General features: G+C 70.5%; 50 protein-coding genes and 10 pseudogenes (1 of these 60 cut by a window edge). 39 read left to right on the forward strand and 21 right to left on the reverse strand.

Features of this window, described 5'->3' with window-relative positions:
* Both KUM49_RS18965 and KUM49_RS18970 read left to right on the forward strand, forming a co-directional pair.
* Positions 1-1,098 carry the 3' portion of a tripartite tricarboxylate transporter permease gene (locus KUM49_RS18965; RefSeq protein ID WP_217238039.1) on the forward strand. 408 nt of this gene lie to the left of the window's left edge, so only the last 1,098 of its 1,506 coding nucleotides appear in the window; its start codon lies beyond the left edge, outside the window; it ends in the stop codon at positions 1,096-1,098.
* Positions 1,099-1,283: 185 nt separating this feature from the next.
* Positions 1,284-1,913 (forward strand): annotated as a pseudogene (locus KUM49_RS18970) (alpha/beta hydrolase); the annotation flags it as partial.
* A 107-nt stretch (positions 1,914-2,020) separates the two neighbouring features.
* Here KUM49_RS18970 and KUM49_RS50710 read toward each other — a convergent pair.
* Positions 2,021-2,245: an alcohol dehydrogenase catalytic domain-containing protein gene (locus KUM49_RS50710; protein WP_217238040.1), complete on the reverse strand. Its 225-nt coding sequence runs from the start codon at positions 2,243-2,245 to the stop codon at positions 2,021-2,023.
* Complete coding sequence (locus KUM49_RS18980; protein WP_217238041.1) at positions 2,242-3,618, reverse strand: aldehyde dehydrogenase; 1,377 nt, start codon at positions 3,616-3,618, stop codon at positions 2,242-2,244. The genes KUM49_RS50710 and KUM49_RS18980 overlap by 4 nt, the downstream gene beginning before the upstream one ends.
* Positions 3,619-3,637: 19 nt before the next feature.
* Here KUM49_RS18980 and KUM49_RS50220 point away from each other — a divergent pair, with 19 nt between their 5' ends.
* Entirely contained in the window at positions 3,638-4,309 is a 672-nt protein-coding gene (locus tag KUM49_RS50220) for a zinc-binding dehydrogenase (protein ID WP_217238042.1), read from the forward strand.
* Between the two features lie 116 nt (positions 4,310-4,425).
* The gene (locus KUM49_RS18990) at positions 4,426-6,108 is read left to right on the forward strand and encodes a cellulase family glycosylhydrolase (RefSeq protein ID WP_254401406.1); all 1,683 of its coding nucleotides are present in this window, start codon (positions 4,426-4,428) and stop codon (positions 6,106-6,108) included.
* Between the two features lie 29 nt (positions 6,109-6,137).
* On the opposite strand, the pseudogene KUM49_RS48375 reads toward KUM49_RS18990, so the two are convergent.
* Positions 6,138-6,355, reverse strand: a pseudogene (locus tag KUM49_RS48375) (IS5/IS1182 family transposase); the annotation flags it as partial.
* Between the two features lie 926 nt (positions 6,356-7,281).
* Between KUM49_RS48375 and KUM49_RS18995 the strand changes: the two are divergent.
* Positions 7,282-7,440 (forward strand): annotated as a pseudogene (locus KUM49_RS18995) (DUF664 domain-containing protein); the annotation flags it as partial.
* Positions 7,441-7,471: 31 nt separating this feature from the next.
* Here the strand turns inward: KUM49_RS18995 and KUM49_RS19000 are convergent.
* Positions 7,472-8,059, reverse strand: coding sequence for a DUF4291 domain-containing protein (locus KUM49_RS19000; protein ID WP_217238044.1), 588 nt, complete (start codon positions 8,057-8,059; stop codon positions 7,472-7,474).
* A gap of 212 nt (positions 8,060-8,271) precedes the next feature.
* On the opposite strand from KUM49_RS19000, the pseudogene KUM49_RS48380 reads away from it, so the two are divergent.
* Positions 8,272-8,461, forward strand: a pseudogene (locus KUM49_RS48380) (maleylpyruvate isomerase); the annotation flags it as partial.
* A gap of 13 nt (positions 8,462-8,474) precedes the next feature.
* Here KUM49_RS48380 and KUM49_RS19005 read toward each other — a convergent pair.
* The 4 genes from KUM49_RS19005 to KUM49_RS19020 all read right to left on the reverse strand — a co-directional run bounded on the left by KUM49_RS19005 (position 8,475) and on the right by KUM49_RS19020 (position 13,424).
* The gene (locus KUM49_RS19005) at positions 8,475-9,308 is read right to left on the reverse strand and encodes a class II glutamine amidotransferase (RefSeq protein ID WP_217238253.1); all 834 of its coding nucleotides are present in this window, start codon (positions 9,306-9,308) and stop codon (positions 8,475-8,477) included.
* Between the two features lie 368 nt (positions 9,309-9,676).
* A complete protein-coding gene (locus tag KUM49_RS19010) occupies positions 9,677-11,089 on the reverse strand; it encodes a DEAD/DEAH box helicase (RefSeq protein WP_217238045.1) in 1,413 nt (470 codons plus the stop codon).
* Positions 11,090-11,298: 209 nt separating this feature from the next.
* A complete protein-coding gene (locus tag KUM49_RS19015) occupies positions 11,299-12,213 on the reverse strand; it encodes an AAA family ATPase (RefSeq protein WP_217238046.1) in 915 nt (304 codons plus the stop codon).
* Between the two features lie 2 nt (positions 12,214-12,215).
* Complete coding sequence (locus KUM49_RS19020) at positions 12,216-13,424, reverse strand: T4 RnlA family RNA ligase (RefSeq protein WP_217238047.1); 1,209 nt, start codon at positions 13,422-13,424, stop codon at positions 12,216-12,218.
* Positions 13,425-13,678: 254 nt separating this feature from the next.
* Between KUM49_RS19020 and KUM49_RS19025 the strand changes: the two genes are divergently transcribed.
* On the forward strand, positions 13,679-14,893 hold the full coding sequence (locus KUM49_RS19025) for an MFS transporter (protein WP_217238048.1): 1,215 nt from the start codon (positions 13,679-13,681) through the stop codon (positions 14,891-14,893).
* Positions 14,894-14,970: 77 nt separating this feature from the next.
* Here KUM49_RS19025 and KUM49_RS19030 read toward each other — a convergent pair whose 3' ends face one another.
* Positions 14,971-16,167 (reverse strand): glycoside hydrolase family 64 protein, encoded by a 1,197-nt coding sequence (locus KUM49_RS19030; RefSeq protein ID WP_374200173.1) that lies wholly within the window; start codon positions 16,165-16,167, stop codon positions 14,971-14,973.
* 194 nt (positions 16,168-16,361) lie between these two features.
* Between KUM49_RS19030 and KUM49_RS19035 the strand changes: the two genes are divergently transcribed.
* Positions 16,362-16,787 carry a VOC family protein gene (locus KUM49_RS19035; protein WP_217238050.1) on the forward strand — a complete coding sequence of 142 codons (426 nt, stop codon included), beginning with the start codon at positions 16,362-16,364 and terminating at the stop codon, positions 16,785-16,787.
* Between the two features lie 174 nt (positions 16,788-16,961).
* The gene (locus KUM49_RS19040; protein ID WP_217238051.1) at positions 16,962-17,555 is read left to right on the forward strand and encodes an ALF repeat-containing protein; all 594 of its coding nucleotides are present in this window, start codon (positions 16,962-16,964) and stop codon (positions 17,553-17,555) included.
* Between the two features lie 198 nt (positions 17,556-17,753).
* On the opposite strand, the gene KUM49_RS19045 is transcribed toward KUM49_RS19040, so the two are convergent.
* Positions 17,754-18,386, reverse strand: coding sequence for an NADPH-dependent F420 reductase (locus KUM49_RS19045; protein ID WP_217238052.1), 633 nt, complete (start codon positions 18,384-18,386; stop codon positions 17,754-17,756).
* Between the two features lie 319 nt (positions 18,387-18,705).
* Between KUM49_RS19045 and KUM49_RS19050 the strand changes: the two genes are divergently transcribed.
* Positions 18,706-19,326, forward strand: coding sequence for a GPP34 family phosphoprotein (locus tag KUM49_RS19050; protein WP_217238053.1), 621 nt, complete (start codon positions 18,706-18,708; stop codon positions 19,324-19,326).
* A 73-nt stretch (positions 19,327-19,399) separates the two neighbouring features.
* Here KUM49_RS19050 and KUM49_RS19055 read toward each other — a convergent pair whose 3' ends face one another.
* Positions 19,400-20,542, reverse strand: a complete 1,143-nt coding sequence (locus tag KUM49_RS19055; protein WP_217238054.1) for an acetamidase/formamidase family protein — start codon at positions 20,540-20,542, stop codon at positions 19,400-19,402.
* 142 nt (positions 20,543-20,684) lie between these two features.
* On the opposite strand from KUM49_RS19055, the gene KUM49_RS19060 reads away from it, so the two are divergent.
* Positions 20,685-21,431 (forward strand): sulfite exporter TauE/SafE family protein, encoded by a 747-nt coding sequence (locus tag KUM49_RS19060; protein ID WP_217238055.1) that lies wholly within the window; start codon positions 20,685-20,687, stop codon positions 21,429-21,431.
* Between the two features lie 147 nt (positions 21,432-21,578).
* On the opposite strand, the gene KUM49_RS19065 is transcribed toward KUM49_RS19060, so the two are convergent.
* Both KUM49_RS19065 and KUM49_RS19070 read right to left on the reverse strand, forming a co-directional pair.
* On the reverse strand, positions 21,579-23,780 hold the full coding sequence (locus KUM49_RS19065) for a cytochrome P450 (RefSeq protein ID WP_217238056.1): 2,202 nt from the start codon (positions 23,778-23,780) through the stop codon (positions 21,579-21,581).
* A 132-nt stretch (positions 23,781-23,912) separates the two neighbouring features.
* Positions 23,913-24,995: an NAD(P)-dependent alcohol dehydrogenase gene (locus KUM49_RS19070; protein ID WP_308406659.1), complete on the reverse strand. Its 1,083-nt coding sequence runs from the start codon at positions 24,993-24,995 to the stop codon at positions 23,913-23,915.
* A 72-nt stretch (positions 24,996-25,067) separates the two neighbouring features.
* Here KUM49_RS19070 and KUM49_RS19075 point away from each other — a divergent pair, with 72 nt between their 5' ends.
* The 9 genes from KUM49_RS19075 (at position 25,068) to KUM49_RS19115 (ending at position 35,884) form a co-directional block, all read left to right on the forward strand.
* Complete coding sequence (locus KUM49_RS19075; RefSeq protein ID WP_217238057.1) at positions 25,068-26,513, forward strand: aldehyde dehydrogenase; 1,446 nt, start codon at positions 25,068-25,070, stop codon at positions 26,511-26,513.
* Positions 26,514-26,524: 11 nt separating this feature from the next.
* A complete protein-coding gene (locus KUM49_RS19080) occupies positions 26,525-27,715 on the forward strand; it encodes a CdaR family transcriptional regulator (RefSeq protein ID WP_217238058.1) in 1,191 nt (396 codons plus the stop codon).
* Positions 27,716-27,976: 261 nt separating this feature from the next.
* Complete coding sequence (locus KUM49_RS19085; protein ID WP_217238059.1) at positions 27,977-28,999, forward strand: zinc-binding dehydrogenase; 1,023 nt, start codon at positions 27,977-27,979, stop codon at positions 28,997-28,999.
* Positions 28,996-30,375, forward strand: coding sequence for an amidohydrolase family protein (locus tag KUM49_RS19090; RefSeq protein WP_217238060.1), 1,380 nt, complete (start codon positions 28,996-28,998; stop codon positions 30,373-30,375). The genes KUM49_RS19085 and KUM49_RS19090 overlap by 4 nt, the downstream gene beginning before the upstream one ends.
* A gap of 28 nt (positions 30,376-30,403) precedes the next feature.
* A complete protein-coding gene (locus KUM49_RS19095; protein WP_217238061.1) occupies positions 30,404-31,057 on the forward strand; it encodes a flavin reductase family protein in 654 nt (217 codons plus the stop codon).
* 64 nt (positions 31,058-31,121) lie between these two features.
* Positions 31,122-32,207 (forward strand): BMP family ABC transporter substrate-binding protein, encoded by a 1,086-nt coding sequence (locus KUM49_RS19100; RefSeq protein WP_217238062.1) that lies wholly within the window; start codon positions 31,122-31,124, stop codon positions 32,205-32,207.
* Positions 32,208-32,241: 34 nt separating this feature from the next.
* Positions 32,242-33,798 (forward strand): ABC transporter ATP-binding protein, encoded by a 1,557-nt coding sequence (locus KUM49_RS19105; RefSeq protein WP_217238063.1) that lies wholly within the window; start codon positions 32,242-32,244, stop codon positions 33,796-33,798.
* Positions 33,795-34,973, forward strand: a complete 1,179-nt coding sequence (locus KUM49_RS19110; RefSeq protein WP_217238064.1) for an ABC transporter permease — start codon at positions 33,795-33,797, stop codon at positions 34,971-34,973. Before KUM49_RS19105 ends, KUM49_RS19110 begins: the two co-directional genes overlap by 4 nt.
* The gene (locus KUM49_RS19115; protein ID WP_308406660.1) at positions 34,970-35,884 is read left to right on the forward strand and encodes an ABC transporter permease; all 915 of its coding nucleotides are present in this window, start codon (positions 34,970-34,972) and stop codon (positions 35,882-35,884) included. Before KUM49_RS19110 ends, KUM49_RS19115 begins: the two co-directional genes overlap by 4 nt.
* Positions 35,885-35,964: 80 nt before the next feature.
* On the opposite strand, the gene KUM49_RS19120 is transcribed toward KUM49_RS19115, so the two are convergent.
* A complete protein-coding gene (locus KUM49_RS19120) occupies positions 35,965-36,999 on the reverse strand; it encodes an aldo/keto reductase (RefSeq protein WP_217238065.1) in 1,035 nt (344 codons plus the stop codon).
* Positions 37,000-37,186: 187 nt separating this feature from the next.
* Here KUM49_RS19120 and KUM49_RS19125 point away from each other — a divergent pair, with 187 nt between their 5' ends.
* From KUM49_RS19125 to KUM49_RS19160, 8 genes and pseudogenes are all read left to right on the forward strand, one after another.
* Positions 37,187-37,639, forward strand: a complete 453-nt coding sequence (locus tag KUM49_RS19125) for a VOC family protein (RefSeq protein ID WP_217238066.1) — start codon at positions 37,187-37,189, stop codon at positions 37,637-37,639.
* Positions 37,624-38,019, forward strand: coding sequence for a nuclear transport factor 2 family protein (locus tag KUM49_RS19130; protein ID WP_217238067.1), 396 nt, complete (start codon positions 37,624-37,626; stop codon positions 38,017-38,019). Before KUM49_RS19125 ends, KUM49_RS19130 begins: the two co-directional genes overlap by 16 nt.
* Before the next feature lie 164 nt (positions 38,020-38,183).
* Entirely contained in the window at positions 38,184-39,038 is an 855-nt protein-coding gene (locus tag KUM49_RS19135) for a fumarylacetoacetate hydrolase family protein (protein ID WP_217238068.1), read from the forward strand.
* Between the two features lie 27 nt (positions 39,039-39,065).
* Entirely contained in the window at positions 39,066-40,229 is a 1,164-nt protein-coding gene (locus tag KUM49_RS19140) for an amidohydrolase family protein (protein ID WP_217238069.1), read from the forward strand.
* Between the two features lie 28 nt (positions 40,230-40,257).
* On the forward strand, positions 40,258-41,031 hold the full coding sequence (locus tag KUM49_RS19145; protein WP_217238070.1) for an HpcH/HpaI aldolase/citrate lyase family protein: 774 nt from the start codon (positions 40,258-40,260) through the stop codon (positions 41,029-41,031).
* Positions 41,028-41,384 (forward strand): cupin domain-containing protein, encoded by a 357-nt coding sequence (locus tag KUM49_RS48385; RefSeq protein ID WP_217238071.1) that lies wholly within the window; start codon positions 41,028-41,030, stop codon positions 41,382-41,384. Before KUM49_RS19145 ends, KUM49_RS48385 begins: the two co-directional genes overlap by 4 nt.
* 219 nt (positions 41,385-41,603) lie before the next feature.
* Positions 41,604-41,839, forward strand: a pseudogene (locus KUM49_RS50225) (PfkB family carbohydrate kinase); the annotation flags it as partial.
* Positions 41,840-42,076: 237 nt separating this feature from the next.
* Positions 42,077-42,234 (forward strand): annotated as a pseudogene (locus KUM49_RS19160) ((2Fe-2S)-binding protein); the annotation flags it as partial.
* Between the two features lie 153 nt (positions 42,235-42,387).
* Here the strand turns inward: KUM49_RS19160 and KUM49_RS19165 are convergent.
* A pseudogene (locus KUM49_RS19165) lies at positions 42,388-42,672 on the reverse strand (3-isopropylmalate dehydratase small subunit); the annotation flags it as partial.
* Here KUM49_RS19165 and KUM49_RS19170 point away from each other — a divergent pair.
* On the forward strand, positions 42,653-42,931 hold the full coding sequence (locus KUM49_RS19170; protein ID WP_217238073.1) for a nuclear transport factor 2 family protein: 279 nt from the start codon (positions 42,653-42,655) through the stop codon (positions 42,929-42,931). The pseudogene KUM49_RS19165 and the gene KUM49_RS19170 overlap by 20 nt on opposite strands.
* Before the next feature lie 58 nt (positions 42,932-42,989).
* Positions 42,990-43,628, forward strand: a complete 639-nt coding sequence (locus KUM49_RS19175; protein WP_217238074.1) for a LysE family translocator — start codon at positions 42,990-42,992, stop codon at positions 43,626-43,628.
* A 196-nt stretch (positions 43,629-43,824) separates the two neighbouring features.
* Here KUM49_RS19175 and KUM49_RS50715 read toward each other — a convergent pair.
* Positions 43,825-44,443: pseudogene (locus KUM49_RS50715) on the reverse strand (transposase); the annotation flags it as partial.
* 53 nt (positions 44,444-44,496) lie between these two features.
* On the opposite strand from KUM49_RS50715, the pseudogene KUM49_RS48395 reads away from it, so the two are divergent.
* The 3 genes and pseudogenes from KUM49_RS48395 to KUM49_RS49805 form a co-directional block, all read left to right on the forward strand.
* Positions 44,497-44,787 (forward strand): annotated as a pseudogene (locus KUM49_RS48395) (FAD binding domain-containing protein); the annotation flags it as partial.
* A 14-nt stretch (positions 44,788-44,801) separates the two neighbouring features.
* Positions 44,802-45,181, forward strand: a pseudogene (locus tag KUM49_RS48400) (xanthine dehydrogenase family protein molybdopterin-binding subunit); the annotation flags it as partial.
* On the forward strand, positions 45,174-45,308 hold the full coding sequence (locus tag KUM49_RS49805) for a hypothetical protein (protein WP_302185444.1): 135 nt from the start codon (positions 45,174-45,176) through the stop codon (positions 45,306-45,308). The pseudogene KUM49_RS48400 and the gene KUM49_RS49805, both read left to right, overlap by 8 nt.
* Positions 45,309-45,633: 325 nt before the next feature.
* Here KUM49_RS49805 and KUM49_RS19190 read toward each other — a convergent pair whose 3' ends face one another.
* The 3 genes from KUM49_RS19190 to fdxA all read right to left on the reverse strand — a co-directional run bounded on the left by KUM49_RS19190 (position 45,634) and on the right by fdxA (position 47,933).
* Positions 45,634-46,431 carry an IclR family transcriptional regulator gene (locus KUM49_RS19190; RefSeq protein WP_217238075.1) on the reverse strand — a complete coding sequence of 266 codons (798 nt, stop codon included), beginning with the start codon at positions 46,429-46,431 and terminating at the stop codon, positions 45,634-45,636.
* Between the two features lie 171 nt (positions 46,432-46,602).
* Positions 46,603-47,604 carry an NAD(P)/FAD-dependent oxidoreductase gene (locus tag KUM49_RS19195; protein ID WP_217238076.1) on the reverse strand — a complete coding sequence of 334 codons (1,002 nt, stop codon included), beginning with the start codon at positions 47,602-47,604 and terminating at the stop codon, positions 46,603-46,605.
* A complete protein-coding gene (gene fdxA, locus KUM49_RS19200; protein WP_374200174.1) occupies positions 47,601-47,933 on the reverse strand; it encodes a ferredoxin in 333 nt (110 codons plus the stop codon). Before fdxA ends, KUM49_RS19195 begins: the two co-directional genes overlap by 4 nt.
* A 220-nt stretch (positions 47,934-48,153) precedes the next feature.
* Here fdxA and KUM49_RS19205 point away from each other — a divergent pair, with 220 nt between their 5' ends.
* The 6 genes from KUM49_RS19205 (at position 48,154) to KUM49_RS19230 (ending at position 53,961) form a co-directional block, all read left to right on the forward strand.
* Positions 48,154-49,473, forward strand: coding sequence for an aromatic ring-hydroxylating dioxygenase subunit alpha (locus KUM49_RS19205; RefSeq protein WP_217238077.1), 1,320 nt, complete (start codon positions 48,154-48,156; stop codon positions 49,471-49,473).
* Complete coding sequence (locus tag KUM49_RS19210) at positions 49,470-49,994, forward strand: aromatic-ring-hydroxylating dioxygenase subunit beta (RefSeq protein WP_217238078.1); 525 nt, start codon at positions 49,470-49,472, stop codon at positions 49,992-49,994. The genes KUM49_RS19205 and KUM49_RS19210 overlap by 4 nt, the downstream gene beginning before the upstream one ends.
* 21 nt (positions 49,995-50,015) lie before the next feature.
* A complete protein-coding gene (locus KUM49_RS19215; protein WP_217238079.1) occupies positions 50,016-51,227 on the forward strand; it encodes a Dabb family protein in 1,212 nt (403 codons plus the stop codon).
* On the forward strand, positions 51,224-52,387 hold the full coding sequence (locus tag KUM49_RS19220; RefSeq protein ID WP_217238080.1) for a hypothetical protein: 1,164 nt from the start codon (positions 51,224-51,226) through the stop codon (positions 52,385-52,387). Before KUM49_RS19215 ends, KUM49_RS19220 begins: the two co-directional genes overlap by 4 nt.
* Positions 52,388-52,543: 156 nt before the next feature.
* On the forward strand, positions 52,544-53,314 hold the full coding sequence (locus KUM49_RS19225; protein ID WP_217238081.1) for a CoA transferase subunit A: 771 nt from the start codon (positions 52,544-52,546) through the stop codon (positions 53,312-53,314).
* A complete protein-coding gene (locus tag KUM49_RS19230; protein WP_217238082.1) occupies positions 53,314-53,961 on the forward strand; it encodes a CoA transferase subunit B in 648 nt (215 codons plus the stop codon). Before KUM49_RS19225 ends, KUM49_RS19230 begins: the two co-directional genes overlap by 1 nt.
* A 396-nt stretch (positions 53,962-54,357) precedes the next feature.
* Here the strand turns inward: KUM49_RS19230 and KUM49_RS19235 are convergent, their stop codons facing one another.
* Together KUM49_RS19235 and KUM49_RS19240 are read right to left on the reverse strand one after the other, a co-directional pair.
* Positions 54,358-55,431: a TauD/TfdA family dioxygenase gene (locus KUM49_RS19235; protein ID WP_217238083.1), complete on the reverse strand. Its 1,074-nt coding sequence runs from the start codon at positions 55,429-55,431 to the stop codon at positions 54,358-54,360.
* 130 nt (positions 55,432-55,561) lie between these two features.
* On the reverse strand, positions 55,562-55,702 hold the full coding sequence (locus KUM49_RS19240; protein WP_157857388.1) for a hypothetical protein: 141 nt from the start codon (positions 55,700-55,702) through the stop codon (positions 55,562-55,564).
* Positions 55,703-55,771: the final 69 nt, after the last annotated feature.

Here is a 55,771-nt window from a genome sequence, read left to right on the forward strand (position 1 = left end):
CTGGACTTCGGCCCACCCGAATACACGATGCTGGCGCTGCTCGGCATCCTGCTGGTAGCCACCGTCTCAGGCGGCGGCATGCTCAAAGCCCTCATCGCCGCCGCCGTCGGCCTGCTGCTCGCCACCGTCGGCCGGGACGGCTTCACCAGCGCCGAACGGTTCACCTTCGACAGCCTGTCACTCGCGGACGGCCTGGACTTCGTCCCCATCGCCATGGGTCTCTTCGGCCTGGGCGAGATCCTCTACACCCTGGAGGCACGCCACCGCGCGGCCCACACCCCCACCAAGGTCGCCAACGTCTGGCCCAGCCGCTCCGACCTGCGCCAGTCCTCCGGCGCGATCGGCAGAGGCGGCGTCATCGGCTTCGTCCTCGGCATTCTCCCCGGCGGCGGCGCGGTCCTCGCCTCCCTCGCCGCCTACGCCGTGGAAAAACGCCGATCACGTACTCCGGAGCGCTTCGGCCGCGGCGCCGTCGAAGGTGTCGCCGCACCCGAGACCGCCAACAACGCGGCCGCCACATCCTCGTTCATCCCACTGCTGTCCCTCGGCCTGCCCGCCAACGCCACCATGGCGGTCATCTTCGGCGCCCTCCTGATCCAGGGTGTCACCCCCGGCCCTCAACTCGTCACCGAGCACCCCGAGCTGTTCTGGGGCGTGGTGAACTCGATGTACATCGGGAACATCCTGCTGCTCATCATGAGCATCCCGCTCGTGGGACTGTTCGTACGCATCCTGCGCATACGCCCGACCATCCTCGCCCCCATCACCGTCCTCATCACCCTCATCGGCGCCTACACCGTCAACAACAGCGTCTTCGACATCGGACTCGTGGTCTTCTTCGGCGTCCTCGGATACCTCATGAAGAAACTCGGATTCGACCCCGGCCCACTCGTCCTCGCCTTCGTCCTCGGATCACTCCTGGAAAGCTCACTCCGCCGCTCACTGCTGCTCTTCGAAGGCAACCCCGGCGGCTTCCTCACCCGCCCGATCTCGGGAACGCTGCTCGCGCTCTTCCTCGCCGTCGCGCTGGTGCCGGCCGCCTGGGCGATCTGGCGCAACCGCAGAACCAACCCCCAACACAGCAAGGAACCGGTATGACCGTCCTCGTCGGCTACCTGCCCACCCCGAAGGGAACGCCGTGTTCTCGGCCGCCCTGGACGAAGCGGCACGACGACGCGAGGCCCTCGTCGTCCTGAGCAGCCCCCGGGACGGCGCCCTCGTCAGCACGGAACTGCCCCCGCCAGATGAAATCGACACGCTCCAAGCCCGCTCAAAGCGGGTCCACGGGCACCGGCGCGCCTCTGGTGTTGCTGCACACTCTGCGCACGCAGGCCGAGCACTTCCGCTTCCTCATGCCGATGATCTCCCACCAGTACACCGTGTACGCCCTCGATCTGCCGGGGATGGGCTACTCCGAGATCGTGCCCGGCTCGTCGTACGACGAGCCGGCGCTGCGCGCGGGCGTCGAGCGGCTCCTGACCGAACTCGACCTCTACGACGTGACATTGGTCGGGGAGTCGTCCTTGGTCCGCGCCGGATCGATCACGTGGGTCGCGCCGAGCTCGGTCTCCAGCTTCAGCCGTTCCGGATTGACGTCGACCGCGACGATGGTCGTGCACCCGGCCGCCTTGGCGGCCATGACCGCGCTCAGTCCGACCGCGCCGAGACCGAACACGCCCAGGCTCTGGCCGGGGGCGGGCCGCAGGACGTTGAACACGGTGCCGGCGCCGGTCATCAGACCGCAGCCGAGGGGGCCGAGGATGTCCAGCGGCACGCCGTCGTCGACCTTGACCGCGTTGCGCACGCTGGCCACCGCGTACGCGCCGAACGAGGACTGGCCGAACCAGCTGCCGTGGACGTCCTCGTCGCGGCGGCCCATGGTCGCGGTCCCGTCGAGGCGGGTGCCGAAGTAGTTCAGCGCGGCGAACAGTTCGCAGTAGACGGGGTGCCCGGCCGTGCAGGTCGCGCATTCCCGGCAGGAGTCGAAGCTGAGTACGACGTGGTCGCCCACCGAGAGCGTCTACACGGCACCCCCGACGGCGTGGACCACGCCCGCGCCCTCATGGCCGAGGACGACCGGGAGCGGCAGTGGGACGCCGCCGGACTGTGCCGTGAGGCCGGTGTGGCAGACGCCGACGCCCGCGATCCGGACCAGTACCGCGTCGGGGGCCAGCTCGCCGAACTCGACCTCCTCGATGGACAGTTCGGTGCCGGGCTCCCTGAGGACGGCGGCGTTCCCTTTCATACGCTCTCCTTGGTGCGGTCCGCGACGGGCGGCAGTACGAGGTCGTAGACCCGTCGGTCCAGTCGTCGCGACAGGTCGATGTGGACGAACTTCTCCTCGTTGTACTCGTCGAGCGCGTGGGGACCGAGTTCGCGGCCGAGGCCGCTGTGCTTGACGCCGCCGAAGGGGTACTCGACGCTGACCATGTGCCAGTCGTTGATCCACACGGTGCCTGACTCGAGGCGCCCCGCCACCTCGATGGCGGCATCGACGTCCTCACTCCACACCCCCGCCGACAGCCCGTACTCGCTGTCGTTGGCGATGGCGACCGCCTCGTCGACGCTGCCGTACGGGATGACGCAGAGGACGGGGCCGAAGATCTCCTCCTGGGCGATGCGCATGTCCGGGCGGACACCCGTGAAGACGGTGGGCCCCACCCAGAACCCCGGGCCCTCGGGCGTCGATCCGCTGTACGCGAGGGTGGCGCCTTCCTTCTGCCCCAGTTCGATGTAACCGAGGATCCGCTCGCGCTGTTCGACGGAGACGACCGGGCCGAGGTCGGTGTCGAACTCGGCCGGATCGCCGATCTTCATCGTCTTCGCCCGCTCGATCAGCCTGGCGACGAAGTCGTCGTGGAGGGCCTCGGGGAGCAGCAGCCTGGTGCCGGACTCGCAGGCCTGCCCCGAGTACAGCATGCAGGCGAACAGTGCGCCGTCGACCGCCGTGTCCAGATCGGCGTCGGCGAGCACGACGTTGGCGCCCTTGCCCCCCAGCTCCAGCGTGACCCGCTTGACGTTGTCCGCCGCCAGCCTGCTGATCTCCCGGCCCACGGCGGTCGAGCCGGTGAAGGCGATCTTGCGTACGTCCGGATGCACGGCCAGCCGCGCGCCCACCTCCTCGCCCTCCCCGGTGACGATGTTGAGGACGCCCGGCGGGAGTCCGGCCTCGTGGGCGGCCTCGGCGGGGGCGAGGAGGGTGAGGGGGGTCTTCTCGTCCGGCTTGAGGACGATGCAGTTGCCTGCCGCGAGCGCGGGACCGAGTTTCCAGACGGCCAGCAGGAGGGGGAGGTTCCAGGGGACGATGCCGGCCACGACGCCGATGGGCTCCCTGCGGACCACTCCGGTGGCGAGCGTGGGATAGGACAGCTGCGGGCCGGGGCGCTCGAGGGCGTAACTCCGGGCGAGGTCGGCGAAGTACTGCAGATGAGAGATGGAGTAGCCGACGTGGAAGGCCATGGCCTGCCGGATCGTGACTCCGTTCTCCTTGATGTGCGGCTCGACGAGTTCGTCCATCCGCTCGGCGAGCTTCGCCACGATCGCCGACATCACCTCGGCCCGTTCCTCGGGGCTCTTGCCGCGCCATTCGCCGCGCTCATGAGCCCCCGGTACCGGCATCGAGAGCGGCGGTCAGCCGGTGACCGACGCCGAGGGAAAGCCCGTCTCCTCGCGCTGGTTCGGCCAGTCCTCGTTCGCCACCCACGCCGTGGTGGACGTACGCAGCACGGTCGTCGTCGACCCGGATCTGCCGCTGGAGCTCCTCGCCCCAGTGGGCTGCGGCATCCAGACCGGCGCCGGATCGATCCTGCTCGCCCTCGGCGTCCGCGCCGGTTCGCGCGTCGTGGTGTTCGGCGTGGGCGGCGTGGGTCTCGCGGCCGTGATGGCGGCCAAGGTCGCCGGGGCCGCCACGATCGTGGCGGTCGATCTGCACGAGAACCGGCTCGACCTGGCCCAGGAACTCGGCGCCACTCATGTCCTGCTGGGCAGCGTCGGCGACGTTCCTCGGCAGCTCCGCAAGATCACCGGGGGAGGAGCCGACTACATCCTGGACACCACCGGGGCCCCGGAGGTGATCAGGGACGGGGTCGACAGCCTGCGGGGCAGGGGAACCATCGGCCTGGTCGGCGCCCAGTCCCGCGACCTCGTCCTCGGCCCCGCCGCTCTGTCCACCGGCAAGGGAACCCCGATGTGTTTGCGTGCCGCCTCGCCCGACTCCCCCATGCGGGGAAGCGCTTCGACGCGCAACCTCTCGACTCGATGGAGGTTCCATGCGGGTTGGCCCGTTCTCTCTGTCGCCAGGTTGCGCTAGGCTCCCGCCCCGCGTTGAAGCGCTTCGACGATCGATGCCTTCGATGTGGGGGAAGGCCTTTCGACTCAATGGAGAGTTCTATGCCGAGTTCAGCCGGTTTCACTCGCCGCCAGGTTATGACGACCTCCGCGGCCCTCGCCGTCGCGGCGCTGTCCACGCCATCGGCCGCCCAGGCCGCTGCCCGGTCCACTGGTTCCGCCGCGTCGGCGTCCGCACTGGACGTAGTCGCAGACATGCAGCCCGGCTGGAACCTGGGCAACAGCTTCGAGGCCATCGGCGCCGACGAGACGGCGTGGGGCAACCCTCGGGTGACCCAGGCGTTCTTCCGCAAGGTGAAGGCGCAGGGCTTCAAGAGCATCCGGATACCGGTGACCTGGGGCCAGCACGAGGGTCCTGCTCCGGCCTACACCCTCGACCCGGTGTTCCTGGCCAGGCTCAAGCAGGTGGTCGACTGGGCCCTGGCCGATGGTTTCTACGTTCTGATCAACATGCACGGCGACGCGTGGCAGTGGGTGCCGAACATGCCGGCCCAGCATGACGCGGTCCTGGCCCAGTACACGGCCACCTGGCAGCAGATCGCGGCCGCCTTCCGGGACGAGCCGCGACGACTGCTTTTCGAGAGCATCAACGAGCCCTTCTTCAACGGCAGTGCCGGCGACGAGCAGAACGCCGTCCTGATGAACGAGCTCAACACGACCTTCCACTCCGTCGTGCGCGCGACCGGCGGAGGCAATACCGACCGGCTGCTTGTCATGCCGACCCTGGGGGACACCCCGGATCAGCCCAAGATCGACACCCTGCTCGCCACCTTCGCCGCGCTCGACGACCCGAACCTCGTGGCCTCGATCCACTACTACAGCTTCTGGCCCTTCAGCGTGAACCTCGCCGGTTACACGACCTTCAACGCGGTCACCCAGCAGGATCTGACCGACACGTTCGACCTGCTGCACAGGTCCTTCGTGGCCAAGGGGATCCCGGTCGTCGTCGGTGAGTACGGGCTGCTCGGCTGGGATTCCGGCCCCGGCACGGTCGAACAGGGGGAGACGCTCAAGTACCTCGAGTATCTCGGCTACTACGCGCGGTACCGGGGCTTGACCACGATGCTGTGGGACAACGGCAGTCGCTTCAACCGCCGCACCATGCAATGGAACGACCCGAGCCTCTATGCGCAGATACGTTCGAGCTGGACCGGGCGCTCCGGTACCGCGTCCACCGATCAGCTCTTCGTGCTCAAGGGCAAGACCCCGACGGACGCGACGGTCACGCTGAACCTCAACGGCACCAGGCTGATGAGGATCGATGTCGGCACCCGCCACCTGGTCCGGGGCGTGGACTACACCGTCAGCGGCAACACGCTGACCATCGCAGCGGCGACGCTCAGCCGGCTGACCGCGTCGCAGGAGCACGGTACGAATGCCGTTCTCTCCCTCCGGTTCACGGACGGAATTCCCTGGGTCATCAACGTCATCACCTATGACAAGCCGGTGCTGACGAGCGCGACGGGTACGACGACCTCGCTGGTGATACCCACCGCGTTCAACGGCGACAAGCTGGCGACCATGGAAGCCGTCTACGCCGACGGCACCGCCGCCGGTCCGCAGTCCTGGACGACGTACAAGCAGTTCAATGTGGCCTTCACGCCGGACTACACCGCAGGCACGATCACCTTGCCGACCGCGTTCTTCGACGGTGTCACCGACGGCGCCGCCGTGACCCTCACCTTCCACTTCTGGAGCGGGGCGATCTTGACGTACACGTTGACCAGGTCCGGCACCGCGGTCACGGGCACCTCCGCCTGAAAACGGTCTGTCAGCAATGGGAGGGTGTCTCATGTGGTGAGTTCGGCGAGCTTCTTGTAGCAGGTCAGTGCTGCTGCGAGGCCGAGGAGGGCGAGGAAGTGACTGCCCTCGCGTTCGTATCGGACGGTGAGCCGGCGGTAGCCGAACAGCCAGGAGATCGACCGCTCGGTCTTCCAGCGGTGGCGGCCGAGCCGCTCGCCGGACTCGCCCCCGGACGCGCGATCCGCGGGATCTGGCGGCGGGCGCGGAGCCAGGTGAGGTGGTCGGCGGAGTAAAGCGCCTAATAGGCATGTGGGTTGGCCGGTTGGGCCGATCGGCAGGGGCCAGAGTGGGACGTCTGGGATATACGCAGCGCCAGGAGTGCTTCGACAAGACGGACGCGGCTCAGGCCCCTGCCATGTCGGCTCCAGTCGCCGTACCGTGCCGTGATTCGAGCCGTTCCCAGAGCCACCTCCCAATCGGCCAGAGCCTTCGAGCTCTTCACGAGAGCGAGGACTTTGGGCAGGGCTGGGGCCACGGACGGCTGATGGGGTGGTGCGCCCGAGATCGCTTCAATTAGGTCGCCGGGTGGTCCTGCCGCGGCTTGATGCCGACCGACAGCGAAGCCCTGGCGCCGAGTCCGTCCAACACCGCCCGGTGCAGCCGGAGCCACAGGCCCGCCTCGGTCCACACTGCGAACCGGCGATGTGCGTAGCGGGACAAGGCCAGCCGCAGCCGGAGGCAGCCGGTGAAGACCCAGTCGCTCGCTCGGGTGATTTGGATGTCGGGGTGAGTCTGCCTGGTAGGTGTGGTGTGGCGCTGTGGGGTCGTCTCGCAAGGACGTGGACGCCACCCAGGCCCGCCAAAACCACGGGTGGTGTCCGGAACGGACCTCCAATCGGTGCCAGCGAAGTCTCCAGGATTGCCGTCCTGGAGGCCTTCGTATACCTGGCCCCGCATCAGAGGCAGGCGTCCCCACCGCGGCTCGACCGAGATCGACTCGGAGTGCCGCCAGAGGAGTTACAGCCTGATCGACACCGCCCCGACCTCGGCCGACTCAGGGCCAGAACAGAGGGCGATTTCCTCTGACTGGCTCCGAGCAGCTCGGGTCGAACCCGGGTTGAATCAGAGCGCTTTCCTCTGACTGTCTCCGATCGCCTCTGCAACCCGACCTAGCAGGTCACAACCGATCCGGCCCGCGAAAGCGCAGGTCAGAAAGGTGCCTCAGGAAACGCGGAGTTCGGTGACACCGACGTGCGGTTCGTCCTCGAGCACGTCATCGAGGAGTACGCGCGCCACGTCGGCCACGCGGACCTCCTCCGCGAAGCCATCGACGGTGCGGTCGGCGAGTGACCCGCCCTCCTGCCGTAGGCCGTACCGCCTCTCAAGGGGTGAGCACAGCCGGTCGGTTGTCCGGATACGGGCGTTCCGCGGGGAGGAGTCGCCGGGCAGCATCCAGGTCCTCGTCCCGAACCAGGGCGTGGATCCTGTGCGCGAGTGGGGTCACGTCGGTGATGGAGACCGTCCACTCGTCCGCGTAGCGGTGTGCCGCCTCGCCGGTGAGCCCCAGTTGCAGCGAGCGATGGCCAAGAGGTCGTAGGCGCAGGTCACGCTCGGGGTCCCATTGCACTCGGGCCGGTGCCCGCTGCAACTGGCGTTTCCAGGTGGCGCGGTCGGGATGCAGTCCGTGCTCGTAGTGCGTCAGGCAGGCGTGCTCCAGCGCCCACTCGAAGCCCTCACGGGTGATCTCGACGGCGAGGACGGTCTCCTGGCCTTCCTTGGTGCCCCACCCGCAGCGATACATCATCCAGAGGAACGACGGCTTGATCCAGGTCATGCGGTCCCGCTGCCAGGCCGCTGGAAAGCGGCCGTCCCGGGCCGCGGACAGGCCGATCTCCGGTCTGTACGCCTGATACACGGTGACCGTGGAGGCCGTGTAGAGGGCGCGGATCTGGTGCTTGGGTTCTGTCACGGAGCCAGAGTGGCTGGCGCTGTTCGATGCGCGCCATCGAATTGTCCCAAGCCCCGGCTGCCGGCAACGTCTGGAGTATCCGCAACGGTGGCAGCAGGTGCGACAGTCGTGGCGGCTCCGACCTGGCACGAACGCCAGGGCGCGCCCCCCGGCAGCGGGCGAAATGGGTCGAAGCGAGAGGCTGGGCGCTGGTGGTTTGCGGCCGTGGATCTCTTCTCGCGCACCTCCCGGACGCGGCGGAGCCGCCCGCCGAAGGGCTCGCCCGGTCGCGAGAGTTGCTGGAGAAGATCGCCGGTGCGGCGTTTCCCCCCGCCGTTCTCGGACAAGGACGCGCTGCTGACCGGCACCGGACGGCGTGCCCCTGCCGAAGCGGAACAGTCGTCATCAGCCCAACAGGCGGCCTGCCCGGCGGCGCCTAAACCGGCGCGAAGGCGCGCAGTTCGTCCGCGCCGGCTCGCACGACGCCGTAACTGTGCTCCGGCACCTCGTTCCAGGCTCCTGGCAGATCGCCCAGGGGCTCGGACACGACGAGGCGTGTTTCCTCGGACAGGTTCTGCAGGAACGACATGTCGGGGTGCAGCGCCCGTAGTGAGTCCACGCGGCTGCTGTAGTACAGCGAGCGGGCGTCGCCCTCGCTGGCGTAGCGGAACGCCCAGACACTCGTGCCGTCGGTGGTCGCGACGGTCATCTGCAGCGGGGCGGCGATGCCGTGTGCGTGGCCTGTGCGCTCAACCAGCCCGGCCATCCGGGCCACCGCACCAGGAGGGTCGTCCTCGAGTCCGAACGTGAGGGCCAGGAAGAACATCACCTCGGAATCCGTGGACCCCTCGATGTCGGCGAACAGCGAAGGGTCCACGGCCAGGCAGAGTTCCCTGCGCAACAGCGGGAAGCCGGCAATGGCTCCGTTGTGCATCCACATCCAGCGGCCGTGCCGGAAGGGGTGGCTGTTGGTCTGCTGCACGGCCGTACCCGTCGACGCGCGGATGTGGGCGAAGAAGAGGGGAGACGTGACGTGCCCGGCGATCTCCCGGAGATTGCGGTTGTTCCATGCCGGTCCGGTCTCGCGGACGACGGCCGGGGTGCTGAGGTCGGGGTCCTGCGCGTACCAGCCGACGCCGAAGCCGTCCCCGTTGGTCGTCTCCACGCCCAGGCGGGAGTGCAGGCTCTGGTCGATGAGTGAGTGCGCTGGTTTGTACAGGATGGTTTCGAGGAGTTGAGGGGTTCCCGAGTAGACGAGCCACCGGCACATGGCGATCACCCTTTCCACGCCCGACACCGACGCCCTCCCGGCTGATGTCGCGGCGGGACGGGCCGATGGTCATCACCGACCCGGGGAAGCGGCCGAGCCTCGGCGGCCGGAGAGCACGCGGGCGTATCCGGCCGCGCACCGCGTGCAGGTTGGCACGCGGTTTCTCCTCCCACGGTCGCTCGTCAAGCCGTTGATCGCATACGGACGCAGCACGGAAGCGAACATGCCGGTCCGGCCTCCGGACCTCGCCGTGTGTTCCTTCCGGTGCCGCAGGCGGCGAGGGCGGCATGCGTACGGCAGGTCATGGCAACCCCTGAGCACTCCTGAACCGGTGCCCCACCGACGGCCGTGCGCAGGTCCGTCCGGCGTCAGCGGCCCTTGCGTACCCGGGCCGCCGCACGGGCTTCCGCGGTCTTGCGGGCCTCGGCGGCTTTGCGGGACTCCTTCGCGGGACGGCCCGGGCGGGTGCCGATGCCGCGGAAAGGGGCGTTGCCGGCCTTCGGGCCGACCGGAGGGCGCTTCGCCCCGGTGAGGGCGGTCAGTTTCTCCTCGCCGGAGCGTACGTGTGTGACCGTCGGCCGGATTCCGGCGTCGGACATCATCCGGTTCACGTCGCGCTGCTGGTTGGGCGTGACCAGGGTGACCACGCTCCCGGACTCCCCGGCGCGCGCCGTGCGCCCACCCCGGTGCAGGTAGTCCTTGGCGTCGGCCGGCGGGTCGACGTTGACGACGAGGTCGAGCGCGTCGATGTGAATGCCCCGTGCCGCGACGTTGGTGGCCACCAGAACGGTGATCTCACCGTTCTTGAACTGGCCGAGCGTGTGCATGCGCTGCGGCTGCGACTTCCCGCTGTGCAGGGCGGACGCCCGTACGCCGCTGGCCCGCAGGTGGCGGGTGAACTGGTCCACGCCGGCCTTGGTGTCCAGGAACATCAGCACCCGGCCGTCCCGCGCGGCGATTTCCGTCGCGGTCGCGTACTTGTCGGCGGCGTGGATGTTCAGCAGGTGGTGTTCCATCGTGGTGACCGAGCTCGCGAGCCGGTCGACCGACGCGAGCACCGGGTCGTTCAGGTGGTCGCGCACCAGCTGGTCGACGTTGCGGTCGAGGGTGGCCGAGAACAGCAGCCGCTGCCCGCCGGAGGGGAGCTGGTCCATGATGTCCGACACCTGCGGCAGGAATCCCAGGTCGCACATCTGGTCCGCCTCGTCCAGCACCGTGATCCGCACGTGGTTCAGGAGGCAGTCCCGGCGCGAGACCAGGTCGGCCAGCCGCCCCGGCGTCGCGATGACCACCTCCGCTCCGGTCTTCAGCAGTGCCGACTGCCGGTTGATCGACAGCCCGCCGACCACAGTCGCCAGTCGTACGTTCAGCACCTTCGCGTACGGCTCCAGCGCGTCGCTCACCTGCTGGGCGAGTTCCCGGGTCGGTACCAGGACCAGCGCGAGCGGCCGCTTCGACTCCGCTCGCACGCCTGCCGTCCGGACGAGCAGCGCAAGACCGAACGCCAGCGTCTTGCCGGAGCCGGTGCGTGCGCGGCCGAGGACGTCGCGGCCGGCCAGCGCGTTGGGCAGCGTCGCCGCCTGGATCGGGAAGGGTTCCGTCACCCCGAGGCCGGTCATCGTCTTCGTCAGCTCGGGCGGCAGCCCGAGCGCGTCGAAGGACGCGGCCGGCGGCAGGCCCGGGGCCACCGTCCGCGGCATCGAGAGTTCGCCCTGCGGCGCTGTCTCCCGCCGGGGCTTGCCGACACGGGGGAGCCCAGGGGTCGACGGCTTCGCGTTCATGGGGAACCTTTCTGATCCGACGCCCGGAACACGCCGGGGTCCGTACCCCTTGGTACGGACCCCGGCGGTGTCGAAGCGTGCCCCCATTTTACCAGCGGGCGCCCGTGTGCCCGCCGGTCCGGTGGGCCCGTGCACCGTACCGGCGGGCCATCGCCGCCGCACGACGGCGGACAGCTGATCGTCCGGGCGCGTCGGCAGGGTGCCGCCGGCTAGAAGCTGCCGTAGTTGACCTGCCAGGTCGGCAGGCCCATACGGCGCCACACGGCGACGACGCGGTCGCGGTCGTCCAGGGAGACCCGCACCGCGAAGCGGTGGCGCACGTGCCGGTCGAAGAGCTCGGCCTTCACCACGTCGTCGCGGCGGCCGTCGCCGGCGGCGCGCATCCACAGCTCGTCGTACGGGACCTCGTGCGCACGCAACCACGCCTCCGTTCGCTCGCGGTGCTCCTCACCGCGGCCGGAGAGCAGGACGATGACATCGCCGTCGGCGCTCCGGAAGGAGTGCAGCGCCCCCCGCACCGACACGTTGAGCAGGTCTTCCTCGCAGCGCGTGAAGTCGTAGGGCCCCCGGGCACCCCGGAGGGCGAGCGTGCCGTCGATGTCGCACATGACCGCCGAGGGAAGCGCCGGGTCGGCGGTGTACGGCTCGAAGGAGGGCTCGTCGTTCAGCCACTGAGCGGTGAGCCGCCAGCCACCCCTGCGGGCCTTGGTGTGCTTGTCGGCGAGGATCCGGATGATCTCCTCGCCGACCGTCCTGTCCCGCTCGGCGTCGCGCCGTATGCACTCCTCCACCGGTACGTCGGTGAAGTCGTGCACGACGAAGGTGGCCAGGCCCGCCACCGCTGCCTTCAGCCGCTTCGGGATGTGCGGTGTCATGTGTGTGTTGTCCACCACGACGTCGAAACCGCCGTCGACGGCCGCCCGCACCGCCGCGTCCTGGACCGCCAGCACGGTCTGCTCGTGCGCGTACGACTGCCCGCGCTCGGGTGCCGGGATGTCGAGCATCGCCCGCAGGTCGTCGAGGTTGACGCGACGCATCCGGCCCTCGGACTCCGCCTGCAGTCCGCGCGCGGCGGTCGTCTTCCCCGAGGCGGGGAGCCCCGTCATGACGTGTACAACGGGCACGGTCAGTTCTCCTCGTCGTTCTTGAACGGGTCGGACGCCTCCGGCCGGGCGGAGCGATACGTGACGAGCTCGGTCGGGCGCCCGTCCAGGCGCAGGAACACGGCGGGGCGCAGTGCCGCGTCGGGCAGCGCACTCGCGGCGCGGGCGAAGGCTCCCCGGTCACCGACGAGCGGGGCCAGGGACCGGAACGCCTCGTCGATCGCACGCTCGCGGTCGTCCACCTGCTTCTCGATTCCCGCGATGACGCCGCGCACCCAGGCGTCGAACTCGTCGGGCACCTGCTCCAGCAGCGCGTCCAGGGGCCTGCCACCGGACGCGTCGATGTCCTGGGCCGAGCAGCCGAGCGCCTGGGCCACCTGCTTGGCGGGCAGGCCCGCGAACCGCTGGATGCCGTGACCGCGCCAGATGTCCCGCTCGGTCACCCCGGTGAGCACCTTGTGGAGCCGGACGTACTCGGCCAGCTTGGCCTTGGCCCGTACGCCCGAGGCGAAGCGCAGCACGAAGCCCTCCGCGTCGGTGCCCGTGGCCGCCCCTCCGCCGGGCAGCCGGTTGGCCTCGGCCATGGCCAGCAGCTCGGCGAGCGGCATGGGGGGCCAGACGGTGACCACCGAGCCGATGCCACGCCAGCCGGCCGCGGCCTCGGCCAGGGCGACCTCCGTGCCGTCCTTGCCGAACGCGGCCAGCAGCACCAGGTCACGACGGTCGCCGTAGTCGACGACGATCCGGTTCTGCGGGTACAGGATCTCGGCGAGGTAGGTCACTCCGGGGACGAGCCCGGAGGTGTCCTTCCCGTCGAGCAGACGCTGCGCCCACGTGGCCTGGGTGCTGATGAACGACCCCTTGGACGCGACCCGCCACCGGCCCGCGTAGTGGAAGACCACTGCCAGGCTGCCGTCGACCTTGTCGTACACCTCGAACGGTTCGTCGGGGAGGCCGGGCGCGTACGGCTGACCGGCCTCGTGCTCACCGACGTTGAAGAACTTCGGCAGCGGCAGCGCGACGACCTCACCGGTGGTGTCGTCGGCCACGAGGCCGCGGCAGCGCGTGGTCACCCGGTTCCACACCCGCTCGTACTGGCATGTCCTCGTGTACGTGTAGATGGACAGCGGCAGTTCCGGATGCGGCTTGCGCGTGACGTGCCCCGCGTCGAGCGCTGCCGCCAACTCCTGCGGCGGCAGCAGCTCATGAAGAGTCAGGTAGGCCTGGCTCATGTGTTCCTCCCCTTGCTGGTGCCTGATTGTCACGTGCGGGGAGGGCCGGTGAACAGCGGTTTTGCTGCGGGTGCCGAGCACAGCGCGACGGACGCCCGTACGGCTCCGAACACGAGATGGCATAGTGGTCCCTCGGCGCCGACCGGTCCAACGTCGGTCCACGTGGGGGTGGTTGGGGATCGGGGCGATCCCACAGGCCGCGGCGGGAGGATCCGTACCCGCGACTTGTCGGACGGTCGATCGGAGAGCGACGGATGCCGAGTGGACTCGTCGCGCTGGCACTCGGCGGGTTCGGCATCGGCCTGACCGAGTTCCTGATCGCCGGGCTGCTGCCGCAGGTGGCGTCGAGCTTCGCGGTGTCCGAGGCGGCCGCCGGCTGGCTGATCTCCGGGTACGCCCTGAGCGTCGCGATCGGCGCGATCGCACTGACCGCGGCGACGGCGCGGCTGCCCAGCAAGGAGGTCCTGGTCGGCCTGGTGGCCTTGTTCGTCATCGGCAACCTGCTGTCCGCCCTCGCGCCGAGCTATCCGGTGATGCTGCTCGGGCGGATCGTCGCTGCGTTGTGCCACGGTTCGTTCTTCGGTATCGGCTCGCTCGTCGCGCGCAGTCTGGTCGCGCCGGAGAAGAAGTCCCGTGCGGTGGCGGTCATGTTCGCCGGGCTGACGGTGGCGAACGTTCTGGGCGTGCCGTTCGGCGCGCTGGTCGGTGAACGCTGGGGCTGGAGAGCGGCCTTCTGGGCGGTCACCGCGATCGGCGTGCTCGCGATGGCGGGACTCGTCGCCTTCCTCCCCGGCCGGGCGGGAGAGGTCCCGTCGCCGACGGTGCCGGATCACTCGGACCCGGTACCGCTCAGCGGCCTGCGGGACCAGCTCCGTGCGTTCCGCTCCCGGCAGGTCTGGCTGACCCTGACGGCCACCGCGCTCGGCTACGGCGGGATGTTCGGCGCCTTCAGCTACATCGCCTACACCTTCACCGAGGTCGGCGGCTTCTCCCCGGCGGACGTCGCCTGGTTGCTGATGGTCTACGGCGTCGGCCTGGTCGTCGGGAACCTGGTCGGCGGGCGAGCGGCCGACCGTGACCGCGATCGCGCCCTGGTCCTCGCCCTGCTCGGACTCACCGTCACCCTGGCCGTGTTCGGTCTGCTGGCCGGCAACGCCACCGCGTCGGTGGTGCTGGTGTTCCTGATGGGGGTGTTCGGGTTCGCCGGCGTGCCCGGCATGATCACTCGCGTCACCGACTACGCCCACGGGGCGGCGCTGGCCGCCAGCGCCAACGTGTCCGCATCCAACATCGGCAACGCCCTCGGCGCCTGGCTCGGAGGTCTGGCCATCACCGCGGGCCTCGGCTACAGGGCGCCGCTCTTCGTCGGCGCCGGCATCGTCCTCATCTCCGTCATCGTCATGGTCGTTGCCGCACGCCGAGCCGGCTCACCCGCGCACAACGGACTGAGCACTGCGGATGAGGCGTAGAACTCGTCGGTGGCTGCCCGCGCAGGCACAACGGCATGTGCCCGCACGCGGCCGTGACCGCGTGCGGGACACCCGGGTCAGCTGAAGGGATCCAGGGTGAGGTAGGCCTGACGGGGATTGCCGTCGTGCACGAGGGACTCGTGGTGTCCGACGTCGTCGAAGGCGAAGGCGTACGCCTTCCCGTCGGTCATCTGCGCGTGGATGCTCCGGGCGTAGTGGTTGGTCACCGCGTCCTGGTAGAAGCCGGCCGCCGAGGCGTCCGGCTGACGGGGGTTCACCAGCAGGGTGGAACGGTTGAACCCTGCGCACAGGGTGCGCGAGATCGGCCCGCGTACCGCGTCGTTGGGCGCGTCGAGGAGCTTGTGGCAGCCGAAGATGCTGTCCGCGTCCGGTTTCTGGAAGCTGGTGACGACTGCGCCGGAACTGTTCGTGAAGTTCATGACGTTGCCCGAGACCCGGCCGTGGTACGTGGTGTTCGGCTGGTCCGCGAACGGGGTGACCGTCAGCGTCGTCGTCGCGTACTTCTGCCAGACGCGGTTGACGTAGTCGTCCATCACCGAGGCGGGCAGGGCCCCGCTCTGCAGACCGTGTCCGGGGGAGAGCGCCCGCAGGACCGTGCCGTCGGACCGCGTCTGGACGAGGTTGCCCCATCCGCCCGACTGCCCGCGCAGGGCGTTGAGGACCGCGTTGTATCCGCCCGGCTTGAGGCGCCCGGTGCTGGTGGTGCTGCCGTCGGCGCGTTGCACGCCGACGGCGTAGGGTGCGGCGAACATGTCCACCTGGGTGCTGTTGAGCCACAGCCCGGCATCGTTGAGCGTGTACTCCGACCAGTTGAACAGGATGTTCCGGTTCGGGTCGCTCGGGTTCTGCACGGCGGGCTGCACCAGGCCGCCGGTGGTCAGCCGGAAGACCAGCTTCTGGCCGTAGGAGAAGTAGATCCGGCCGGAGAACTTGGGTATCCGGATCGTCGCCGACTGCCCTGCGGCCGGCCCGGGGATGGCTGCGTCCGGTGCCGGTGTGGGCGGGTTGCCGCCGGCGGGCCAGGGGTGGAACGTGCCGCCCGCGTCGGCCCAGCCCTGCTGGCCGGTCGAGAGCAGGGTGCCGAGGTTGTAGACGTAGACCGGCCCGCTGCGGGCGGAGTTGTTGGTGATCTTCAGGGGGATCGTGGCGGGCACCGCCTGCGCGGGCGATGGCGCCGCGAAGGCAAGCAGCGCGCCCAGCAGGGCGGCTACCGCGGCCAGGGCCGCGAACGGGTGCTTGGCTGTGGGTTGCACTCTCGACCTCCGTGCGAGTGGGGGATGGAGCGGGAAACGGAGCTTGGTCCGTACCTTTTTGAGAGCGCTCTCAGCGTCGCGCTGGGGCCAGGACATGTCAATGAGTAGGGCGCAAGGGCCTGTTGGACTCGCCCACGCCGTGGCACGCGCCTGATGTCCGCCCGATCGGCCACGGCTCACGGCACAGTGAGGGGATGAACGCAGAGGAGGGGAACATCCTGGCCCGGGGGCGCGTGGCGACCAGGCTCCCGGCGCAGGACCTGGAGCGGGCACGGCGTTTCTATGCCGAACGGCTCGGTCTGGAGCCCGTCGACGAACGGCCCGGTGGGCTGCTCTACCGGTGCGGAGGCACTGACTTCGCCCTGTTCGCGTCAACGGGTGCCTCACCCGGGACCTTCACCCAGATGGGATGGGAGGTCGACGACCTGGAAACAGTCGTCGCGCAACTCAAGCAACGTGGCGTGGTGTTCGAGGAGGTCGACCTGCCCGGATTCCGAACGACGAACGGGGTCGCCGAGATCGACGGGAACTACCCGAGCAAGGGCGCACGGGGAGAACGCGCGGCCTGGTTCCGTGACAGCGAGGGAAACCTGCTGGGTATCGGCGAGCCGGTCGTCTGAGCCGGTACATGTGGGCGTGGGCGCGGCTGTCGGTCATGAGGGGCGCGAGTGGCAGGACGTCGGCAATGAGGAGCCTGTGAACATTGCGCGTTCCGGGCAGTGACCTGGCCAGGCTCCCCTTGGGACAATGTCCCCGCTGCAACCCGTGACTTCGACAGAAGGTGGTTCCTCTCCGTGAGACTGACCCGCGTGACGCTCGCCGTGGCCGCCGGCGCCCTCGCCCCGGCCCTGCTCCTCTCCACTCCGTCCTTAGCCGCCGCCACGCCGCCGTCGATCGCGGCCCCGGCGTCGGACACGGGCTCCCCCTACGACGAGATGGACGCGGACGACCTGCGCATCGCGATCGCCCGCATCCTGGCCGACCCCGACAGCGGCAAGCGCGTCACCCAGGAGGCCAACGAGCTCCTCGACGGCGGCACCGTGGAGGAGATGCGCGCCTGGCTCAAGGCCGGTTACCGTCTCGCTCAGGCCGAGGACGACCGCGTCGCCATCGCCAGGCTCCTCGCCGACCCCGACAGCGGCAGGGCCGTCGTCCGTGAGGCCAACAAGGCCCTCGACGACGGCAGCCCCGAGGTCGTGCGCGCATTCCTCGAGACCGGCCTCCGGCTGGCTCAGGCCGAGGACGACCGCGTCGCCATCGCGCGGATCCTGGCGGACCCCGGTATCAGCGACGCCCTGCGCGCTGCGGCACACGCGGCCCTGGACGACAACACCCCCGAAGCGCTGCGCTACTTCCTTGAGGCCGGCCAGTACGAGGTCGACCGCTAGGCCTGCCGTTGGGTCAGGCCGGATCGGCCGGCGGGGCCTCGTGCGCGCAGCCGCACCGCGAGGCCCCGCCGGTCAAACGCCTCGCTCAGGCCGCCGGGACGCGTACGGCCGGCGCCATGGACCGCCGGGTGCACGACCCCTCGGAAGTGCGGCACCCTCGGCACCTACCCAGGAGAGCCGGGCGGCGGCGACGTCGGACTAGGACTGGGCAGAAGGACGGGTGACCACGTTGATGTTGAACGTGTGGGTCCCCAGACCGCCCGCGATGCCCATGAAGAGCAGGGCGAAGTGCTCCTGTCCTCGCGCGGTGGTGATGCCGCCGATGTCCAGCTGGGACGACGGGGGCCAGCCGAGGTCGGTCAGCAGTCGGCCGGTGGTCCGTTTGGCTTCGGCGTCGTCGCCGGAGAGGAAGACGGTGCTCGGTCCGTCGAGACCGTCCGGGGCGGTCATCACGGTGGAGTCCATGGTGCACAACGTCTTGACGACGGGGGTCAGGGGGAAGGCCTTCTGGATCTGTTCGGCCAAGCTGTCGTTGGGGTGCGAGAGTTCGGTGAAGTCGTCGGAGAGGCCGACCCCGACGTCGATGAGTAAGGTGCCGGCCAGGGCCGGTGCCCCGATGGAGTGCAGCAGTTCCACCGAGACGGTTCCCGGGGTGGCGTTGACCAGTACCTCCGCGTGGGCGGCTGTCTCGCTCAGGCCCGCCACGGGCAGACCGACGTCCGCCCGTTCCTTGGGCCGACGTGAACCGAGGAGCACGTCGTGCCCTGCGGCGGTCCAGCCGTGGGCCAGCGCGCGGGCGACGTTTCCGGTGCCAAGTAGTCCTATACGCATGGCGTGACGCTAACCGTCGTCGCAGCTGCGCGAATCGGACCGCGGGCCCGGGTCGACCGGCACCAAAGACCTGGTTCTGTGGTCGCTCACCCTGGCAGGCCTGCGATCTGGTTCGACGTCGGGAAACGACCTGCCGCAGCTGGGCGGCCGGCCGGCCCGTAACGCAACCGCGTTTCATATTTCGGGACGGTGTCTTGCATTGACGTGAGAGCTCTGGGCCCGTCATAGTGCTGCGCATACTTCCTCGGGATCTGGTTCGGTTGCCCGGTCCGGAAGAACCCCGAAGCTGAAGCCCAAGTGCCGTACTGGGGAGACCGGGATGAAGACCGATGCCACGTCCAGCCTTTGCGGAGACTTCATGCTGGCCGTGTACCTGGACGGTCAAGGCCGTGTTCCCGGCTATGCCGCCGGCCTCGGCTTCGGCCTGAGCGGGGCGATGCTGATGGAACTCGCTCTGGACGGCGCCATCGACACCGTGGACGGACACCTCGTCGCCGTCCACGGCGCACGGCCGCACGACCGCGCGCTCGGCGAGGCTCTCGTGCGGATCCGGTCGTCTCGCAAGCCGCGTACGGCATCGGAGTGGGTCGGGGTTTTGAGCGTCGGCGCACACAGGACCCTGTCGGCCGGCTTGATCGCCGAGGGTGTCCTCGTTCGTACGCCGGGACGGTTGCCGTTGCCCGCCGGGTGGGCTCGCCGCTACCACGTCCTGTGCGAGGAGAGGCGGGATGCCGCGGTCCGGTCTCTTGGCGGTGCGGCCGACCCCTCGAAACGCTCGGTCGCGCTGGCCGCACTGGCGAGTGCGTGCGGGGCCGGGTCGGGCGGTCGGGAGTGGAGCGAGTCCGAGGCGGTGCTGCGGTCCATGAGCCCGGCCTGTGCCCAGATCCTGACCGCGGTCGCCGACCGTGTGTGGCGCGGAGCGCTCCCTTCCTGGACCTGAGCCCGCCGCCTGGTCCGTGGTGCCCTGCCGCGGCGGGACATCGGTGCGTCGGCCGGTCGGTGCCGATGACCGGTCAGCGCGGTCGGCGGACTTCGAGGAAGTCCGCCTTGCGGATCTTCGCGTGGACACCCTTCACGTCGTCGACGACCTGGGAGACCGCGAAGTCGCCTGCCGCGCTGAGGTACGCCATCGCCAGATGGCGGTCGATGCCGTAGTCGGTCACGAGCAGGTCCAGCGCGCAGCGCACGCAGTCGCGCATCGCCTCGTTCAGATCCTTGTCCAGGCCGATCGGCACCAGGTGGTCGGCCGTCTCGGCGAACGGGGCGACGCGGCCGTGGCCGGGCCGCAGAGCCGCACCGGCCGGCACCACCTCGAGCTTCACGGTGGCGCGCAACGACGCCTCGAACGCGGTGAGGGCGACCTCGCCGTCGCCCTGGGCGAAGTGGGGGTCCCCGAAATAGACCAGCGCGTCGTCGACCTGCACCGGGAGATACAGCGTGGCGCCCTCGCCGAGCAGCGAGATGTCGATGTTGCCCCCGTGCCGCCCCGGCGGCACCGAGTGCGGCCGCTCGTTACCGGACACCGCCACGCCCATCACGCCGAGGAAGGGCCGCAGCGGGAAGCGCAGTGAGCCGTGGGAGGGGTCCGCGGGATCCACCGCCATCCGGCCCCAGGCGCCGTGGCTGTCCGCGTGTGCCGTGGCGAAGGTGAACAGGGGACCCGGCAGCGACGGCATCTCGCCGGGGAGTGCGCCGAAGCCGTGGCGTGCGGAGACCATGCCGTACGGAACGCGTGGGGTGAGGCCGAGGACGGTGATGGCGAGCAGATCGCCGGGCCGGGCGCCGGCCACGGCGATCGGCCCGGTGACGAGGTGTGGCCCGTCGTCGTCGAAGTCGTGCGGCATACCGGAGTCCGCCACCTGCTGGGCGTCGTCGAGCACATGCCCGCCGCCGACGCCGTAGCGGCCGAAGAACTCGACGGGGTTGCGGCCCTGGTCCTCCAGCACTCCCTCGTGGCTGAGCGTGTCGACCGTGACGACGGAGCCCGGTCGCACGACCGCGCACGGAGCGTCCGCCTCGCACGGAAGGCGGCCCCACAGGGTGTTGTCGGGCGTGGCCGGGACGTACGTCGTCGACGCGATCGCTCCGTGGCCGGGCTGGAGGATCGGGAAGCCGGTCGCGGCGACGTCGAGGAGGGGCGAGTCGATCGCAGTCATGGCCGACCTTTCATGGAGGGGAAGGGCTGGCCCGACGCTAGGAACGTCCCGTTGCCTGGGTGTTTCCGGTGAGGGTCCATGGCGTAACGCTGTCTCGTATGTCAACATGGCATCTCGCATAACTTGCTGTGGAGGGACCCGGATGGACGTCGGCGACGTTGTTCTCATCGGCGGTGCCGGCCTCGTCGGCGGATTCGTCAACTCCATCGCCGGCGGCGGGTCACTGCTCCTGTTCCCCGCGCTGGTCGCCGGCGGGCTGGGTACGGTCGCCGCCAACGTCACCAACTCCGTGGCGCTGTGGCCGGGCTACCTGGGCAATGTCGCCGCGCTGCGGGGGTCTTCCCGCCCGTCTTCCGTGACGTCGCTGGCGGTCGTGTCCGCGGTGGGCGCCGCCGGCGGGTGCGTGCTGCTGCTGCTCACGCCGTCGCGGGTCTTCTCGGTCGCCGTGCCGTTCCTCGTCCTCGGCGCCAGCGCCCTCCTCGCCTTCCAGCCCCGGTTGCGGGCACTGCTCGGCGCCGCTCACGGTGCCCACCGCGGCAAGCTCTACGCCGGCACGTTCGCCGCCGCGGTCTACGGCGGTTACTTCGGCGGGGGACTGGGGCTCATCCTGATGGCCCTGCTCGGCCTGACGCTGTCCGCTCCGCTGGCCGAGGTGAACGTCCTCAAGGGGACGCTGCAGCTGGTCGTGGCCACCGTGTCGCTCGTCGCGTTCGCGTTGTTCGGCCCCGTGCACTGGATGCTCGTGCTCGTGGTCGCGCCGTCGTCCCTGGCCGGCGGAGTGCTCGGAGGTCGGCTGGCGACGAGGCTGAGCGAGCCGGTACTACGTGCCGTCGTGGTCGTCTTCGGCGTGCTGGCGGGCGTCTGGCTGGGTATCCGCGCCTTCGGCTGACCGTTCCTGGAGGCGGTCGTCAGGCCGTGCCGGGCCGCACGCAGCGCGGGTCCCACGGCGAACGTCGCGTTCGCCGTGGGACCCGCGCTGCGTGCGGCCGGTGGGCGGCGGTCGGGAACCGAACGCCGCCCACCGGCCGACCAGGGCTCAGAGGTCGAGGACGAGTCGGTCGCCCTGACAGCGGCCGACGCAGATCATCATGGTGCGCCCGGCGAGGCGTTCCTCGTCGGTGAGCACGGAGTCCCGGTGCTCCGGAGTCCCGGCGAGCACGCGGGTCTCGCAGGCGCCGCAATATCCCTTCTCGCAGTCGTAGGACAGGCCGCTCACGGCGTCGCGCAGGACCTCGATGAGACGGCGGTCGGCCGGCACGGTGAGAGTGACTCCCGTGCGCGCGAGCTGGACCGCGAAGTCCCGGTTCTCCGCGGCGTCGTACGCCGTCTCGAGGCCGTCGCCGGCGGCGAAGCGCTCCAGGTGCAGCCGGTCGGTGAGGTCCAGGCGGGCGCACTCGCGCTCCACGGCCGCCAGCATCGGGGCCGGCCCGCAGGCGTAGACGGCGGTGTCCGTGTCCAGCCCGCCCAGCAGCCGGGGAAGGTCGGGCAGTCCGGCCTCGTCCTGGGGGAGCAGGGTGAGCCTGTCACCGGCGACCGCGGCGAGCTCGTCGGCGAACGCCATCGTCGAGCGGGTGCGCCCGCCGTACACGACGGTGAAGGGCGTGCCGCGCCCGGCGGCCGCACGGACCATGGCGAGGACGGGGGTGACGCCGATGCCGCCCGCGACGAACAGGTAGGACGGCGCCTCCACGAGCGGGAAGTGGTTGCGCGGCCCGCGTACCGCGAAGGTTGCCCCCGGGCCGGCGAGTTCGTGCAGTTCGACCGAGCCGCCCCGGCCCTTCGGCTCACGCAGGACGCCGATGCGCCACGTCGTGGCGTCGGCGGGGTCACCGCACAGCGAGTACTGACGCAGCCTGCCCGAGGGCAGACGCAGCTCGACGTGCGCGCCGGGCCGCCATGCGGGGAGTTCGGAGCCGTCCGGCAGGCCGAGCTCCACGGCGAGCACGTCCTGGGCCGCGGCGCGCACCGCGGTCACCCGCAACGGGGTGGGTGTGCTCAGCGCGCTGACCGCGCCCGCCGCGGCGGTCGTCCGGGGACCGGGCGTGAATATCACCGGTGCCGCGTCCCAGCCGGACTGGTTGCCGCGCGTCGGGTAGGGGACGAGCCCCTCCTCGATCACCCGGTAGTCGGGCAGCCGGGTCAGGACCTGCGTCATCATCGCGCGGAACATGGCTCGGGCGAGGTGCGCGCCCGCGCACCGGTGCGAGCCGATGCCGAAGCTGAGGTGCCGACTGGCGTCGCGGTCGAGTCGTACCTCCTCGGGGTCGGGGAACACGGCGGGGTCGTGGTTCGCGGCGACCCACGGGATCAGCACCCGGTCGCCCGCGTGCATCGGGCAGCCACCGACCTCGACGTCCCCGGTGACGGTGCGCGCCATCGACTGCGACGGGGCGAACGCGCGCAGGAACTCCTCGGTCGCGCTGTCCAGCAGATCGGGGGAGTCGATCAGCCGCTGGCGCTGCTCGGGGTGGCGAGCGAGGTGGACCAGCGTGGATCCGGTCAGGGAGGTGGTGGTGTCGACGCCGCCGGCGATGAGCAGGCCGATCACCGACACCAGCTCGTCCACCGTGAACTCGCTGCCGTCGCCGCGTCGCCCGGCCACCAGTGTGCTGACCGCGTCGGCCCGTGGTGCGGAGCGGCGCTCGGCGATCAGCTCGCGGATGCGCTGGTCCATGTAGGCCAGTCCGGCGGCCCCGCGCGCGGCGCGCTCGCTGCCGGCCGGCGCGGCGAAGATGTCGTGGATCGGCCCGGCCAGCTTCGCCCAGTCCTCCTCGGGGAAACCCAGCCAGTCCAGGGTGACCGCGGCAGGCAGCGGGTTGGTGAGGTCGCGGACGAAGTCGCAGGATCCGAGCTCGACGAAGCCGTCCACGACCCGGGCGGCGTGGCGCTCGATCATGGGCACCAGCTGCCCGACCGCCTCCGGGGTCAGCAGCGGGTTGATCAGTTGCCGGTACTCGGTCGACTGCGGCGGATCGAGTTCGATCGGATACTGATCGAGCCCCGGCCCCTTGGGGATGACGATGCCGACGCCCTGGCCGCCGTGGTCGCTGCGGGCCGAGGAGAATGTCGCGTCATCGCGGGCGATGCGGGCCACGTCGGCATACCGGGTGGTGTAGGTGAAGCCGCCGTAGGCGGCGGACCGGCCTACCGGGCAGGTCTCGCGCAGGCGCGCGTAGTAGGCGACCGGATCGGCGTTGGCCTCGTCGGAGTGGTGGTCGAAGTCGATGTCGGCGGACATGGTGGGCACGCTCCACGTGCTCGGCCTTCTGCGCGGTGTTGTCCGGCCGCGCCACCGGATGTCTGGTGCCTCATCGGCGTCGCCACCCTAAGGTGCCGCCGCGGTGGGCGACAACGCCGGGTGGCCGACGTCTCAGAAGGTCAGCACAGCTTTGCCGACCGAGCCGGACCGGATGGCCGCGACGGCCTCGTTGATCTGCTCGAACGGGAAGTAGGTGATCATCTTCTCGACCGGGAACCGGCCCTTGGCGTTGAGCTCCAGCAGCTGGGGCAGGTACACCTGCGGCAGGCTGGACCCGGCGATGATGCCGGTGACACTGCGCCCGTTGAGGATGCTGCGCCACTCGAAGCTCATCGACTCGCTCGGGCCGATGCCGATGACCCCGGCGCGGCCGAGCGGCCCGAGAGACTCCACCGCTGTGCGCAGGACGTCCTCGCGCCCGGTGGTGTCGATGACGAAGTCGAATCCCTCGGGGACGAGGGCGGTCAGCTGCTCGGCGGCCGGCCCGGCCGAGGAGTCGACGGTGTGCGTGGCGCCGTAGCCGCGGGCCGCCTCGAGCCTGGCCGGGTTCACGTCGACCGCGGCGACGATCGCGCAGCCGCTCAGCGAGGCCGCGATGATGGCGGCCACGCCGACAGCCCCCGCCCCGAAGACCGCGATCGAGGAGCCGGGGCGCGGCTGGAGCACATTGAGCACGCCGCCGGCGCCGGTCTGGAAGCCGCAGCCGAAGGGGCCGGCCCGCAGCAGGTCCAGCGACGGGTCGATCCTGACGACCGCCCGCTCCGGTGCGACGACATGACTGGCGAACGACGACTGGCCCAGGAAGTGGGCGTTCACCTCACGCCCCTCATGGGTGACAGCGGTGGTGCCGTCGGGGCGGCGGCCGGAGAAGTTCACCGCGTCGAAGCTGCGGCAGTAGGCGGGCGACCCGGTGCGGCACAGGGTGCACGTGCCGCATGACGCGAAGGACATGGCGACGTGGTCGCCCGGGCGTACGGAGGTGACGCGGGCGCCGACCTTCTCGACGACGCCCGCCCCCTCGTGCCCGAGCAGCGCGGGCGTGGGGAAGAAGGTGGCGAACTCGAGGTCGGTGCCGCAGATGCCGACGCCGACGACGCGGACGAGCACCTCGTCGGGGCGGGGTTCGGCCAGGTCCACCTCGGTCAGGACGAATGGCTGTCCGGGCTGCTCCAGCAGAGCGGCGGTGGCGCGCACGGGACCTCCTCAGTGACTCACATAGCGAGATCGCATATTGACATGCGTGACAAGGTCGGTCAAGGTTCACGTATGGCTGCTGTTGACTTCCCTTCTTCCCAGCACTTCGTCGACGGCGAGTGGGTCACGGCCCGCGACGGCGGCACGCTGGACATCATCGATCCGGCCACCCGACAGGTGATCACCAAGGTGGCGCTGTCGGGCCGGGCCGACGTCGGCGACGCGGTCGCCGCGGCGCGCCGCGCCTTCCCCGCCTGGGCGGCGACCAGCCCCAGCGAGCGCGGGACACTGATCCGGCGCTGGGCCGACCTGATCCTCGCCGACGTCGAGGCGCTGGCGGCCGTCGAGGCGAGGGACGTGGGCAAGCCGCTGTCCGGGGGCCGGACGAACATCTACATCGCCCACGACATCGTCAACTACTTCGCCGGTGCGGCCGACAAGCTCACCGGGGTCACGCTGCCGACCCGCAGCCCCGACTACCTGGGTTACACCGTTCCCGAGCCGTACGGCGTGTGTGCCGTCGTCATCCCGTGGAACGTACCTGCCGTGCTCATGGCCGCGAATGTCGCGCCGGCGCTCGCCGCGGGCAACACGGTCGTCCTCAAGCCGTCCGAGATCGCCCCGCTGTCCCCGTTCGCCTTCGCCGAACTCGCCCGCCGCGCCGGCTTCCCGCCGGGGGTGATCAACGTCGTCGCGGGCGGTCCCGAGGCGGGCGCCGCGCTGACCTCGCACCCGGACGTCGACCACATCAGCTTCGTCGGCTCGACCGCCACCGGGCGGGCGATCATGACGGCCGCGGCGCAGAACCTCGTCCCGGTGAAACTCGAACTCGGCGGCAAGTCGCCCAACGTGCTGTTCGCCGACGCCGACCTCGACACGGCGATCCCTGCGGTCGTCGCCTCGATCACCGAGAACGCGGGGCAGAACTGCTACGCCGGTTCCCGGCTGCTCGTCGAGGCCTCGGTGCACGACGAGGTCGTGGAGCGGGTCGCCGCCGCCATGGCCGCGATCAAGACCGGACCCTGGGAAGCCGACCTGGACATGGGGCCGCTGGTCAGCGCCGCGCAGTTCGCCCGCGTCAGCGGCTTCCTCGAGGACGCGCCTCGCGAGGGCGCGCGGCTGGTCACCGGCGGTGCTCCCGCCGGCGGCGGGTGGTTCGTCCAGCCGACCGTGTACGACCACGTGGACGCGGGCATGCGCGTCGCCCGCGAGGAGGTCTTCGGCCCCGTCCTCGCCGTGCAGTCGTTCCGCGACACGGCCGAGGCGACCGAACTGATGAACGCGACGGACTTCGGCCTGCTGGCCTGCATCTGGACCAACGACGTCTCCCGGGCCCTGCGGCTGGCGAAGGACGTCCGCTCCGGACAGGTGGCGGTCAACCAGTTCCACGACGCGGGAGTGATCGGCTTCCCGTTCAACATGCAGAAGGACAGCGGCTTCAGCCGGGGCGGCGGGTACGCGGCGCTGCGCGAGTACACCCAGGAGAAGGGCGTGGCCATCCGACTGTTGGCCCGCTGAGACCCGACACCATGGGAACCATCGCCGAGGCGTGGTCCGGACCGGCCCCGGACGAATGGGGGCCGGACGCCGAGCCTGCCGGCCTGGAGCGGGAACTGACCGAGGCCGTGCTCGCAGGCGCCGCGCGCTCGGACGTGCTCCGCGCGCTGTTGCGGGCGACCGGCCGGCAGGTGCGCCTGCTGTCCGCCGAGGGCGTGCCGCTGGCGACCACCGACGGCGGCGCGGGAGTGCCGGCCGTGGTGGCGGACAGCGTGCTCGCCGGCGTGGCCGAACCGGTGGTCGACACTCTCGACGGGCTGTGTGCCACGGCGCTTCCGGTGCGGGCGGGGACGACGGTGGGCGGTGTGCTGCTGACCGTCGGTCCCGCGGACCCGCGCGTGCAGGCGCTGGCAGGTGCCGCCGTCACGGCGCTCCTCATCGACGCGGTGCGCGCCGGGGACGCCTCGGCCGAGGTCTCGCCGCAGCACACACCCGCCGACGTCGTCGCCGCGCTGCGGTCCGGGACGGTGAGCCCGTCGGTGTCCGCGGCGGCGGTGCACCTGGGGATCGACATGCAGCGCCCGCCTGCCGGTGCCGTGCTGCACTACAGCGGCTCCCGCCTGCGCGCCTGGTCCACCGCTCTCACCTGGCTGGAGCACCCTGTGCAGCAGGACGAGCGCACGGCGTGGACGGTGGTGCCCGGTGAGGTCGTGCTCTCCCGCCTGCGAAGCAGGCTGCGCCTGATGACCGGCGACGAGTCCGCCGGCGACCACGTCGTCGCTGCGAGCGGCTCCCATCCCGACACGCCGATCGGGCTGGTCCGGTCCTTCACCGAGGCCGAACGGCTGCTCGGGCTGGCCAGGAGCCGACGCGTCCCGCTGCTCACCTTCGGTGGCTGCGGGGTGCTCCAGGTCCTGTTGCCGCTCCCGCGCGCGGAGCTCGAGGCGTACGCCGAGGCGCACCTCGGGCCGATCCGGCAGCGTCCGAAGCTGATGGCGACTCTGCGTGCCTGGCTGGCCGAGCGGGGCAGCCGGCAAAGCGTCTCCGAACAACTCCATCTCCACCGCAACTCGGTGGGTTACCGGGTCCGCCAGATCAAGACCCTCCTCGGCACGGACCCCCTGCTTCCGGCCGCCTCGGCGCAGTTGCACCTCGCGCTGGCGGCGCTCGACCTGCTCGCCGCCGACGACCAGCGGCTGCGCGGCGACGACGAGCCGGTTTAGCCGGCCACTGAACCGCCCTCAGCCGTGCCGCCGGGGGTGCGGCACATGCGTCCGCGCCCACTCACTTCGCCCCGCCCGGCCTGCGGCATGTGCCCTAACAGCAAGTGAGACGTCGGCAACAGCAGGTGAAACGCCGACGAAACCCAGTTTTTCCACACAAGCGTTGACAGCACTGGTCGGCATGGGCAGAGTGGCCCCACAATACGTTCCACCGCCTCGCAATGCGAGACGGCTGAGGTGAGGAGGGCCACGGTGCGAGCGATGGTGCAGACCGACTTCGGGGGAACCGAAGTCGTGTCGTTGCAGGACGTCCCGGAGCCGGTATGCGGTGAGCGCGACGTCGTCGTCGAGGTCGCGTACTGCGGGCTGAACCGCCTGGACCTGCTGCAGCGCAAGGGGCCGGGCCTGATCCCGGGCTTCCGCCTTCCGCACGTGCCGGGAATGGACTTCGCCGGAACGGTGGTGGCGACCGGATCCGCCGTCAGCTCCATCGTCCCAGGTGACCGGGTCATCGCCGATCCCACCCAGGGCTGCGGCAGCTGCCCGCGCTGCTCGGTGGGCGATCGTGCCTACTGCGCCAGCCCGCGCATCCTCGGCGGCAACGTCCCCGGCGCGCTGGCCGAACGCGTCCTGGCGTCCGCCGAATCGATCGTCCGGGTCCCGAAGTCCCTGCCGCTCGACGAGGCCGTCACCCTGCCCACCGCCTTCGCGACGGCGTGGCACGCGGTGCACACCGTCGGAGCACTGGACACCGGTGAGACCTTCGTGGTGCACGCCGCCGCGAGTCCCGTCAGCCTGGCGGCCATCGCGCTGGCCAAGCAGGCCGGTGCCTCGGTCGTCGCCTTCGCGGGCAGCGACGCGAAGCTGGCCGCGGCCCGCGCGGCCGGCGCGGACCTGGCCCTGCGCAACGACGAACCGGACCCGGCGAAAGCCGTGACGGCCTTCACCGACGGCGCCGGCGCGGACCTGGTCCTGGACCACGTCGGCACCGACACCTGGCGCACCTCACTGGACTGCCTCGGCATCCGCGGGCGTCTGGTGCTGCTGGGCAACACCAGCGGCGACCAGGTGTCCTTCTCGCTCCAGGAGGTCTTCCACCGTGGCCTGAAACTGCTGGGCGCCGGTGGCTACACCTCGGCCGACTTCGTCGCCGCCACCTCAGCCTGCTTCGCCGACGGCCTGCACCTGCCCACGGCCGCCCGGTTCCCGCTGGAGGACCTCGCCGACGCCTGGGACGTGCTCGGCGCCCGCGACACCATCGGAAAGGTCGTGATCAGGCCATGAACGACCTGCTGATCGTAGGTGGCGACATCGTCACCATGGACTCCGCACGACGGGTCCTCACCGGCGCGACGATCGCCGTGTCCGGGGACAGCATCGCCGCACTCGGCACGACCGAGGACCTGCGCGCCCGCTTCCCGGACGCACAGGAGATCGACGCGTCGGGCTGCGTCGTCATCCCGGGCCTCGTCGACGCCCACCAGCACACGACCGTCGACCCCCTGGTACGCAGCACGATCCCGGACCACATCAGCTCGCAGGAGTCGATCTTCGACTGGATCGTCCCGCTGCACGCCCACGCCGACGGCGACGACGACGAACTGGCCGCGACGATCACCGCCGTCGACTGCCTGTCCCGGGGCATCACCACGGTGCTGGAGCCGGGCACGGTGGCCCACCCGGAACGGGTCGCCGCGGGGCTGGCCGCCGCGGGTATCCGTGCGCGGGTCGGCGGCTGGGGCTGGGACGCCGAGGGCGTGCCGTTCGGCGCCCCGGCCGACGAGGTACTTGCCCGGCAGGAGGAGATCATCCGGGCCCTGCCGAAGACCGGGCCGGTCACTGGGTGGGTGACGCTCGTCGGCCACGACCTCGCCAGCGACGAGCTCTTCGCCGGAGCGGCGAATCTGGCCGAGCGCCTCGACACCGGACTGACCTGGCACGTCTCGCCCGGCCCCGCCGACGTCGAGGCCTACGCCAAGCGCTGCGGGCGCCGGCCGGTGGTCCACTTCGCTGAACTGGGCGTACTCGGCCCGCGCCTGCTGCTGGGCCACGCCGTGTGGCTCGACGACGCGGAGGTCGATGCGATCCTCGACACCCGTACCGCGGTCGCCGCCTGCCCGGGGGCCTACCTGCGTCTCGCCCAGGGCTACACCCGCGCCTCGCGCCACGCCGAGCTGGTGCGCCGGGGCGGCCGGGTGGCACTGGGCTGCGACGCCCACAACGCCGGCGACGCCCCGGACGTCCTCCTGGCCGCCTATCTGTTCGCAGGCCTCGAACGCGACCGTGACCTGCCTGACCCGATCCGCGCCGAGCAGGCCTTCGCACTCGCGACGGTCGACGGCGCCGAGGCGGTCGGACTCGGCGAACGGACCGGCTCCCTCGAAGTCGGCAAGGCCGCCGACCTCGTCGTACTCGACACCCGCGACCCCGCCTGGATGCCCCGGGGCGACCTGGCCCGCCAGCTCGTCTGGGGCCACGTCTCGCGCACCGTCCGTGACGTGCTGGTCGACGGCCGCGTCGTCTTCCGCGACCGGCAGCCGACCGGCATAGACCTGGCCGCCGTGGCCGAGGCCGCCGCCGAGCGATCCGCCGCCCTCCTGCGGCGCGCCGGCATCACGCCCCGCCCGACCTGGCCGGTACAGCCGGCGGGCACCCCGTAAAGGAGACCACCCGTTGAACGTCATCCACATGTCCGGACGCTCTCCGGCCCACAAGCAGGGCCTGCTCTCGCAACTCGTGGTGCCGCGGCCGATCGCGATGATCACCACTCTCGACCCGGACGGAGGCGTCAATGTCGCGCCGTACAGCTACTACATGCCGGTCAGCGGTGAACCGCCGCTGATCGCGGTCACCATCGGCGCCCAGCGGGAGGCCACTGCGGAGCCGAAGGACACCTGGCTCAACATCGAGCGCACGGGCGAGTTCGTCGTCAACGTCACCACCGCCGAACTCGCCGAGCACATCGAGGCGGTGGCCCGCGAATACCCCCGCGGCGTCAGCGAGATGGACGTCGCCGCATGGCGGTCGGTGCCCTCACAGGTCGTCGACACGCCGTCGCTGGCCGACAGCCCCGCGCACCTGGAGTGCCGCGTGCACGAGGTCATCGACCGAGGCGACCACACATCCTGCTTCTCGGGCGTGCACATCCTGCTCGCCGAGGTCGTCTGCATCACCACCGACGACTCGATCATGTCCGCCACGGACCGCATCGACCCCACCCAGGTCCGAGCGGTCGGGCGGATGGGCTTCCCGTGGTTCGTCACCGCCGGTGAGGAGTCCATCTTCCACCAGGAGCGGATCGCCTACGCCGACCTCGGCCGGGCCGACACGTCCGCCAACTGACCCCACCCCCCTCTTTCTCGCCACCGCCTCGACAAGGCGGTGCCATCCAGTGAATGGAACGCACATGACCGCAAGACTTCGGCGTGGGGCCCCGCTCGGCCTCGCCCTCGCCCTCACCGGTGCCCTCGCGCTCTCCGGCTGCGCCAGCAACGAGGCGACGGCAGCCAAGGCGACCCCCGCGGCGAGCGGCACCGGCGGCTCGGGCCTCAACGAGCCCGATGTCAACGGCGACGGCAAGGTCGTCGTCGGTGTCCTCAGCCCCGGTGACATCAACGACCACGGCTACTACGAGAGCTTCGTCGACTCGGCGGACGCCTTCGCAAAGGAAAAGGGCTGGAAGGTCATCAAGCGCGGCAGCGTGCCCGCGAGCGACGCGCTCAGCGCCGCACGCGCGCTGTGTCAGCAGCACGTCGACATGGTCGCGCTCGCCGCGAGTGAGCTCAAGGCCGCCATCCCGGCCTCCGAGGAGCCGGTCTGCGCCAAGACCGCCTGGTACGTGCCGTCGTCGGCGAACATCGACCAGACCCCCCGGATCCTGCTGTCTTCCGACAACCCCAACCAGTCGATGCTCGCCGCCGGCTACGCCGCGGGCCTGAAGATGAAGGCGGCCGGCTACAAGAAGGCCGGGTTCGTCACCGGCATCAAGGCCGACTTCAGTGTCCTGGGAGCCAAGGCCTTCCTGGCCGGCATCCGGGAGGTCGTCCCCAAGGCCACCCTGGTGAGCACCTACACCGGTGACTTCAACGACTCGGCGAAGGCCAAGGAAGCCATCCAGGCCCAGATCAGCCAGGGTGCCAAGGTCATCTACCCCTACCTCGGGGGCGCGACCGACGCCGCGGCGCAGGTGGCGAACGCCAACGGCGTGCTGACCCTCACCCCGGGCACCGACCGGTGCGACTCGACCAGCCCCAAGTTCGACATCTCGGTGATCTTCAGCCCGGGTGACTACTTCCGCGCCGCGCTGGAGGACTTCGCCAAGGACGAGCTGAAGATGGGCACGCCGCGCGTGTGGCAGCTGGGCGTCGACCCCTTCCCGACCGTGAAGATCTGCAAGGGCCAGGGCGACGAGGACCAGCAGCTGGCGGAGTTCATGAAGAAGATCGGCAACAAGGAGATCGACCCGGCGGCCGAGGTCAAGCGCCTCGGCTGACCGTGCCGACCCCGACCCAGGAGATTCACACGCGATGACACCGACGACCTCACCGGCCCGGATTCTCGAGCTGCGTGGCATCACCAAGTCCTACGGATCCGTCACGGCCTGCGACGCCGTGGACCTCACCGTCGACGCCGGCGAGATCCATGGTCTCCTGGGCGAGAACGGGGCGGGCAAGTCCAGTCTCATGAAGGTCCTGCTCGGACTGATCCGGCGCGACGCCGGCACCGTGCTGGTGCGCGGCGAACAGGTCGCGCTGGACAGCCCGCAGGAAGCGGCCGAGCTGGGCATCGGCATGGTGCACCAGCATTTCAGCCTCATCAGCGGGCTCACCGTGTGGGAGAACGTCGCACTCGGCGACACCGGCGCGGTGAACAAGCAGGCCATCTGCGCCGACATCGCCGAGGTCGCCGCCCGGTACGGGCTGCCGGTCGACCCCGAGGCGCGCGTCGACGCGCTCGCGGCGGGCGAGCGGCAGCGCGTCGAGGTGGTCAAGTGCCTGCGGCGCAACCCCCAGATCCTGATCCTGGACGAGCCCACCTCGGTGCTGACCCAGGCCGAGTCGCAGGAGCTGTTCGCCGTGCTCGGCCGGGTGGTGCAGGAGGAGGGACGCGCTGTCATCCTCATCAGCCACAAGCTCGCCGAGATCGTGCAGGCCACCGACCGCGTGACGGTCCTGCGCAAGGGCAGCGTCGCCTTCCGGGCGGTCACCGCCGAGACCACCGCGCCGGAACTGGCCCGCCAGATGGTGGGCCGTGACGTGTCGCTGCACGACGAGGGAGCCGCCCTCGGCCTGCTGCCGGTCACCACGACCCGCACGGGCCGGGGCGGGGCACACGACCGGCCCCCGCCCGTCCTGAGCCTGGCCGGGCTCACCGTCGAGAAAGGCGGGGTGAAGGTTCTCCAAGGAGTCGACCTGACCGTGGGCGCGGGCGAGATATGCGCCCTCTACGGCGTCGAGGGCAGCGGCCAGGCGACGCTCGGCGAAGTCCTCGCCGGGCTGCTCCTGCCGACCGCCGGCACCATCGAGGTCGCCGGCCGCAGGGTCGACGTGAGCCGGCCCGGCGCGCTCGGAAAGGCAGGTCTCGGCATCGTGCCGGAGGACCGGCACCAGAGCGGCGTCGTCCTGGACATGAGCGTCACCGAAAACCTGACGATGAAATCGCTCGACAAACTCAGCGGCCGGTTCCTGCTGCGCCGGCGCGCGATGCTCACCGAAGCCCGCCGCCTCGCGGACGAGTTCAACATCATCGCGCCCTCGCTCGACGCGCCGGTGCGCAGCCTCTCCGGAGGCAACCAGCAGCGCGTCGTGCTCGCCCGGGAACTGTCCGGTCACACCAGCGTCCTGGTGGCCGCGCAACCCACCCACGGGCTGGACGTCGGCGCCATCGAGGACATGTACGCCCGGCTGCGCCAGGCGGCCGCAGACGGCGTCGGAGTGCTGCTCATCTCCACCGAACTCGAGGAAGTCATGGCCCTTGCAACCTGGATCGCGGTGATCTCGTCCGGGCGGATCACCGGAGCACTGCCCGTCTCGGAGGCGACCCCCGAGCGACTGGGCATGATGGTCGGCGGTGAGGCCGCATGAGTGCCGCCTCACTGACGAACGGGGACGATCTCGCCCGGCGCTTCCTCGCCCGGCTTCGCCCCGGGCGCGACGGCTGGCTGACGGCGGGCCTGACCGCCGTACTGGTCGCCGTCGCCGCGGGCGCCTCCGCGCTGCTGCTCGTGCTGACCGGCGGCTCGCCGACCGCTTCGGCGGACGCGATATGGACCGGAAGTCTGGCCGACGCCACGGGATGGACGACGACGCTGCTCAACACGGCGCCGTTGCTGCTGGTCGCGGTCGGTGCGTGCATCTGCGCGGCGGCCGGCACGTTCAACATCGGCCAGGAGGGGCAGGTCCTCGTCGGCGGCCTGATCGGAGCCTGGGTCGGGCTGCGGCTGGCCCTGCCCGGCCCGATGCTGGTCGTCGTGGTGCTGATCGCCGCGGCCGTCGGCGGTGGCGCCTGGGCCGCGCTCAGCGCGCTGATGCTCCGCCTGCGCGGCGTCAACGTCCCGGTGAGCACCCTGCTGATGACGTTCCTCGCCATCCAGCTCGTCACCTTCGCGGTCAGCACGCCGTGGCTGCAGGAGAGCGCCCAGGGCTCCTCGGGCATCGCCGACGCGGCGTCCAACCAACTGCCGGCCAATGCCCAGCTCGGCGGCTTCGGGCAGTACCCGTCGGTGCAGTGGAACATCGGCCTGCTCATCGCGCTGGCCGCCGCTGCCGCTGTCGCCGTGGTCCTCACCCGCAGTCGCTGGGGCTTCCGGGTGCGCATGCTCGGCCTGAATCCGCTGACGGCCAAGCACACCGGTGTGCGGGTGGCCGCGCTGGGCGGTTTCACCCTGGCACTGTCCGGCGCCTTCGCCGGGCTGGCGGGCGGGCTGCTGCTGGTGAGCCCGGTCGGCACCAACCGGCTGCAGGCCGGGCTCTCGGACAACTTCGGCTGGGACGGCCTGCTCGTCGCGCTCGTCGCACGCAACCGGCCCCTGGTCGCGATCCCGGTGTCCTTGGTGTTCGCCGTGCTGCGTGCGGGCGGCGACTTCCTCTCGGCCACGGGTGTGCCGTACTACCTCGTCGATGTCGTCAAAGCACTGCTGGTCCTCGCGTTCGTCGCGCCGCCCGTCCTCATCGATCTCTTCCGCCGGCGTCGCGGTGCCACACCGCAGGCGACGCCCGCCCCGTCCGTAGTCCCGACCAAGGTGAAGGCAGCCGCGTGAGCGTTCTGGACAGCACCACCACCATTCTCGCCAGCGGTGTCCGGCTGACCGTGCCCCTGGCGTTCGCCGCCTGCGGTGAGTACGTGGCCGAGCGCGCCGGCACGATGAACATCTCCGTCGAGGCGATGATGCTCGGCGCCGCGTTCACCTCGATCGCCACCGCGAGCGCGACCGGCAGCGCCACCGCCGGCCTCGTGGCCGGCGTCCTGACGGGCCTCGTCCTCGGCTTCACGCACGGCAACCTCTCCCACCGGGCGCAGATCAACACCTTCGTCGTCGGCCTGGTGCTGAACGCGCTGGTACTCGGGCTGACGAGCTACCTGATCACGACGAACGAGTTCGTCTCGCACCAGGTCCAGGTGTGGTCGATCCCGCTGCTGCAGGACATCCCGCTGATCGGCAAGCCGCTGTTCTCCGAACGCTGGCCCGCCTTCATGCTGTTCGCGCTCGTGCCACTCACCTGGTGGCTGGTGGAGCGCAGCCGCTGGGGCCTGGAACTGCGGGCGGTGGGGGAGAACCCCCAGGCCGCCGACGTCACGGGCATCAAGGTGAACGTGCGGCGCCGCCAGGCTCTGCTGTGGTGCGGCGCACTGGCCGGTCTCGGTGGCGCCTACCTCGCGGTCGGCGAGGTCGGATCGTTCAACCAGAACATGACCGCCGGGCGCGGATACATCGTCATCGCCGCCGTGATCTTCGGGGCGTGGCGGCTCGGCCGGACCATGCTCGGCTGCCTGGTCTTCGGTCTCTCCGACGCGATGCGCCTGGCGCTCCCGGCGCTCGGTGTCACCCTCAACGCCCAACTGCTCGTCGCGGCCCCGTATCTGCTGGCGCTCCTGGCCATGCTCCTGTTCACCACGCAGCACCGGGAGCCCGGCGCGCTCGGCCGGCCCTTCGAGCGCGGGTCGACCTGATGACCGGGACCCGGCGACGGCGGATGCCGGCCCCGCGAAAGCGCGGGGCCGGCATCCGCCGTGGGTGTGCGACATCGCCGTCAGCGGCGTCGCAGGGCCGCGGTCTCCAGCGCCGGCGGCGTGTAGCCGACGTCGACCGGGTTGAGGACGCTGCCCGGCGCGACGAGTGCGTCGATCCGGTCCAGCGCCTCGGCCGACAGCGGCCGGTCCACCGCGGTGAGCTGCGACAGGAGCTGTTCGTGGGTGCGCACTCCCATCACGGCCGTGCTGACGCCGGGATGGGCGAGCACGAACCGCAGCGCCAGCTCGACGAGCGTGCAGCCCTCCTCGGCGGCCAGGCGCACGAGTTCCTCGATGACGGCGAGCTTGCGCGTGCGCATCTGCTCGTCGGCGAAGTCGAAGTGCTCGCTGTTCCTCAGCGCGCGCGAGTCGCCCGCCGGTTCGGCGTCGGCACGGTACTTGCCCGTCAGCCAGCCGCCGTTGAGGGGGCTCCAGACCATGACGCCCATGCGGTGCCGCTCAGCGGTGGGCAGGGCCGCGGCCTCGGCGTGCCGGGCCAGGATCGAGTACGACAGCTGCTCCACGGTGAACCGCTCGCGGCCACCGCGCCGCGCCGCCCACTGGGCCTCCACGATCTCCTCGGCCGGGAAGCTCGACGAGCCGATCGCCCGTACCTTGCCCGACCGCACCAGGTCGCTGAGCGCACCGAGGGTCTCGTCGACGTCGGTGTGGGGGTCCGGCCGGTGGACGAGGTACACGTCCAGGTGGTCCGTCCCGAGCCGGCGCAGGCTGTCCTCCACGGCACGTGTGATCCACAGCCGGGAGGTGCCGCCCCGGTTGCGCTCCAGGGGGCCCGCGGGCATCCGGCTCGCGACCTTCGACACCAGGACGACGTCGTCGCGCCGGCCCTTCAGCGCCCGGCCGATGATCTCCTCCGACTCGCCGAAGGCGTACACGTCAGCGGTGTCGATGACGTTGACCCCGGCGTCCAGTGCCGTCGCCACCATGCGGTGGCACTCCGCCTCGTCGGTGTTGCCCCACGCGCCGAACATCATCGACCCGAGGCACAGCTGACTCACCTCGATGCCCGTCCCACCCAGAATCCGGTAGTGCACGCTTGCCCTCGTCTCCCAGCCGACGCACTGTCGCTGTCCTTTCGCAGGCTCGCACAGCGGCAGGTCGCAAACCGATGTCGCGCGGGGCCAGCATCCCTGGCCTGCGTGTTGTGTCCGCAGCACATCGACCAGCGGGTGCGCCGCACCTAGGCTCGAAGAAATCCGAACCACTCACCATGGAGGTACCGTGGCCACCGGCCTCACCTCGGCACGCTGGACTCACGTCGCGCTGCCGACCGGCGATCTCGACAAGGCGATCGCTTTCTACACCGCACTGACTCCGCTGGTCGTGGTCGAGCGGTTCAAGGACGCCGACGGCGAGAGCGTCTGGCTCTCCAACGACCAGCAGGCCGAGACGCCGTTCGTGCTCGTCCTGGTGTCGTTCAACAAGGACAAGGGCAACCCGCAGGGCCTGTTGCACCCGTTCGCGCACATCGGCATCGAGGTGCCGGCGCGGGAGGACGTCGACGCGCTCGCGGACCGGGCCCGCGAGCTGGGCTGCCTGCACTGGGAGCCGATGCAGATGCCCGATCCCATCGGCTACATCTGCGCTCTGAAGGACCCCGACGGCAACGTCGTCGAGATCTCCCACGACCAGCGGGTGTTCGACTCGGTCCGCAAGAAGTGGGGTTCGTCCTGAAGGACACCCGCACCGCCGTCGAGGCCTACCTCGCGGCGCTGAACGCGCACGACGCCGACGCCGTGGCCGCCTGCGTGGCCGAGGACTTCGTCAACGAGCACACGTCGTCGATGGGGCAGAGCCGCAGGGGCCGCGCCGAGTACCGCGCCGCGCTGACCGGGTTCCTCGAGAACTTCAAAGACCTGCACTACGCGCCCGAGAGCTTCCTCGTCGACGGCGGGTCGGCCGCGGTGCCGTACGTCCTGACGTTCCTGATGCGTTCGGCGGACGACCGCCCCGTACGCGTGCGGGGGGTCTTCGTGTTCACCGTCGCCGGCGGGCTCATCACGCGGCGCACGGACTACTGGGACAGCGCAGAGGTGCAGCGGCAGCTCGTCTGACGCCCCGACCGCAGCCCGGAACCAGCTTCCTGACACCCCGTCCGCCTCTCGTGCGGACGGGGTGCCGGTGTGTCCGCCACCGGGCCCTGCGTATCGCTCTGCATGATGCCGTCTCGCATTGCTTGACAGAACGCCGTCTCGCATTGAAAGATGCCGTCATGCAAGTGGTGACGACACAGTCCGGCCTGGGCCGGATCGAGGACGGGGCCATCGCCCTGTTGGACACGGCTTTTCCGTATATCGGCGCGGTCCTCGAACAGGACGGCTCGCTGCAGGGCCTGGCGTCCTGCGCGGTGCGCCGGCGGATCCCGCTCGACCAGGCCACGCTCGTGGCGCCGCTGGGCCGCCCCCGCGCGGTATGGGGCGTCGGGCTCAACTACATGTCGAAGGCGGCCCGGGCCGGCCGGGGACTGCCCGAGCAGCCGATCCTGTACCTGGCCGCGTCGTCCGCCGTCCTGGCACCCGGCGCCCAGGTGGTGATCCCCCGCGCCGCGACCGAACCCGACTACGAGGGGGAGATCGCGGTCGTCGTCGGACGCCGGCTGTACCAGGCGTCCGAGTCGCAGGTCTGGCCCGCGATCGCCGGCATCACGGCGGCCAACGACATGACGGCGCGAGATGTCATGCGCTCCACCGCTACGCCCGCCCTCGCCAAGAGCTACCCGGGATTCACACCGCTCGGTCCGTCGCTGCGCACTACCGACGACCTCGCCGACCGCGACGCGATCCGTGTACGGAGCTGGGTCAACGGCGAACTCATGCAGGACGACACGAGCGCCGGGATGATCTTCCCGGTCGCCGACCTGCTCAGCCGGCTGTCGTGGTTCGCCGCCCTCGAACCCGGCGACGTCGTCCTCACCGGAACCCCGGCCGGCACCGGCCAGGACCGCGGATGCTTCCTCGCCGACGGCGACGAGGTACGGGTCGAGGTGGACGGCGTACTGCCCCTTGTCACCCCCATCGTGCGTCCCGCGGACGCCACACCGCACGACCACCGGCTGACCGAACCGGTCAGCTGACCGCCCCTCACACTGGAGCACACACCGATGCCCATCTCCTCCCCGTCGTCCTACGACCTCGTCCTGGCCGGCGGCACCGTCATCGATCCGGCGTCGGGCACCAACGCCCGGCTCGACGTGGCGGTCACCGGTGACCGCATCGCCGCGATCGGGGAAGGGCTGGCGGCGGGCGCGGCCCGCACGATCGACGTCACCGGCTCCACCGTGCTGCCGGGCCTCGTCGAGGGCCACACCCACATCTTCCAGTACGTCTCCGCCGTCGGCGCCCCCGCCGAGGAGGCCCACCTGCGGCGCGGCGTCGTCGCCGCGGCGGACGCCGGCACGGCCGGCGCCTCGACGTTCGCGGCCTTCCGCAAGCTGGTCGTCGAGGCGAACCCGCTGCGCATCGTCAACTTCCTCAACGTCTCGGTGCTCGGCCTGATCGACTTCAGGTTCGGCGAGCTGCTCAACCCCGACACCCTGGTCCCCGAGGACGCGCTCGCGACCGCCGAGGCCCACCCCGACATCGTGCGCGGCTTCAAGATCCGGCTGTCCGAGGACGTCGTCGGCGAGAACTGGGAGGCGCTGCTGAAGAAGTCCGTGGCGCTGGCCGAACAGGCGTCCCTCCCGCTGATGGTGCACATCGGCGAGACCGAGGAGCCGGTGCCCGTCGTCCTGGACTACCTGCGCCCCGGCGACATCGTGGCGCACTGCTACACCGGCAAGCCGAACGGCATCCTCGACGGCGACCAGGTGCATCCCGCCGTCATGGCGGCCCGCGAGCGCGGCGTGCTGTTCGACTCCGCCCACGGCAAGAGCAACCTCAGCTTCGAGGTGGCGCGCCGGGCGATCGCCGACGGATTCCTGCCCGACATCCTCAGCTCGGACACCAGCGCCCGCAACTGGCGCGGCCCGGTGTTCGACCTGCTCACCAGCATCTCCAAGCTGGTCGCGCTCGGCGCGCCGCTGGAGGAGTGCATCCGCCGGGCCACCGTCGCCCCCGCACAGCTGCTCGGGCTCGACACCGAAGGCTACGGGCGCCTGGTGGTCGGCGGACGGGCCGACGTCACCGTCGTCGACTGGACCGACGAGGTCACCCTGCCCGACGCCGCGGGCAACACCATCCTCGCGCCGCGCCTGGAGCCGAGCGTCGTGCTGCACAAGGGCGCCGAGGTCGACGTCGTGCCGTGGCGCGGTCTGCCGTCGGCATGAGACGCCCGACCGCCCCGGGAAGGATGCGATGAGCGTCGGTGAGGTCCACCTGCTGCGGCGCCGGCTGCGCGCGGCCCTGACGGCGGGGCGACCCGCCGTCGGCACGTTCGTCAAGCTGGCCCCGCCCGACGTGGTGGAACTGGCCGAGGCGGCCGGGTTCGTGTTCGTGGTCGTCGACCTCGAACACTCCACCCTCACCGAGCAGAACGCCGTCGACCTGGTGCGCCACGCGCACGCCTGCGGCCTGCCGGCCCTGGTCCGGGTGCCCGAGGTGGACGCCCCCGCCGTCAACCGGCTGCTGGAGGCCGGGGCGGCGGGGATCCAGCTGTCCATGCTCACCCGCGTCGCCCAGGCCGAGGCGCTCGTGGGGGCGACCCGGTTCGCGCCCACCGGCCGCCGCTCGGTCAGCCTGGCCAACCGGGCCGCCCGCTTCGGTGCGCTCCCGCTGCCCGCCTTCCTGAGTGCAGAGCAGGACGACCCGCCGGTGCTGGTCGGCCAGATCGAGACGGCACGGACCGATCCTCTGCCGGATCTGCTCGCCCCTCTCGACGTGTGCTTCGTCGGCAGCACCGACCTCGCGGTCGACCTGGGCCTGCCGGCGGACCCCGCGGTGCTGCGCGCCGCGGTGGACCGGGTGCGCGAGGCCGCCCGCTCGGCGGCCGTGGCGTTCGGCGGCTGGGTGCCGGTCCGGGGCGCCGCGGCGAACCTGGGCCTGAGTGACGCCGACTACCTGGTCGTCGGCTCGGACCTGCAGATGTTGGCGACCGCCCTGCGCGCGGCCGCCGGAGAGGAAAACCAGTGACCACACGCAACGCGGCGCTGTTCAGCACCGTCCTCAACTGGGACGAGCTGCCGGTGACCCAGGTGCGGCCGGGGGTCCGCCGCCGCGTCTACGCGACGGACGAGATGATGATCTGCCACCACGAACTCGACGTCGGCATGACGCTCAACCCGCACCGGCACGAGGAGTTCGACCAGCTGGTCCACATCGCCGAGGGGCGGGCCAACTACTACGTGGACGGTGTCGCGCACGACATGCGTGCGGGGTCGTTCCTGCTGGTCCCCCGAGGCAGCGAGCACTACGTGGAGCCGACCGAGGCCCCCTGCGTGAACATCGACTTCTTCGTCCCGCCGCGGGCCGACCTGCTTCCCTGACCGAAGGGCCGGCTTGCCGCCGCACTGAACTCGGCGGCCGGCAGCACCCGCTGCTCCACCGGCATCGGCGTGCGGTTCGGATTCCGCAGCGGACGGGACGACCGGCGCACGCCGCCGGCTGGACCGACCGCGAGGCGGTGGCGGAGTTCGCCGCGCCGCCGCGGGGATTTCCCGACCCGCTCACCCATGCCCGAGTCACCTGGCGGGGGGCCTGCACCCATGACCTGCGTCCTCGTGCTCGGGAGCACGGACATGGACCTCGTCGCGCACGTCGACAAGCCTCGCGGCGCGAGACCGTCATCGGACGCGGGTTCCGTCCGGTCCCCGGCGGCCAGGGTGCCAACCAGGCGGTGGCCGCGGCCCGCGTGGGCGGCACGGCGTCGATGATCGGAGTGGTGGGCGCCGACGTCTTCGGCACCCGGTTGCGGGCCGCACGTGACCGTCGTGGACTCGACCGGCGCAGATGACACGTTCGTGGGCACGCTTCCTCGGCGCCCTGTGAGGGTGGGCCGATGCCGGACGCACTCACCCTGACGTCGGGCGCTGGCCACGCTCTCGGTCCAGCGGCCGGAGGCCGCGGCCGCCAAGCCGTGCCGCACCGAGAGCGACGAATTCGGCCACCTGACACGCCTCCTGACCTTCCGTCGGCCAGATCGCCCCCGGCACTCCGGAACCATGAAAGAAGGCCGATCATGGCCCCATCGACGACCAGCGCCGTCACCCTGGACATCAACGGCGACAGGTACGCACTGGGCGCCACCACTGCACCACCGTGCCCGACGTCGTGCGTGAGCGTCTCGACCTGACGGGCACCAGGAAGGGCTGCGACCAGGGACAGTGCGGTGCCTGCTTGGGATGAGGCGACTCGGCCCAGGGCAGGTGTTCGGTGGGAGGGGCTGCTCACTGCCGCACCTTGGGTCCGACATGGGCGCTATAAGCCGACAGACCCGGGCCGGGAGTGCCGCCCGGGCGGTCGGCCTATGCCTTACTCAGGCTCCCGAAATCAGTGCTGGAAGCTGATGGTCCTCGGCTTGTACGACGGGCGCTTGGCCTCGTACGCGGCGATGTGGGGCTCGTTCTGCAGGGTGATGGAGATGTCGTCCAGCCCGTTCAGCAGCCGCCAACGGGCGTTCTCGTCGAGTTCGAAGGCAGCGGTGATGCCCTCTGCGCGCACCTCACGAGCCTCAAGGTCCACAGTGACCTCAGCAGTGGCGTCCTTCTCCGTGAGCTCCTGCAGCGCGTTCACGATCTTCTCCTCCAGAACCACCGTGAGCAGGCCGTTCTGCATCTACGACCGTCCCGGATACGACTCCCTGCGCGGCCTGCATCAGATCGAGCATTTCTACCGCACCGAACGCATTGTTGCCTCCGGAACACATCAGGTACATCGCATCGTCAGCGACCTCGACTCAGCCGCCTGCTGGGGCCGGTTCACGGGCAATAGCAGAACTGGCGCACCTCTCGACGAGCAGTTCGCGGATACCTACACGGTTCGCGACGGCAGGATCATCGGCCGACGGACCTACTTCTACCGAGCGGCGATCTGATGGCCACCGGGCTAGAGACGCATGAGACTGCAGACTTCCCCGTGCTGGCGAGGCTGTGATGGTGACTGCCGACCGATTAACAGCCTCCGCGGCTATGTCACTGGTGTTGATCATAATCCCCGGACCCAGTGTGCTGTTCGTCGTGGGGCGGGCGCTGGCGCAAGGACGCCGCGCCGCTCTGACCACTGTGCTGGGGAACACTCTCGGAGCCTACGTGCTCATCGTGGCCGTGGCTCTGGGGGTCGGGGCGGTTGTGGAACGCTCGGCTCTCGTCTTCACGATGCTTAAACTGGCGGGCGCCGCTTACCTGGTGTGGCTCGGCGTCAAGGCGTGGCGCGAACGCAGTTCCCTGCCGACTGCCTTTGCCGAGGGCGGGCACACATACGGAGGTCTGCGCACCCTGTGGGAAGGGTTTGGGGTTGGTGTGACCAACCCCAAGAGCATCGTGTTCTTCGCCGCCGTGTTGCCACAGTTCGTTGACCGCGGTCAGGGAAATGCGGCGGTTCAAATGCTTGTGCTCGGTCTTATCTTCAACGCCATAGCGCTCGTCTTCGACGGCTGTTGGGGTCCGGCCGCAGCCACCGCACGAGACTGGTTCGCCCGGTCGCCGCAACGACTGTCAAAGGTGGGCGGCATCGGTGGGCTCATGTTGATAGGCCTCGGCATCACCATCGCCGCGACCGGACGTAAGGACTGATGGAGTTGCGAGGAGGGGTCCGGGCATCAACGGCCACGCCGACCTTGTGGCGTCGCAGACGTTTAGCCGCATCCGCCGGCGACCCTGTCCACGGAAACCCGCGCCGCCCTTGAGGGAGCAGACAGGCGGCCGCAGCACCTGCAGTCCGGGCGAGGGTGACGGTGCGCCGACGTACTGAAGGCGGCCTTCGGTGTCGTGCCTGTTTGTCGTAGCGAGTGGCCACGGCCCTGGCCTGTTTGAGTCTGTCGATCGCCCGCTCGAGGTGTTGCGCTTCTTGAACCGCTCGTCGTCGAAGCCGGGTGGCCGTCCGCCGCGTGAGCCCTTGCGTCGGCGGGCGGCCTGGCTGTCGGTCTTTTCCGGGATGGTGTGCCGGATGCCCCTGCGGCGCAGGTACTGGCGGCACGGGCCGTTGCTGCAGGCCCTGTCCGGGGTGAGGCTGTCGGGCTTGGTGCGGGGCCTGCCCGGTCCGATACGAGGAAACGCGGCAGTCCGCCCGCTGCCCGCCGGTGACGAGCAGGGGCAGCGGCCGACAGCACCCGTCAGCGCTTCGCCGGCGGCGTCGGCCGCGGCTTGCACCGTTGCAGTAGGCGCTCCCAGGTGCCGTCGGCCGACCACAGCCGGTGGCGTTCCTAGACCGTCTTCCACGGTCCGAACCGCTCGGGCAGATCCCGCCACTGCACCCCAATCCGCACCCGGTGCAGGATCCCGTCGATCCCCTGCCGGTGATCCCGCCACCGGCCACAACGCCCGTTGCTGACCGGCAGGAACTGCCGCAGCCGTTCGCACTCGGCATCCGACAAGTCACCCCGCCTCATGCCTGACACAACGAGCCATCAGTCAGACAGTCACATGATCGGGCGGGCAGGTCCTAGCCGACATCCGCACGTTGCCCCTCGACCGAGTCGAGTCGAGTCGACCGAAGAGGGTGCCTGCGCATCGGCGCGACCGTGACCAACGGCAACCTCGCCGCGCACCCCGAAGTCCGCTGCGGTTACCCGACGTTGACGCAGGCGGTGCTGGCCGGCGCCTCGGGGCAGTTGCGCCACATGGCCACCGTCGGCGGAAACCCAACCCTGCAACAAACGCGCCCCCGGCAGCGGTTGTCCCCGCATTTGCCGGCGAGCAGAACGACCACGCCGTCCTCGGCGCCTCCGGCCACCGCGGGGCCACACTTCTTTCCGGACGCAGTTGGCCGAGGTCGCGGTCGACGTTAACGCGGACGAGGTGCGCGTGCGGCGCATGCTCGGTGTCTTCGCCGCGGGCCGGATCGTCACGAGGAGGCGGTCCGGGACCGGCCCACGGGCGGCCTGGTCGGTGCCGACCTGGCGGGCCACCACTTCGCGGCCCACGTCGACGTCCCGCTCATCGAGGTCGACTGGGTGGACGACCCCGACCCGGACGACCTGGTCGGCATCAAGGGCATCGGCGAGATCGGCATCGTGGGTGCGGTGGCGGCGATCGCCAACGCGGCGTGGCACGCGACCGGCGTCCGCCACCGTCACCTGCCCATCCGGCCGGACCGCGTGATCCTCGCCGGAGCCAAGGATGCTTGACCTCGCCGAGGAACCGAGCCGCCGGCCGCAGGAGGGACGGGACGTCGCCGTCGCCACCGTCGGCGGCAGCACCCGCGCCCTCCTGACGCCGCCGTCGACGGCGGGGAGGGCACGGTCATCCCGCTGACCGACTCGGGCAGGCCCACCCACCACGAAGCGGGAACCAAGGGCACCGGGTAAGCAACCGCCATCGACACCCTGAAGCGGCTCGACGCGGATGCGGTCCCCGCGGGTCAGCTCCGCAACGCACTCCAGGACGCCGTGCTCCCAAGCCGGTCAGGCACTCCTCGGCATCGGCGCGAGCCGTCGAAGACCTCCGGTGGTGGATGCCGGACACATCCACTCCGTCCCGGAGGTCTCCCATGATCTGTCACGCCGTCAGCGACGTGCGGGTCACGACAGCAGGCCCACCGCCCTCGGCGGTGAGCCTGTGCACCACCCCGGCAAGCGGGTCAGTCGCCGTTGGGTGCGCTGTCCGAGGTGCCCAGCCGCTGCGACAGCGCGCGGGCGGTCTCCAGCAGGGCCTGGGCCATCGGCGACTGGACGTCGTCGGAGACGGTCGCCGTCGTGCCGACGACCGCGAGTGTCCCGCTGATCTTGTCGCCCTCGAAGATCGGCGCCGCGATGGTGCGGACCCCGTTGACGGCGGGGGAGTTGACCGACAGCCCGTGCTGCCGGATCGCGGCGATCTCGTCGGTGAGCTCGGACGACTTGCGGACCGCGCGCGGCAGCGTCGGTACCTGTTCCGGGGGCAGGAACGTGAGGAAGATCCGTCCCTGTGCCGAGGTCGTGAGGTCGAGACGCGAGCCGACCCGGACGCTGATGCGCACCATGTGGGCTGTGTTGTCCACCGAGCGCACCACGGTCGGTGACTCGCCGTCCCAGACCGACAGCACGATCGTCTCGTCGATGCGCCGCACCAGATCCTCCATGTACGGCTCGGCGGCGGCGACGATCGGCAGGCCGGCCCGGGCGGCCGAAGCGAGGGTGAGTACCTGGGGGCCGAGGGAGTAGAGCGAGGTGCGCTCGTCGTACCGCAGCAGGTTCGCCGCCCGCAGCGCCTTGGTGTAGCGGTGCGCGGTCGCCTTGCTCGCCCCGAGACGCGCGGTGATCTCGTTGAGACTCATGTGCGGCTTGCCGACCGTGAACGAGCCGAGGATCAGCGCCGCACGCTGCACCGTCTGGATGGTCGGCGCGGTCGTGTCGGGACCGCTTCGCTCGCCGGTGCCGGGCTGCGCCTTCGTGGCCATGAAAATCCTGCTCCTGTCCCGCTCAGTAAGAAGGTAAGACGTTGAATGGAACGTCGTATTGGATAGCGTAACGGTGAGAGCCGGGTGAATGTGAGGGAAAAGCAGGAACGGCGTCCCGGCGTCCCCGGACCGGCCGGTCCGGGGACGCCGTGCCCACTCGGTGCGATGACCTCATGCGTCGGAGGAGTGCCCTGGCGTGACGGAGCGTGCCGGGTCGAGCAGGGAGGCGATGTGGTTGACGGCGAGGGCCGCCTCGCCGAAGCCGATCGAGATCAGGCTGACCTTGCCGTCGTGGTCGGCGATGTCACCGGCCGCGAAGACGCGCTGCCGGTTCGTGCGCATCGTGCGGTCGACGAGGATGCGCCGACGGCGCAGCTCCAGCTCCCACTGCTCGATCGGGCCGAGGTCGGCGATGAAACCGAGCGCGGCGACGACGGACTGGGCGGGCAGGGTGATCCGGTCGCCGTCCGAGCCCGCGACCACGACCTCCGACACCGCCCCGTCGCCGGAGATCTTCTCGACCTCGTAGGGAGTCAGGACCCGCACGGAGGATGCGTGCACCTGCTCGACGGTGCGTTCGTGGGCCCGGAACCGCGTACGCCGGTGCACCAGCGTCACTGACGAGGCGATCGGCTCCAGAGACAGCGCCCAGTCCAGTGCGGAGTCCCCACCGCCCACCACCACGACGTCCTGTCCGGCGAGCTCGTTCAACCGCGGCACGAAGTACCGCAGCCCCCGGCCCAGGTAGTCGGAGCCAACGGGGAGCTCGCGGGGGACGAAGTTGCCGATCCCACCGCAGACGAGCACGGCGCCCGCGGTGATCCGCGCGCCGGCGTCGGTGGTGGCGACGATGCCGTCGCCCGCGTCGTCGAGGCGGGTGACTCCGTGGCCGAGCAGGTAGGTGGGGTTCCACCGCCCGGCCTGCTCGGCCAGCCGGTCCACCAGGTCCTGGCCGCGGACCGCGGGGAAGCCGGCCACGTCGTAGACGAGCTTCTCGGGATACAGGGCGGTGATCTGGCCGCCCACCTCGGGCAGGGCGTCGACGACGGCGACGCTCATGCCGCGGAAGCCGGCGTAGTACGCGCCGTACAGTCCCGTCGGGCCGGCGCCGATGACGAGCAGGTCGACGGAGACCTCCTGGCAGGCGCCCGTGGTGGTCTGGAGGCCGCTCACGCTCCCACCTCGGGGTGGTCGTGGCCGACCCGGCCGACCTTGCGTGCGCCGCCGGGTGAGCCGAGGGGTTCGCTGCCGAGGGTGAAGAACTCGGCGTTGATGCGCTGGGACTGCTGGGCCTCGGCCGGCAGGTCCTCGTGGTGGAAGATCGAGATCTGCGGACAGACGGGTTCGCAGCGCCCGCACTCGACGCATTCGTCGGGCTGGATGTAGAGCATCCGGTCGCCCTCGTAGATGCAGTCGGCCGGGCACTCCTCCATGCACGACTTGTCCATGATGTCGAGACATGCCTGGGTGATGACGTACGGCACGGGCTTCTTGCCCTTCACACGGTCGCACAGAATGCGAGATGGTGTCTTCTATTATGGAATGGATGATGACGGCGTCAGGCCGGGGTGTCAACCCTCATCGATTGCTTGACACTGTCGCGTGTGCTAGGAGAAGCTGGTGCGACATACGAGATGGCGTCTCACAGCACGCCACTCGGGTCGGGACTTGTGAGAGGCATACGCCGTAATGGGAAGCAACCCCCGGACCGTCCCAGCGCCGATGATCGTGGAGAACTGGGACCAGCTCACCTTCCGGGTCAACCGCGAGGCCTACCGCAGCGCGGAGATCTTCACTCGGGAACGTGGCTGGGTATGGACACACACCTGGCTCTACCTCGGTCACGAGACCGAGATCCCCAACCCCAACGACTTCAAGGTCCGCACCCTCGGCGGCCGACCGCTGATCTTCTGCCGGGACAGCGCCGGCGAGGTGCACGCGTTCCTGAACTCCTGTCCGCACCGCGGCACCGTGCTGTGCCGCGAGAACGAGGGCTCGGCCAGGCTCTTCCAGTGCTTCTACCACGCCTGGACATTCCGCAACAACGGTGAGCTCGCCGCGATCCCCGACGCCGACGCGTACGAGTCGGGCGACGAGTTCCGGGCGTCCATGGGACTGCGCGGCGTGCCGCGCCTGGAGATCCACGAAGGCTTCGTCTTCGTCGCCTTCGACCCGGACGTTCCGCCCCTGCTCGAGCACCTCGGCGACGCCGCCGACTACATGACGATGATCGAACAGCAGCACGTCGGCGGCATGACCACGCTGCCCGGCACGCAGAAGTACAGCGTGCGGGGCAACTGGAAACTCGCCGTCGAGAACGCGATGGACGGCTACCACTTCGCGCCGACGCACAACACGTTCGTCGGCTACCTGCGCGAGAGCGGCTACGCCGTCACCGACGACAACCAGTACGCCTACAACCTCGGCAACGGTCACGGGCTGCTGGTCCTGACCGGGCACGGCGGACGTATCAGCATGGAGTGGGAACCGCGCTTCGGCGAGGACGAGCGGGTGCGCACCGAGGCCCACCGAGCCGAGATGACCGAGCGACTCGGGGAGAAACGGGCGCACCACGTGGCCGACGAGAGCCACATCCTGTTCGTGTTCCCCAACCTGCTGTTGTTCGACATCGAGGGCCTGTCGATCCGGCAGCTGGAGCCGGTGGCGCCCGACCAGACCGACGTACGCGCCTGGCAGCTGGTCCCGCGCGACGAGGACCCGGCCGCACGCGCCCTGCGCATGAAGACGGTCGTCAGCTTCGTCGGCCCGGGCGGGCTCGCCACGCCGGACGACATCGAGGCGTACGAGGCGGTCCAGCGCGGCATCCAGGCCACGGCGAGCACCGCTTCGCCCGAACTGGACTACAGCGACATGTCGCGCGGCATGGCCGACGAGGTCAAGGGTGTGCAGGGCAGGTCGACCGACGAAGGAGCGATGCGGGGCTTCTGGCGGCACTGGATCGAAGCCGTCGGGCTCGATGACGGCCTCCAGGTCCACGGCGCGCGACCGGCGTCCTTCCTCGAAGGCAGGGACGTGCGATGACCGCGATCACCAACACCCACTCCGTGCAGTGCCACGGACGCACCATCACCCGGCCGGAGGTGGAGGACTTCCTCTACTCCGAGGCGGACATCCTCGACCACTGGGACTACGACGGCTGGCTGGCCCTCTTCGAGCCCGGCGCCCGCTACGAGATCCCGACCACCGACTACCGCCCCGGCTGGTCGCCGCACGAGACCGGATCGTTCGTCGACGACGACTGGGATCTGCTGCGCGCCCGGGTCAAGCGCATGAAGTCCCGCAAGGCGCACGCCGAGAACCCGCACTCGCGCACGCACCGGCTGGTGTCCAACGTGCGGCTGTCCGAGCACACGGAGGACTCCTTCCGGGTGGCGGCGTCCTTCGTGGTGCACCGCGCCCGCGACGGCCACTTCGACGCCTACGTCGGCTGGTACGAGCATGTGCTGGTGCCGACCGACGACGGACTGCGTTTCCGCTTGCGGCGCTCGATCCTGGGCCACGAGTCGCTGGCGGCAGGCGCCCGGCTCAGCTTCATCCTCTAGCCGGCGACGGACGGTGACCCGATGATCCGACACACCCTGTCCTTCCGCTTCGCCGACGGAATCGACCAGGCCACGCGCGAGTCCGTGCTGGCCGAGCTGCGCACCTTCCCGGACCGGTACCCGGCCATGCGCGGCTTCGTCCTCGGCGAGAACGTCAGCACCCGCGACCAGACCTTCACCCACACCATGGCCGTCGACTTCGACAGCCAGGACGACCTGCTCGCCTATCTCGGCAGCGAGTCCCACGAGCACTTCGTGCACACGCGCTGGCGACCGGTCATCGACCGGCAGGCCATCACCTCGTTCGAGTACGCCGAGCGTCCCTCGCTCGCCCCAGGAAGGACAGCGCCCGTGAGCACCCGCCCCCACGGCCCGTACGGCATGGAGTACGCCCGGATCGAGGTTCCGGACATGCAGGCCACGATCGACTTCCTCGAATACCACGTCGGGCTGCAGCTGGAGCAGCGTACGGACGAGTACGCCTACCTGCGGGCCGACATCGAGCACCACGCGATCGAGCTGATCCACGCGCCCGAGCGCACCGACGGCTGGACGACCGCGGTCGGCTACAGCGTTCAGAGCGAGGAGGTCCTCGAGCAGCTGCACAAGAGCGTCCTCGACGCCGGCCTCGAGGTCCTGCAGCTGCAGGAGCGGCAGCAGGCGCTGTGCGACAACGGCTTCGCCGTGAAGGACCCGAACGGCCTCATCATCGAGCTGTTCACCGAGTTCCAGGAGTACGCCGAACCGCCGCACATCGAGATCCGGCCGCTCGACCTGGTGCACCCCTTCATCGCCACCGCGAAGTACCAGGAGTCGCTGGACTTCTACCAGAACGTCCTGAGGTTCATGCCCTCGGACTACGTCGTCGGCTCCACCACGTTCTTCCGCGGCGAGGACCGCTACCACCACAGCCTCGCGGTGCAGAACAACAAGGAGCACTTCACCGCACACCTGTGCTTCGCGATGAAGAGCCTCGACCACGTCATGCGGATGCGCGCCCGCGCGCTGTACAAGGGCGCGCCGATCGCCTCCGACATCGTCAACCACTCGGCGTCCACGTCGATCGCCTTCTACCTGCACGACACGCGCTTCGGCCCGCGCTTCGAGCTGTGCGACAGCCACCGGGTGCTCACGCCGGAGGAGCACGAGACGCACCGGCCCCGCAGGATGCCGGCTGACCCGCGCAACATCGACGTATGGCGTCCGGCGTCCGACGACTGGGGACGTTTTTGAGACAGCAGGTGCTTGACGTCCTGCACCTGCTCGACGCGACCCCCGCTCCACGCGGCAAGGAGCGGACGGCGGCCCACCGGCTGCGCGCCTGGTGCGCGCAGCGGTGGCCGCACGTCGAGTGGCAGGTGGTGGAGCACGGCCCCGCGGGCGGCAGCCTGATCGCCGCGCACGGGGCGGGGCCGCTGCTGTACTCCCACCTCGACACGTCGCTGGACGACGGCGGGGCGCACAACCAGCTCATCACCGGCAACGCCGCACCCGTCGCCCCGCTCGGCGTGGACGGCGACGTGGTGGCCGGCTTCGGTCTCGGGGTCGCCCGCGGACCGGCGGCGGCGGCGCTCGTCGCGTTCGCCGAGGCGGGTGCCGGGCGGCTGCTGCTCGCCGGGTCCGGGACGCACCGCCGCTCGGGCGGAGTCACCGGCCTCGAGGCCTACCTCGACGCCTACCCGTTGCCGCACTCGGCGATCGTCGCCAAGTGCGGCCCGCCCACCCTGCTGTGGCACGAGCCGGGCGCCTTCTACCTGAGCGTCCGGGTGACCGGCCGCTCAGGGGCCGCGATGATGCCCCGGTCGGCCACGCCGCCCGGGGGAGTCGTCGCCCGGGCCGGCGTCGTCCTGGACGAACTGGCCCGCTGGCGCACGGCCTACCTGGCCGCCGACCCGCAGAACGGCCAGACGGGCCGGGCGTGCGGCATCGGCGCGATCAGCGGGGGATGGCCGGACAAGCCGGACCTGCTGCCCGCCCAGCTGCGGATCGATCTGTACGTCGTCGCCGGTGACCGGCTGGATCCGGCGGAGCTGGCGGCCGGGCTGGCCGACCGGCTGCGGGCCCGGTGCGCGAAGTCGGTGCTGCGCGACTGCACGGTCGAGGTGGAGGCCGAACCGGTCGCGCCGGCCGCTGCGACGGACGCCGACGCTCCGGTGGTCACGGCGGCACGGGCGGCCTGGTGCGAGGAGTTCGGCGTCAAGCCGCCGCCCATCACCGGCTGGACGGGATCGACCGACGGCGTCGTACTGCGCGCCCGCGGCGTCGACACCGTGCGCCTGGGCCCGCAGGCGAGGCCGGCCGCCGACGACCCCCGTCGCGATGCCCTGTCGTTGGGGCAGTTGACCGCCTACGCGCGCATCTACCGCCGGCTGTTGACCGAGCTGCCGGCGTAGCGCCGCAGTTCCCGGTGCTGCCCGTGCCGAACACGGCGGGGCGGGCACCGGCAGCCGTCCCGGCTCCGGGGCCGGCATACCCCCGGATCAACCATGGTGAACTCGAGTTCGCATCAGCGCAGGGTGCAAGCGCCCTGCAGAAAAGTGGGCAGGCGGATGGACAAGGTGGTCGCTTCTGCGGCCGAGGCGGCGAGGGACATCCCCGACGGGGCGTCCCTCGCTGTCGGCGGCTTCGGGCTCAGCGGAATTCCGGGAGCCCTGATCCAGGCTCTGTACGACTCCGGCGTCACGGGACTCGACGTGGTCTCCAACAACTGCGGGGCGATGGAGTCCGGCCTCGCCGTGCTGCTCGACGCGGGCCGGATATCCCGGGTCACCGGCAGCTACATCGGCGGCAACAAGGAGTTCGCCCGCCAGTACCTGGGCGGCGAGATCGAGTTGGAGCTGATCCCGCAGGGCACCCTCGCCGAGCGGCTGCGGGCCGGGGGCTGCGGCATCCCGGCCTTCTACACCCCGGCCGGCGTCGGCACCCAGGTCGCCGACGGAGGGCTGCCCTGGCGCTACGACGGCGCGGGCGGCGTCGCCGTCGCCTCACCGGCCAAGGAGGTGCGCGCGTTCGACAGCGTCGAGTACGTCCTGGAACACGGCATCACCACCGACTTCGCCCTGGTGCGGGCGGCCAAGGGCGACCGGCACGGCAACCTCGTGTTCAACAAGTCGGCCCGCAACTTCAACCCCCTCGCCGCCATGGCGGGCCGCATCACGATCGCCGAGGTGGAGGAGCTGGTCGAGCCGGGCGCGATCGACCCCGACCATGTCCACCTGCCGGGCATCTTCGTCCAGCGCGTGGTGGCACTCAGCCCCGAGCAGGCCGCCGACAAGAAGATCGAGAACCTCACGGTGACACCTCAGGAGGTGCGGGTCTGATGGCCTGGACACGGGACGAGATGGCCGCCCGCGCGGCCCGCGAACTGCGCGACGGCGAGTACGTCAACCTCGGCATCGGGCTGCCGACGCTCATCCCCAACCACCTGCCCGAGGCAGTCCACGTCGTACTGGAGTCGGAGAACGGCATCCTCGGCACCGGCCGCTTCCCGTACGAGGACGAGGTCGACCCGGACCTGATCAACGCGGGCAAGGAGACCGTCACCGTGCTGCCCGGCGCGGCCTTCTTCGACTCCGCCCTGTCGTTCGGCATGATCCGCGGCGGCCACATCGACGCGGCCGTACTCGGCGCCATGCAGGTCTCCGAACGGGGCGACCTCGCCAACTGGGCGATCCCCGGCAAGATGGTGACTGGTATCGGCGGAGCCATGGACCTCGTGCACGGTGCCCGCCGGGTGATCGTCACCATGACCCACACCGCCAAGGACGGCACTCCGAAGATCGTTGAGGAGTGCGACCTGCCGCTCACCGGGAAGGGCTGCGTGGAGCGGATCATCACCGACCTCGGCGTCCTCGACGTCACCGACGCCGGCCTACTCCTCGTCGAGACCGCCCCCGGTGTGACCGCCGAGGAGATCATCGTGCAGACGGCGGCGAAGGTGCTCATCGCCGAAGGAATCCGCGCCTAGCCCTCCGCGCGACGAGTACATCCGCCCGATGCAGGCGGACGCCGGACCCTTTCAGCACACGGCTCGTGTGCGTGAGGGACCGGCGTATCGCCTCGCTCGCGCCCGGCCTCCGGGCCGGCGCGTGAGACCACCGGCCCGACGGACTGTGAGCCGACGGGCCGGTCGACGCGTTTCGACCCCGCTGCCCGGGCGCGCTCCCGGGCTTCTTCGCTGTGACAGACGACCGCCGCAGCCAGAGGTCGCTCTGGCTGCGGCGGTCGGGAGTTCTCCCCGGTGGCACGAGGACGGTCGGTGACGGTCAGCGGCGATCGTCGGGCGCCCGGTGTCCGAGCGGCACCGGGAGCGGCGCTGTCGCGTCGGCGGTCACGGACGTGCCGTCACCGAGAGGGAACGCCGTCACACGCCCCAGTCGTCGTTGACGGTGACGGCGTCGGCGATGCGGAACCGGCCGCCCGGCACCAGCGGTGTGGTGGGCTCACCCATCACGACGACGTGCTTGCCGAACCGGGGGGCCAACGGCCGGCCGACGTCGCGCTTGAGCCACAGCCGCATCAGGTGCCGGCGGCGCTCAGGTTCCGGGTGGTCGATGTAGCTGGTCCGCGAGTGCAGTGCGGCGTAGTTGAGCAGCCACTGCACGTCTCCCGGCTGGAAGTCCATGTCGATCGGCAGGCCGGGCTCCTGCGAGATCTCGTCGAAGAGGGTGATGGCCGCGGCCTGGTCGGGCGTCAGCTGGGGGACACCGGGGTATTCCTGGGCGCTGAAGATCATCGAGTTGCCGGCGTACGTGCTGAAGATGCCGTCGACGTGGCTGATGATCGGCGAGGTGTAGGTGAGTTCGGGGGAGTCGGGGTCCTGACGCCGCCAGTCCCAGTGGTAGGTGTCGAAGAGCCGCGCGGCGAGGTCCGGCCGGCGGCGCAGCATCTCGTTGTAGATCGTGGTGCCGCTGACCAGGCTGGAGGCACCGCCGTCCTTGGCGCCGCGCAGGCACATCAGGGCGACGACGTCGGAGCTGTCCGAGTGGAACGGCAGCCGGTCACGAATGCGGGAGGGCAGCGCGCCCTCGTCGGACATCGTTTTGTTCGACGTGGCGATCACGTGGTCGAGCAGGTCGCCCCGCTGGCTCTGCCCGATCGGCTGGCCGAGGTGCAGGCCCATGATGAAGAAGATGGCCCCGGAAACGGGGTCGCCGTACTCCTCGGTGCGCAGGCCACGCACCAGGATGAAGCCCCGGCCGACGTCCATCTGGTGGGCGCACTCGTCGTTGAGGGCGCGACAGGCGTCGAACGGGTAGTCGGCGGCGGTGACGGTGCGCAGGTCGGGGTCGTCGGCGACGAAGCGCCGTCCCAGGGCTTCCAGCTCGGCGCGCTCGGCGTCACTGAGGGTGTAGATCCACTCGGTGGACTTCGACAGCTCGTCGCCGCGCCAGGCGGACGGCCCGGAGATCGGCTGAAGACCGACAGTGGTGGTCACGATGATGCACTCCTCGAAGATGTGATGGGGAAACCCGTCGGCGAAGACACAACGGGCGACGAACGCGAACGTCGACGGACGACGGGCGTTTCGGTGTGGCGGGGGCTCGTCGCGTGGCGACGAACCGCACTCAGAAGGGAGTCTGAGGCTCGCCGACAGCCGTGCCGGGGCGCAGTCCCTCGCGGGGAGGGAAGTAGCTGAGCGGCTCGTCGTAGGTCCGGCGGCCGGCGCACGACACGAGCAAGACGCCGATCAGGGCGACTGGCCTCATGCTGGTCCGTCCTTTCGAGAAGTGCCTCCACCATAGGAGACGTCGGGGTCGTCGTCAATGTGCGTGATG

Source organism: Streptomyces sp. AC555_RSS877 (assembly GCF_019049245.1).
In the GTDB taxonomy this organism is placed as follows: Bacteria; Actinomycetota; Actinomycetes; order Streptomycetales; family Streptomycetaceae; genus Streptomyces.

What these genes read in the sequence shown, in the direction of transcription:
- KUM49_RS19105 (WP_217238063.1), top strand. Translation starts at nt 32,242, where the DNA reads ATGACACCGACGACCTCACCGGCCCGGATTCTCGAGCTGCGTGGCATC.
- KUM49_RS19210 (WP_217238078.1), top strand. Translation starts at nt 49,470, where the DNA reads ATGACCGCGATCACCAACACCCACTCCGTGCAGTGCCACGGACGCACC.
- KUM49_RS19095 (WP_217238061.1), top strand. Translation starts at nt 30,404, where the DNA reads ATGTCCGGACGCTCTCCGGCCCACAAGCAGGGCCTGCTCTCGCAACTC.
- KUM49_RS19010 (WP_217238045.1), bottom strand. Translation starts at nt 11,089, where the DNA reads ATGAACGCGAAGCCGTCGACCCCTGGGCTCCCCCGTGTCGGCAAGCCC.
- KUM49_RS50710 (WP_217238040.1), bottom strand. Translation starts at nt 2,245, where the DNA reads ATGAAAGGGAACGCCGCCGTCCTCAGGGAGCCCGGCACCGAACTGTCC.
- KUM49_RS19145 (WP_217238070.1), top strand. Translation starts at nt 40,258, where the DNA reads ATGAGCGTCGGTGAGGTCCACCTGCTGCGGCGCCGGCTGCGCGCGGCC.
- KUM49_RS19065 (WP_217238056.1), bottom strand. Translation starts at nt 23,780, where the DNA reads ATGTCCGCCGACATCGACTTCGACCACCACTCCGACGAGGCCAACGCC.
- KUM49_RS19205 (WP_217238077.1), top strand. Translation starts at nt 48,154, where the DNA reads ATGATCGTGGAGAACTGGGACCAGCTCACCTTCCGGGTCAACCGCGAG.
- KUM49_RS19080 (WP_217238058.1), top strand. Translation starts at nt 26,525, where the DNA reads ATGGGAACCATCGCCGAGGCGTGGTCCGGACCGGCCCCGGACGAATGG.
- KUM49_RS19060 (WP_217238055.1), top strand. Translation starts at nt 20,685, where the DNA reads ATGGACGTCGGCGACGTTGTTCTCATCGGCGGTGCCGGCCTCGTCGGC.
- KUM49_RS19045 (WP_217238052.1), bottom strand. Translation starts at nt 18,386, where the DNA reads ATGCGTATAGGACTACTTGGCACCGGAAACGTCGCCCGCGCGCTGGCC.
- KUM49_RS19050 (WP_217238053.1), top strand. Translation starts at nt 18,706, where the DNA reads ATGAAGACCGATGCCACGTCCAGCCTTTGCGGAGACTTCATGCTGGCC.
- KUM49_RS19140 (WP_217238069.1), top strand. Translation starts at nt 39,066, where the DNA reads ATGCCCATCTCCTCCCCGTCGTCCTACGACCTCGTCCTGGCCGGCGGC.
- KUM49_RS19035 (WP_217238050.1), top strand. Translation starts at nt 16,362, where the DNA reads ATGAACGCAGAGGAGGGGAACATCCTGGCCCGGGGGCGCGTGGCGACC.
- KUM49_RS19090 (WP_217238060.1), top strand. Translation starts at nt 28,996, where the DNA reads ATGAACGACCTGCTGATCGTAGGTGGCGACATCGTCACCATGGACTCC.
- KUM49_RS19005 (WP_217238253.1), bottom strand. Translation starts at nt 9,308, where the DNA reads ATGTGCCGGTGGCTCGTCTACTCGGGAACCCCTCAACTCCTCGAAACC.
- KUM49_RS19055 (WP_217238054.1), bottom strand. Translation starts at nt 20,542, where the DNA reads ATGACTGCGATCGACTCGCCCCTCCTCGACGTCGCCGCGACCGGCTTC.
- KUM49_RS19215 (WP_217238079.1), top strand. Translation starts at nt 50,016, where the DNA reads ATGATCCGACACACCCTGTCCTTCCGCTTCGCCGACGGAATCGACCAG.
- KUM49_RS19110 (WP_217238064.1), top strand. Translation starts at nt 33,795, where the DNA reads ATGAGTGCCGCCTCACTGACGAACGGGGACGATCTCGCCCGGCGCTTC.
- KUM49_RS19025 (WP_217238048.1), top strand. Translation starts at nt 13,679, where the DNA reads ATGCCGAGTGGACTCGTCGCGCTGGCACTCGGCGGGTTCGGCATCGGC.
- KUM49_RS19100 (WP_217238062.1), top strand. Translation starts at nt 31,122, where the DNA reads ATGACCGCAAGACTTCGGCGTGGGGCCCCGCTCGGCCTCGCCCTCGCC.
- KUM49_RS49805 (WP_302185444.1), top strand. Translation starts at nt 45,174, where the DNA reads ATGCTTGACCTCGCCGAGGAACCGAGCCGCCGGCCGCAGGAGGGACGG.
- KUM49_RS19085 (WP_217238059.1), top strand. Translation starts at nt 27,977, where the DNA reads ATGGTGCAGACCGACTTCGGGGGAACCGAAGTCGTGTCGTTGCAGGAC.
- KUM49_RS19020 (WP_217238047.1), bottom strand. Translation starts at nt 13,424, where the DNA reads ATGAGCCAGGCCTACCTGACTCTTCATGAGCTGCTGCCGCCGCAGGAG.
- KUM49_RS19225 (WP_217238081.1), top strand. Translation starts at nt 52,544, where the DNA reads ATGGACAAGGTGGTCGCTTCTGCGGCCGAGGCGGCGAGGGACATCCCC.
- KUM49_RS18990 (WP_254401406.1), top strand. Translation starts at nt 4,426, where the DNA reads ATGACGACCTCCGCGGCCCTCGCCGTCGCGGCGCTGTCCACGCCATCG.
- KUM49_RS19230 (WP_217238082.1), top strand. Translation starts at nt 53,314, where the DNA reads ATGGCCTGGACACGGGACGAGATGGCCGCCCGCGCGGCCCGCGAACTG.
- KUM49_RS19075 (WP_217238057.1), top strand. Translation starts at nt 25,068, where the DNA reads ATGGCTGCTGTTGACTTCCCTTCTTCCCAGCACTTCGTCGACGGCGAG.
- KUM49_RS19240 (WP_157857388.1), bottom strand. Translation starts at nt 55,702, where the DNA reads ATGAGGCCAGTCGCCCTGATCGGCGTCTTGCTCGTGTCGTGCGCCGGC.
- KUM49_RS18980 (WP_217238041.1), bottom strand. Translation starts at nt 3,618, where the DNA reads ATGCCGGTACCGGGGGCTCATGAGCGCGGCGAATGGCGCGGCAAGAGC.
- KUM49_RS19190 (WP_217238075.1), bottom strand. Translation starts at nt 46,431, where the DNA reads ATGGCCACGAAGGCGCAGCCCGGCACCGGCGAGCGAAGCGGTCCCGAC.
- KUM49_RS19175 (WP_217238074.1), top strand. Translation starts at nt 42,990, where the DNA reads ATGGTGACTGCCGACCGATTAACAGCCTCCGCGGCTATGTCACTGGTG.